General features: G+C 70.8%; 31 protein-coding genes (2 of these 31 running past the window's edge). 15 read left to right on the top strand and 16 right to left on the bottom strand.

All coding sequences use genetic code 11. From position 1 onward, the window contains the following. From LUX31_RS19270 to eccD, 9 genes are all read right to left on the bottom strand, one after another. A protein-coding gene (locus LUX31_RS19270; RefSeq protein WP_235476022.1) for a lonely Cys domain-containing protein crosses the window boundary here: on the bottom strand, nt 1–19,031 show its 5' portion. The gene continues 4,510 nt to the left of window position 1, outside the view; only the first 19,031 of its 23,541 coding nucleotides appear in the window; it begins with the start codon at nt 19,029–19,031; its stop codon lies beyond the left edge, outside the window. Between the two features lie 12 nt (nt 19,032–19,043). Next, a complete protein-coding gene (locus LUX31_RS19265) occupies nt 19,044–19,388 on the bottom strand; it encodes a hypothetical protein (protein WP_235476021.1) in 345 nt (114 codons plus the stop codon). 37 nt (nt 19,389–19,425) lie between these two features. Then, nucleotides 19,426–19,908: a YbaB/EbfC family nucleoid-associated protein gene (locus tag LUX31_RS19260; protein WP_235476020.1), complete on the bottom strand. Its 483-nt coding sequence runs from the start codon at nt 19,906–19,908 to the stop codon at nt 19,426–19,428. A gap of 27 nt (nt 19,909–19,935) precedes the next feature. Continuing rightward, the gene (locus tag LUX31_RS19255; RefSeq protein WP_235476019.1) at nt 19,936–23,634 is read right to left on the bottom strand and encodes an AAWKG family protein; all 3,699 of its coding nucleotides are present in this window, start codon (nt 23,632–23,634) and stop codon (nt 19,936–19,938) included. Between the two features lie 69 nt (nt 23,635–23,703). Then, a complete protein-coding gene (locus tag LUX31_RS19250; protein ID WP_235476018.1) occupies nt 23,704–24,183 on the bottom strand; it encodes a type VII secretion system-associated protein in 480 nt (159 codons plus the stop codon). Nucleotides 24,184–24,316: 133 nt separating this feature from the next. After that, a complete protein-coding gene (locus LUX31_RS19245; RefSeq protein WP_235476017.1) occupies nt 24,317–24,637 on the bottom strand; it encodes a WXG100 family type VII secretion target in 321 nt (106 codons plus the stop codon). A gap of 86 nt (nt 24,638–24,723) precedes the next feature. Then, the gene (locus LUX31_RS19240) at nt 24,724–25,089 is read right to left on the bottom strand and encodes a hypothetical protein (protein WP_235476016.1); all 366 of its coding nucleotides are present in this window, start codon (nt 25,087–25,089) and stop codon (nt 24,724–24,726) included. Nucleotides 25,090–25,426: 337 nt separating this feature from the next. Next, the gene (eccB, locus tag LUX31_RS19235) at nt 25,427–26,950 is read right to left on the bottom strand and encodes a type VII secretion protein EccB (protein WP_235476015.1); all 1,524 of its coding nucleotides are present in this window, start codon (nt 26,948–26,950) and stop codon (nt 25,427–25,429) included. Nucleotides 26,951–27,015: 65 nt separating this feature from the next. Then, nucleotides 27,016–28,416 carry a type VII secretion integral membrane protein EccD gene (gene eccD / locus LUX31_RS19230; RefSeq protein ID WP_235476014.1) on the bottom strand — a complete coding sequence of 467 codons (1,401 nt, stop codon included), beginning with the start codon at nt 28,414–28,416 and terminating at the stop codon, nt 27,016–27,018. A gap of 252 nt (nt 28,417–28,668) precedes the next feature. Between eccD and eccCa the strand changes: the two genes are divergently transcribed. Next, the gene (eccCa, locus tag LUX31_RS19225; protein ID WP_235479979.1) at nt 28,669–32,691 is read left to right on the top strand and encodes a type VII secretion protein EccCa; all 4,023 of its coding nucleotides are present in this window, start codon (nt 28,669–28,671) and stop codon (nt 32,689–32,691) included. A 221-nt stretch (nt 32,692–32,912) separates the two neighbouring features. Here eccCa and LUX31_RS19220 read toward each other — a convergent pair whose 3' ends face one another. Continuing rightward, nucleotides 32,913–34,157 (bottom strand): S8 family serine peptidase, encoded by a 1,245-nt coding sequence (locus LUX31_RS19220; RefSeq protein WP_235476013.1) that lies wholly within the window; start codon nt 34,155–34,157, stop codon nt 32,913–32,915. 164 nt (nt 34,158–34,321) lie between these two features. Here LUX31_RS19220 and LUX31_RS19215 point away from each other — a divergent pair, with 164 nt between their 5' ends. The 11 genes from LUX31_RS19215 to LUX31_RS19165 all read left to right on the top strand — a co-directional run bounded on the left by LUX31_RS19215 (nt 34,322) and on the right by LUX31_RS19165 (nt 49,105). Further along, nucleotides 34,322–37,657, top strand: coding sequence for a right-handed parallel beta-helix repeat-containing protein (locus tag LUX31_RS19215; RefSeq protein ID WP_235476012.1), 3,336 nt, complete (start codon nt 34,322–34,324; stop codon nt 37,655–37,657). 328 nt (nt 37,658–37,985) lie between these two features. Further along, entirely contained in the window at nt 37,986–38,147 is a 162-nt protein-coding gene (locus LUX31_RS19210) for a hypothetical protein (protein ID WP_235476011.1), read from the top strand. 389 nt (nt 38,148–38,536) lie between these two features. Then, entirely contained in the window at nt 38,537–39,640 is a 1,104-nt protein-coding gene (locus LUX31_RS19205; RefSeq protein WP_235476010.1) for an ABC transporter ATP-binding protein, read from the top strand. Continuing rightward, on the top strand, nt 39,637–41,229 hold the full coding sequence (locus tag LUX31_RS19200) for a TCP-1/cpn60 chaperonin family protein (protein WP_235476009.1): 1,593 nt from the start codon (nt 39,637–39,639) through the stop codon (nt 41,227–41,229). The genes LUX31_RS19205 and LUX31_RS19200 overlap by 4 nt, the downstream gene beginning before the upstream one ends. Continuing rightward, the gene (locus LUX31_RS19195) at nt 41,222–42,364 is read left to right on the top strand and encodes a WD40/YVTN/BNR-like repeat-containing protein (RefSeq protein ID WP_235476008.1); all 1,143 of its coding nucleotides are present in this window, start codon (nt 41,222–41,224) and stop codon (nt 42,362–42,364) included. The genes LUX31_RS19200 and LUX31_RS19195 overlap by 8 nt, the downstream gene beginning before the upstream one ends. Next, on the top strand, nt 42,361–44,016 hold the full coding sequence (locus LUX31_RS19190; protein ID WP_235476007.1) for an extracellular solute-binding protein: 1,656 nt from the start codon (nt 42,361–42,363) through the stop codon (nt 44,014–44,016). Before LUX31_RS19195 ends, LUX31_RS19190 begins: the two co-directional genes overlap by 4 nt. Nucleotides 44,017–44,118: 102 nt before the next feature. Next, complete coding sequence (locus LUX31_RS19185; protein WP_235476006.1) at nt 44,119–45,087, top strand: carbohydrate ABC transporter permease; 969 nt, start codon at nt 44,119–44,121, stop codon at nt 45,085–45,087. Between the two features lie 24 nt (nt 45,088–45,111). Continuing rightward, a complete protein-coding gene (locus LUX31_RS19180; protein ID WP_235476005.1) occupies nt 45,112–46,125 on the top strand; it encodes a carbohydrate ABC transporter permease in 1,014 nt (337 codons plus the stop codon). A 51-nt stretch (nt 46,126–46,176) separates the two neighbouring features. Beyond that, on the top strand, nt 46,177–47,259 hold the full coding sequence (locus LUX31_RS19175; RefSeq protein WP_235476004.1) for an ABC transporter ATP-binding protein: 1,083 nt from the start codon (nt 46,177–46,179) through the stop codon (nt 47,257–47,259). A 40-nt stretch (nt 47,260–47,299) separates the two neighbouring features. Then, a complete protein-coding gene (locus LUX31_RS19170; protein ID WP_235476003.1) occupies nt 47,300–48,445 on the top strand; it encodes an ABC transporter ATP-binding protein in 1,146 nt (381 codons plus the stop codon). Nucleotides 48,446–48,448: 3 nt separating this feature from the next. After that, nucleotides 48,449–49,105, top strand: coding sequence for a hypothetical protein (locus LUX31_RS19165; RefSeq protein WP_235476002.1), 657 nt, complete (start codon nt 48,449–48,451; stop codon nt 49,103–49,105). 236 nt (nt 49,106–49,341) lie between these two features. Here LUX31_RS19165 and LUX31_RS19160 read toward each other — a convergent pair whose 3' ends face one another. From LUX31_RS19160 to LUX31_RS19150, 3 genes are read right to left on the bottom strand one after another with little or no spacing between them, the layout of a single operon-like run. After that, complete coding sequence (locus LUX31_RS19160) at nt 49,342–50,439, bottom strand: NAD(P)-dependent alcohol dehydrogenase (RefSeq protein ID WP_443046060.1); 1,098 nt, start codon at nt 50,437–50,439, stop codon at nt 49,342–49,344. Between the two features lie 26 nt (nt 50,440–50,465). Beyond that, nucleotides 50,466–50,954, bottom strand: a complete 489-nt coding sequence (locus LUX31_RS19155) for a DUF4334 domain-containing protein (protein ID WP_235476000.1) — start codon at nt 50,952–50,954, stop codon at nt 50,466–50,468. A 60-nt stretch (nt 50,955–51,014) separates the two neighbouring features. Continuing rightward, complete coding sequence (locus LUX31_RS19150) at nt 51,015–51,608, bottom strand: TetR/AcrR family transcriptional regulator (protein ID WP_235475999.1); 594 nt, start codon at nt 51,606–51,608, stop codon at nt 51,015–51,017. A 140-nt stretch (nt 51,609–51,748) separates the two neighbouring features. Here LUX31_RS19150 and LUX31_RS19145 point away from each other — a divergent pair, with 140 nt between their 5' ends. Genes LUX31_RS19145 through LUX31_RS19135 form a run of 3 tightly spaced genes read left to right on the top strand, consistent with a single transcriptional unit; the run spans nt 51,749 to nt 54,941 of the window. Beyond that, complete coding sequence (locus LUX31_RS19145) at nt 51,749–52,978, top strand: cytochrome P450 (RefSeq protein ID WP_235475998.1); 1,230 nt, start codon at nt 51,749–51,751, stop codon at nt 52,976–52,978. A gap of 49 nt (nt 52,979–53,027) precedes the next feature. Next, the gene (locus LUX31_RS19140; RefSeq protein ID WP_235475997.1) at nt 53,028–54,059 is read left to right on the top strand and encodes a hypothetical protein; all 1,032 of its coding nucleotides are present in this window, start codon (nt 53,028–53,030) and stop codon (nt 54,057–54,059) included. Between the two features lie 60 nt (nt 54,060–54,119). After that, entirely contained in the window at nt 54,120–54,941 is an 822-nt protein-coding gene (locus tag LUX31_RS19135) for a mycofactocin-coupled SDR family oxidoreductase (protein ID WP_235475996.1), read from the top strand. An 89-nt stretch (nt 54,942–55,030) separates the two neighbouring features. On the opposite strand, the gene LUX31_RS19130 is transcribed toward LUX31_RS19135, so the two are convergent. From LUX31_RS19130 to LUX31_RS37695, 3 genes are all read right to left on the bottom strand, one after another. After that, nucleotides 55,031–56,668, bottom strand: coding sequence for an AMP-binding protein (locus tag LUX31_RS19130; RefSeq protein ID WP_235475995.1), 1,638 nt, complete (start codon nt 56,666–56,668; stop codon nt 55,031–55,033). Between the two features lie 67 nt (nt 56,669–56,735). Continuing rightward, nucleotides 56,736–57,416, bottom strand: coding sequence for a nitroreductase (locus tag LUX31_RS19125; RefSeq protein WP_235475994.1), 681 nt, complete (start codon nt 57,414–57,416; stop codon nt 56,736–56,738). After that, nucleotides 57,413–57,671: the 3' portion of a CaiB/BaiF CoA transferase family protein gene (locus LUX31_RS37695; RefSeq protein WP_328285672.1), read on the bottom strand. Its footprint extends 1,007 nt past the window's final position; only the last 259 of its 1,266 coding nucleotides appear in the window; the start codon falls outside the window, past its right edge; it ends in the stop codon at nt 57,413–57,415. The genes LUX31_RS19125 and LUX31_RS37695 overlap by 4 nt, the downstream gene beginning before the upstream one ends.

Below are 57,671 nucleotides of genomic sequence, written 5' to 3'. Positions count from 1 at the left end.
TCGGTCGTGGAGTAGCCGTCCTCGTAAGCGTGCGCGTCCGGCACACTCGTGTCCTCACCGAGGAGGTTCTCCTCCGGCACCGTGATGGCCCGCCTGCCGCTGCTGCCCCGCTGGGTGTCCCAGGTACGCGCGTACCCCTTGGCGATCGGCTTCCCCGTGAGATGCCGGAACGCGCTCAGCGCGGTCATCGCCACGTCCTTGGGCACCACCACGACCCGCATACCGCTCTTCAGCAGCGAGGCGGCCACCCCCGGATCGACGAGCATCCGCGCGATCCGCGCCCGCGCCGCCTCCCTCGCCGACACCGGCTGATCCGGCATCGGCGCACCGGGACCGTCCTGTACGACGACCATCAACTGAGCCGCCGTCTCGGCGAACTCCTCCGCGGACAGGCCCCGCCGCAGCCCCTCCACCGACACCGGATCCGACACCAGGTCCCGCCGCTGCTCGGGCGACAGCAGCGACACCGCCCGGAACCGGTCCTCCCGCCCCATCCCCACCAGCCGCGACTCGAACTCTTGCACCGGACCGGCCACTTCACCGGTCACCACCGCGCGCGGCAGCATCCGGCCGCCCACCGGACCAGGCTGAGGCAGCCCTTCGGACACCGCAGCCTCGGACACCGGAGCCTCGGACATCGCAGCCACCGAGGCCGCAGCCCCCGAACCCGGAGCCGGCGGAGCCGAGTACACCGGCTGCTCCATGGCCCGGTACGCCGCCAGCAACTGGCCCAGCAGAGCCGGGCTCAGCTCCGTGGCCCAGCCCGCCGGCGCGGCGAAGGCCGCCGCGACCCGTGCCAGCTCCGCCCACGTCAACGGTCCCATATTGCGCTCCACCGCCTGCCGCTCCAGCGCCCCGAAGCCCAGGAGCAGCACCCGGAACTCCGGGTCCAGCGCGGGATTGGTGTCGATGTCGACGCCGTGGAGCTGCCGCATCGCCCGTATCCACCGCAGGACCCGCGTCGTCCGGTCCTCCAGGTTCGGTGGCAGCCCCGCGTCGTCCGCCCACGCCGACAAGGCGTCCGGGCCCGGCTCCGGGGGGAACGCCAGATAGTGGAACACCGGGTTGTCCGGATCATCTATCTTGGTCAGATACGGCGGATTCGTGTCCCCGGTCACATTCTGGTTCGCGTCCGAGGTGAACACCGTCCGCGCGTTCCAGGTCGCCACGACCGACGCGCCCGGCACCCGCTCCAGCGGATCGGTATTCGCCGGCAGCCTCCCCAGCTGACATGACACCGCCCACACCGGCCAGTCCGCCGGAGCGGACAACAGGGCGATCTGGCGCTCCAGGAACGCTGCCATCTCGTCGTCCGGCACCGTGTGGTTCTGCCCCGTGCTCCGCCGGGGCAGGCTCGCGCTCCCCTCTCTGCCGTGCGCCAGGATGACGATCGCGTCGGTCAGGCTCCTCGGCAGCGGCAGGAGGGGACCCGTTCTGGCGGTGGAGATCCCCGGCAGGTACTCGCTCTGGTCGACGTAGTGCCGGATCTGCGACACATTCTGCAGATCGTCCTCTCGGAGAGCCATTTCCGGGGCGTCCATCAGCACCAGCCCGGTCAGCCGCTGCCTGTCGGGCGTGGTCAACGCGAACATCTCCACGTCGTCATCCGAGAACCTCGAACCGTCCGACGCCTTCACCACACCCCGCGAACCACCCGGAACCTGCCCCGGCCGACTCGGAACCCACGCCCCCACCGGGTACGCCCCCGGGGGATCCGACTCCGCGAAGGCCACGCGCCGCCAGGGCGGGTCGGCCGAAGGCTGCAACCGGAGACTGCCGTACATGGACCAGACCCGCCCCCCGATGCGGTCGGCCACCAGACTGGGCAACGTCCTCATGCCCGCGCCCGCGTCCTGCACCAGCAGCACCACCGGAGCACCCGGCGGCCGCAGGGGGTCGTACGCCACCAGCTCCGCCAGCTCCTCGTACGGCACCTCGACCGGGTTGCCGTCCCCGTCGCGCACCACGACCATGCCCGGGTCACCGGGCTCCGCCACCACCACGTACGGCGAGCCCTGCCAGGGCGGCGGCGACCACTCCAGACCGCGCCGCTCCTCCCGCCCCACGAGGTCCACCAGCAGGTCCAGAGCCTGCCCGGTCCAGTTCCGTCCCAGGAACGAGCCGTGCCAGCCGGTCATCGCACTCGCGTCCCCCAGCGCCCCCGCCCGGTGCAACTGGTACGCCGCCACCGCGTGCAGACTGTGCGCACGCCCGGCCTGGTACGCCTCCGCCGCCACCGACAGCGCGTCGAAATACAGCGCACGCGTCATCTCCACCGAACCACGCAGGTGCAGAATCCGCCGCGTGATCCGCTTCATCTCCCGGGGGCTGTCGATCGGACGGTTCCCCCGCGCGTACGCCAGCGCCGCCAGCCCGCGCAGCATCACGTCGTACCGCTCCGGGTGGTTGGCCGGGATGTTCGCCACCGCTGACCCGAACACGTCACGCAGTATCTGAGGCACCCGCGCCCCCTGGCCCGGAGCCGGCGGCGCGGGCAACGGTATGTCCTCCTCTACGGCGGTGTCGCTCGACTCCGTCCCCGAAAGGGAAGCGGAGGCCGTGGGGACGCGAGGCGCGGGCGGCGGGGCGGGCGGGTCCGCTTCCGGCGACGGCACGATCCGTACGTCGCCCGTCGTGTCCGGCAGCGGGATACGGACGGCGGGGTCGCTGTCCGCCCCGGCCGTCTCGTCCGGCACCAGGTACATGTGCGTCCCCGCCGGGTCCACGACGAGTGTGTGCGGCACGGGTGCGGGGTCCAGCGAGGCCATCCGGTACCACTGCCCGTCCGGGTCGGCGAGGGTGCCGAGCCAGCCGCTGTCCCCGCGCAGGAAGGCGCCGTCGGGCGCGTCGGGCGTCGGCGCGTGGACGAAGTCGTCGCCGTACCGCAGCCAGCCGTCCGGTGACAGGGTCCGGGGCGGAGTGCCGTCGCCGGAGGGCAGCTCGATCTCTCCGCCGCTGTTGACCTCGTACCGGCCGTCGACTCCCGGGCGCCGGTAGGTGAACCACCGCTCCGGCTGCTTGCCCTTGCCTCTGGACGGGGACGCGGGCGCCTCCCGTGCGGGCACCTCGGTCCGGCCGCCGCGACGCGGACCCCCGACGGTCAGCCGGTGGCCGATCGGCCACTGCCGCGCGAACGGGTCCGGGGTGGTGTCCGTCGTCGTCCCGAACGCGTCGCCGGGCTCTCGGGGCGGCAGGCCGAGGTCCTGTCGAAGCTGGTCGGCGAGCGCCTGCGTGTAATCCCGCTTCCCGTCCGCCACGAGCAGATCGGCGACCTCCCGTACGGCATCGCGGAAACCTTCCCCGGCATACCGGGAGTCGGCGAGCACGGGGTGCGACTGCGACGTCGACGGCATGACCATGCCGACCGCGTCGTCCCAGGCCCGTCGGGTGGCTTCCGGGTCGGTGTCGGGCGTCCCGCTCGCGAAGTCCGCGTACGCCTGGTCCCAGATCCCCCGGGTCTCACGGGTCTCACGGGTCTCACGGGCCGGGATGATGTCGACGACCGGCGACTCCTCCGTCGTCACCACCGGGACGACCGGGACCACCGGGGCTGTCGTCACCACCGGGAACCGGGGGCCGGAGCCGGGCTCTGCCGTGGGCGGTACCAGGGAGGGCGGCGCGAGGAGGCTGCGCACCAGGATCTTGCCTTCCAGGCCGTCGGCGAGCCGCCCGGTGCCCGGGTCGACCGGCAGCATGCCGTAGAGGCCGCCCGGGACCTGCATCCGGACCGTGCCGTAGGGACCGGTGACGACGACTGAGACGTCGAACCGGTAGTTACGGTACGGCCGTTGGCCTTCCTTGTTGCGTTCGTCGGTGTCGCCCATCGCGGACGAGCGCTTGTCGCCGTCCACCCAGCTCTTGACGGTGACCGGCGTCCGGTTGATCAGGGTGTCATGGCCGACCTCCCCGCCCAGCTCGGGCCCGAACGAGACGTTCCAGCCCTTGGCCCGCTCGGACTCGTGCTTGGGCTCCTCGTCCTCCTGGGCATACCTCCGCTGCTTGATCACCGTGCCGACCGGCGGGCCCAGGATCTCGGCGCGGTCCAGGTCCAGACCGACGAGGACCTCCTCGTTGCCGACCTGCACCTTGTACTCGTGCTTCAGCAGATCCTCGATGTTCGGCCGCAGCATGTTGGCGCCGGTTGAGTGGTCGTAGCGCAGCCCGGCCCGGGTGGTGGAGTGGAGTCCGGACACATGCGGTGGCGCCGTCACGTTCGGCGGGGTGCGGTGGCGTACGGCGGTGAGGGCGGCCCAGCGCGCGATCGACGCGGCGGCCGGTACCGACCACGGGTGCAGCCCCTCCACCAGCGCCTGGGGTAGTGCCTGCCGGGGGACGGGAGTCACCGGTTGCCTTCGGCTGCCCTCGGGCGGCGGTGTCCAGGTGACGTCTGTCTCGCGCGGTGTGACGAGGTCGATGTCGGCCGAGGGCTGGTCGGTCTCGACCGTCAGGTGCCGGGGGACCAGCAGCCTGATGGTGCTGCCCTCTACGAGCGGGCTGTTGCCCTCGGTGCCGTCTCCGGCGTCGTACCAGCGGAAGACGGACCGGTCGGAGGCCGGGGCGCCGGTGTAGAGGCGGGTGATCTTCCCGGGGGCCCGCGCGGGCACGGTCAACACCTCGGGGAGTTCGGTGGAGATGCCCGTCTCGACCCGGAAGGTGATGTCGTGCTCGAACTCCTCGGACGCGTCACGCGGGTTGGCCCGGTAGATCGAGACCGTCTTCTTCGCCTCCTCGTCGGTCCTGCTCCGGGAACTGACGTAGTCGACACCGCCTTCCACGCCGCCGTGCACCGAACCGCCGGTGCCCGCACGGGCCCGGACGTCGATACCGCCGCCGCTCTCCCGCCCCGAGGTCTCGCTCTCCCCGGTCTCGTGCTCCGACTCGCCGCGCAGCGTGAGCTTGATCTCGTCGCGGGACCGCTGAGCGGTCTCGGCACCGAGCCGGGTCGCGGTGACCTTCACCCACAGATAGCGGGTGCTGCCGAACGGCCCCGGGATCGGCAGCCAGCGACTCACCCCCTGGTTCGTGGTCAGCGCGGGCGTGTCCGCATGCAAGGCGCCCGAGGAGAACGATGAACGCAGCGTCCGCATCAGCAGGTTGGGGCGTGCGGCGACCTCCGGGCCGCTCTCCGTCGTGAGCACCTTCTGCTGCCGCAGCCGGGCGGTGATCTCGTCCAGCACGCCGTCCGCGCGCAGGACTTCCGCGTGCCCGATGCCGGCGATCAGGTCGGGACTGAGATACGTCCGATGGGACGGAACCCGGGTGTCGGGCTGATCCGGCGGGGTGTTCCGCTGGTTTTCGTTCTCGTTCTCGTCGTCCGGGGGAGGCGTGATCGTGATCGACGGGATCGGCTGTGGGTCCGGGACGGGCGGCTCCTCCAGGTCCACCACCTCCGGCGCCTCGGTGACCGTGATCTCCGGAACCGGACGCGGCGTCGGATTGCCCGGAGGCTGGATGTCGGCGAGCCGACGCTCGGGGACGAGCAGGTCCAGCGCCTCGTCGGCGGTGAGGTAGCGGGTCATCTCGGTCAGCTCGTCGCCCCGCCACCGTACGTAGGTGACCTGGAACACCGGTGTCGTCCGCAGGGTGTGGACCTGACCGCCGTAGGTCGCCCGGGTGATGTCGATGCGCCCGTCCAGCTCCGAGTTGCCGCTGGTGCGGGTCATGCCCGTCTCGCCGTGGCCCATGAACGTCAGTCGGCCGCCGGGGCCGTGGTGTTCGCCGTGCGAGGCGTCGGCGCCGAACCGGAACTGCGGTCCGACGACGCCGTCGACCCCCAGCCCCAACTCCCGGTCCTTGTCCTTCGCCTGGGTCGCGGCTCCTTGCAGGTAGTGCTCGACCTCGACGTCGTCGCGGCTTCCGAGGTCGGTCGGGGCGTGGGTGTGGAGTTTGATCCGGAAGGCCTGCTTGTGGCGGCCGTCCTTGGGCAGTTCGGTCTCGTGCCCGAAGCGGCTGGTCAGGTCGTCGAAGCGGGAGCTGAGGACCACCGGGTGTGCCAGGTCCCGGATCTCCTCCGGCCAGTTCTCGGGTTCGTGCAGCCAGCTCTCCGGGAGACCGTTCCCCTGGGCGTACATGCGGGCGGCGAGCTGTGCCAGTTCCGGCAGCAGGTGGAAGGCCGGGTAGAGGCCGTGGGTGCCGGTGTCGAAGTCCAGCGACCGCTCGATCCGCGGCTCGGCCATGGTGACCTGGACGTTGCCCGCCTGCCGGGCCTGGTCCAGGTTCATCGGGACCTTGGGCGCGTGCTCCTGAGGGTTGGCGACGCGGGCGACGACGGGCAGTTTCCCGGCGAGGTACGACGGCTTGCCGGTCTCCGGGGTGACGGTCCACCACACTGTCATCGAGTACCGGTGCTCGTCGACCTTCCCGCCCGTCTCGGTGCGCCGGTATCCCTTCGACAGGCTCTTGAACTTCGCCGTCCTGCTCCACGAGGCACGGAACACGCCGCGCAACGCGCCCAGTTGGATGCGCATCGAGGGAATCTTGAGGTGCAGTGAACCGAGGTTCAGCTCATGCTCTTGAATCGCGATGAGCGCCCCGCCGCCGAACGCGATGTGTCCCTTGGTGGCCCGGCCCCGGTCGCCGGTGACCGTCGCGCCGTTCACCACACGGGCGTTGACCTTCATCTCGTACGTGTCGCCGGTCGGGTTGGTGTCCGAATTCACCGGTCCGGTCAGCGGGTTGGGCCCGTCGACGCGGTGGCCCCACTTCACCTTCGCCGAGACCTTGTAGGTACGTCCGCCCACCTCTATCCGCCGGTGGACGCCGAGGAGGGCCTGGTGCGGGTCGGACTCCAGGGCGGGGCGGCTGTAGAACATGGCCAGGTCCCGGTCGGCGGTGGCCCAGTCGCTCTTGGTCGCCTTCTTGGCGCCGACCGCGTTGTCGTGGAGTTGCCCGATGGCGTCGCGGAGGTCGCTCTGGAGGGCTTCGGTGCCCGGCAGCGCGATCGGCATGCTGAATCCGAGGCCGCGTCGCGAGGCCAGGGCGAGTGGCTCGCGCGGGTCGGGCGGGAACAGCTGGTCGCGCGGGGTCGTCCCCATGCCGAGCCGGAACGGGCGCAGCCGGCTCGGCAGGCTCCTCAGCCGCCGGGCCCGGGGCGGGGTGTACACCTTGTGCCGTGGGCCGGTCGTGTCGCCGTTCGTCGGACGCAGGTCGGCGGTCCACTGCCGGCCGACCGTCCGGTGGACGAAGTCGGCCGCCTCCCGCTGGGGCACGCTCAGTTCGGAGTCCGTGGTCACGTCCACCGGGGCGACGGTGTGGGTGCTGGACTCCACGGTCGCCGTCAGCCGCAGCCCGGTGTGGTAGCGGGACTGGTCACCGCGGATGTTCAGCACGGTGTGGCTCAGATGCCCGGTGTCCAGGGAGTAGCCGCCGCTGCGATGACTGCTGACCGCGGCGCCGAACGCCGGGACCAGACCTGTCGCCGTGACCTTCTCGTGGCCCTTCGAGTCCTCGACGTCGCCGTGGCCCCCGGAGTCCGTGACATGGCCGGAGACGGGGTCCTCCGCCGGTTCGGCGCTCAGGTTGCCGACGCCGGCCGTGTTGTAGCCGCCGCCGAGGCCACCGGTCGACGAACCCTTGCTCACCGCCGTCCGGTTGTAACCCGACCCGATGTCGTCCCGCGTACCGATGCTGCTGTCGCCGAGGTACTGAAGACTGTCGATCTCGGCCTTCAACCGCACATGGCCACGGAACTTCTTGCCCATCAGCGACCCGTGCACCTCGGTGCTGTCCGAAGTGTCCCCGCTCGACCACCAGTTGTAGCGGTTCCGGGCCGTCAGCTCACTCAGGAAGCCGGGAGCGGAGTCCATCCCCCACCCCCGCATCACCTTGCGCACCGACGGCGCCGGCAGCCCGGCCGCCAGCAGGTTCCGGTGCAGCCCGGCGATCACCGGCGTCATGTTGACCGCGTGCAGCAACTCCCGTGCCTGCGAAGGGTCGTTCCGCCGTCCCGGCACCGTCGGCCGTACCGCCACCGGCACATCCGGATCGGGCCGATGCCCGTCCGCCGACGAGTACGGCCCCGGCAACCGCACCGGCAACCGGTCGGGCACCGTAACCCTGCTGCCGGGCGGCGTCACCTCCTCGCCGCCCACGAAGACCCGCATCTCCAGACCCGCGGTGAAGTCGTTGAACTCATTGATGAACGGCTTACGGCCGGACAGGACCGTACGCGCCCAGCCACTCGCCTTCGTCTTCGCGGAGCTGATGTCCACCTGTGGCGCGGCCACCCCGGCGACCGTCGCGGCCACTTTCGCACCCAGGTTCAGGCCGGTGAACAGCAACGTCGAGAAGCCCTGGATGGTCTCCTTCGACGTCTCGCCACCGGTCTGCGTCGAACCGAAACCCACCGGGTAGTCCTTGACACCGTCGCCCTCGACGGGCGGGACGAACGTCAGATCGCGCAGCATCGGCCGTAGCCACACCAGCCGCCCGTCCACCACCACCGTGCGCCCGACCGAGAGCACGTCGTCCCAGTCGCTCGCCTTCTTCGTCACCAGCAGATCCGCGATCGCGTCCCGGATCCCGGCCCGCAGCCCGTCCGACGAACGCCCCGGCCCCGGATCGGGCAGCACCAGCCCCTGGCTGATCTGCTCCGCCCACAGGTCGGCCCACGGCCTCGTGAACTTCAGGTCCTTGACCGAGTCCGCCACGATCGCCTGGCCCATCGCGTCATGGGACAGGTACCAGGGCGTACGGTCCGGTGCCGTGCCCTCCAGCGGGATGCTGACCGCGCTGTCGCCCTCGGCCCCGGAATCCCCGGAATCCCCGGAAGCCCCGGCCGTCTCGTCCGCCCCGGTCGGCACCAGGTACATGTGCGTCCCCGCCGGGTCCACCACGAGCGTGTACGGCACGGGCGCGGACCCCGGCGCGTTCATCCTGTCCCGCAGCGCGTCCGGGTCGGCGAGGGTGCCGAGCCACCCGCTGTCTCCGCGCAGGAAGGCGCCGTCGGGCGCGTCGGCCGTCGGCATCTGGACGAAGTCGTCGCCGAACCGCAGCCAGCCCTCCGGCGGCAGCGTCACCGTCGGGGTGTCGCCGTCGGCGGGCAGGTCGATCTCTCCCCCGGTACTGACCTGGTACGTGTACTCCGGCACCTGGCCGTACGGAGTCGTGCGCCGGTAGGTGAACCACCGCTCCGGCTGCTTGCCCTTGCCCGTGGAGGGGGATGGCGGCGCTTCCGCCGCGGGCACCTCGGTGAGGCCGCCGCTCCGCGGACCGTCGAGAGTGACCGCACGGCCGATCGGCAGCCGCTGCCCGAACGGATCCCGAGCGGTGTCCGGCGTCCTCGTACCTTCGCCGGGCGGCGGGGCGGAGACGGGCGTCGGCGGCGGTGCGTGGGACGACTCCGCCGCCGACCCCGCCGGGGCGGTGATCGTGCGCGGTACGCCGCCGCCGCGCCCCTTGCCGCGCAGGCCGAGGCCCTGCCGACGCTGGTCGGCGAGCGCCCGCGCCTCGTTCCGCGTCCCGCCCGCCACCAGCAGAGCGGCGACGTCTCGTACAGCGCCCCGGAGCTCGCCCCCGGCATGACGGGAGTCGGCGAGCACGGGGTGCAACTCCAGCGGCATGACCAGAGGGACGGCCATGTCCCAGGCCTGCCGGGTGGCTTCCGGGTCGGCGTCGGGCGTCTCGCTCGCGAAGTCCGCGTACGCCTGGTCCCAGATCCGCCGGGTCGCCCGGGCCGCGACGGCGTGGAGCGCCTTGGGCCAGGTGTCGGACTCGGACTCGGCCATCACGGTCCGGACCTGGTCGACGGGATCGTCGGCGTCGTATATGCCGTCGGGGTCGGAGATGCCGAGGCCGGAGAGATCGTCCGGAAGATCGCGCTCCGTCACCTGCTCCGCGATCCACCGACGCTGCTCCTCGTCACGTTCCACCACCGGGACGATGTCGAGGGGCGGCGCCTCGTCCGTCGATGTCGTCGGCACGGGCACGGGCACGGTCACTGGTGGCGCGGGCGGAATGGCCGGGGTGGTGGTGGGCCTGAGGAGGTCCACTTGGGTTTCCAGGTCGCCGGCGAGCAGGCTGGGGCCGTCGTCGGGCCCGATGGTGGTCCGGTCGATCGGGAGCATGCCGTAGAGGCCGCCCGGGACCTGCATCCGGACCGTGCCGTAGGGACCGGTGACGACGACTGAGACGTCGAACCGGTAGTTGCGGTACGGCCGTTGGCCTTCCTTGTTGCGTTCGTCGGTGTCGCCCATCGCGGACGAGCGCTTGTCGCCGTCCACCCAGCTCTTGACGGTGACCGGGGTCCGGTTGATCACGCTGTTGTGGCCGACCTCCCCGCCCAGCTCGGGCCCGAACGAGACGTTCCAGCCCTTGGCCCGCTCGGACTCGGTCTTCGGCTCCTCGTCCTCCTGGACATACGTCCGCTGCTTGATCACCGTGCCGTCCACCGGGCCCAGCATCTCGGCACTGTCCAGGTCCAGACCGACGAGGACCTTCTCGTTCCCGACCTGAACCTCGTACGTGTGCTTCAGCAGTTCGTCGATACGAGGCCGCAGCATGTTGGCGCCGGTCGAGTGGTCGTAGCGCAGCCCGGCCCGGGTGGTGGAGTGGAGCCCGGACACGTGCGGCGGCGCCGTCACGTCCGGCGGGGTGCGGTGGCGTACGGCGGTCAGGGCGGCCCAGCGCGCGATCGACGCCGCCGCCGGTACCGACCAGGGGTGCAGCCCGTCCAGCAACGCCTGGGGCGGCGCCTGCCGGGGGGCGGACGTCACCGGTTGCCTTTGGCTGCCCTCGGGCGGCGGTGTCCAGGTGACGTCTGTCTCGCGCGGTGTGACGAGGTCGATGTCGGCCGAGGGCTGGTCGGTCTCGACCGTCAGGTGCCGGGGGACCAGCAGCCTGATGGTGCTGCCCTCTACGAGCGGGCTGTTGCCCTCGGTGCCGTCTCCGGCGTCGTACCAGCGGAAGACGGACCGGTCGGAGGCCGGGGCGCCGGTGTAGAGGCGGGTGATCTTCCCGGGGGCCCGCGCGGGCACGGTCAGCGCTTCCGGGAGTTCGGTGGAGATGCCCGTCTCGACGCGGAAGGTGATGTCGTGCTCGAACTCCTCGGACGCGTCACGCGGGTTGGCCCGGAAGATCTTGACCTTCTTCTTCGCCTCCGCCTCGACCCGGGCCCGGGAACTGACGTAGTCGACACCGCCTTCCACACCGCCGTGCACCGAACCACCGGTGCCCGCACGGGCTCGGACGTCGATACCGCCGCCGCTCTCCCGGCCCGAGGTCTCGCTCTCCTCCTCCTCGTGCTCCGCCTGGCCGCGCAGCGTGAGCTTGATGTCGTCACGCGACCGCTGAGCGGTCTCGGCACCGAGCCGGGTCGCGGTCACCTTCACCCACAGATAGCGGGTGCTGCCGAACGGCCCCGGGATCGGCAGCCAGCGGCTGACGCCCTGGTTCGTGGTCAGCGCGGGCGTGTCGGACTGCAACGCGTCCGAGGAGAACGACGAACGCAGCGTCCGCATCAGCAGGTTGGGGCGTGCGGCGACCTCCGGGCCGCTCTCCGTCGTGAGCACCTTCTGCTGCCGCAGCCGGGCGGTGATCTCGTCCAGCACACCGTCCGCGCGCAGGACTTCCGCGTGCCCGATGCCGGTGATCAGGTCGGGACTGAGATACGTCCGATGCGGCGGAACCCGGGTGTCGGGCTGATCCCGCCCGCCGTCCTCCTCGGTGTCCTGCTCGGTGTTCTCCCCGGTGTCCTGCTCGGTGTCCTGCTGGTTGTCCTGTTCGTTCTCGTCGTCCTGCGGTGGGGTGACCGTGATCTCCGGAACCGGATGCGGCGTCGAGTCGGCGGGGGGCTGGATGTCGGCGAGCCGGCGCTCGGGGACGAGCAGGTCCAGCGCCTCGCGGGCTGTGAGGTACCGGGTCGTCTCGTCGAGCGTGTCGCCCCGCCACCGTACGTAGGTGACTTGGAACACCGGGGTCGTCCGCAGGGTGTGGACCTGTCCGCCGTAGGTCGCCCGGGTGATGTCGATGCGTCCGTCCAGCTCCGAGTTGCCGCTGGTGCGGGTCATGCCCGTCTCGCCGTGGCCCATGAAGGTCAGTCGGCCGCCGGGGCCGTGGTGTTCGCCGTGCGAGGCGTCGGCGCCGAACCGGAACTGCGGTCCGACGACGCCGTCGACCCCCAGCCCCAACTCCCGGTCCTTGTCCTTCGCCTGGGTCGCGGCTCCTTGCAGGTAGTGCTCGACCTCGACGTCGTCGCGGCTTCCGAGGTCGGTCGGGGCGTGGGTGTGGAGTTTGATCCGGAAGGCCTGCTTGTGGCGGCCGTCCTTGGGCAGTTCGGTCTCGTGCCCGAAGCGGCCGGACATGTCCCCGAAGCGGGAGCCGAGGACCACCGGGTGTGCCAGGTCCCGGATCTCCTCGGGCCACCCGGACGGATCCCGCAGCCAGCTCTGCGGGAGACCGTTGCCGTTGGCGTACATGCGGGCGGCGAGCTGTGCCAGTTCCGGCAGCAGGTGGAAGGCCGGGTAGAGGCCGTGGGTGCCGGTGTCGAAGTCCAGCGACCGCTCGATCCGCGGCCGGGCCGTGGTGACCTGGACGCTACCGGCCTGCCGGGCCTGGTCCAGGGTCATCGGGTCCTTGGGCGCGTGCTCCTGGGGGTTGGCGACGCGGGCGACGATGGGTAGATTTCCGCCGATGTGCGACGGTTTGCCGGTCTCCGGGGTGACGGTCCACTGCACCGTCATCGAGTACCGGTGCTCGTCGACCTTCCCGCCCGTCTCGGTGCGCCGGTATCCCTTCGACAGGCTCTTGAACTTCGCCGTCCTGCTCCACGAGGCACGGAACACCCCGCGAAATGCGCCCAGTTGGATGCGCATCGAGGGAATCCTGAGGTGCAGTGAACCCAGGTTCAGCTCATGCTCTTGAATCGCGATGAGCGCCCCGCCGCCGAACGCGATGTGTCCCTTGGTGGCCCGGCCCCGGTCGCCGGTGACTGTCGCGCCGTTCACCACACGGGCGTTGACCTTCATCTCATAGGTGTCGCCGGTCGGGTTGGTGTCCGAATTCACCGGTCCGGTCAGCGGGTTGGGCCCGTCGACGCGGTGGCCCCACTTCATCTTCGCCGAGACCTTGTAGGTACGTCCGCCCACCTCTATCCGCCGGTGGACGCCGAGGAGTGCCTGGTGCGGGTCGGACTCCAGGGCGGGGCGGCTGTAGAACATGGCCAGGTCCCGGTCGGCGGTGGCCCAGTCGCTCTTGGTCGCTTTCTTGGCGCCGACCGCGTTGTCGTGGAGTTGCCCGATGGCGTCGCGGAGGTCGCTCTGGAGGGCTTCGGTGCCCGGCAGCGCGATCGGCATGCTGAATCCGAGGCCGCGCCGTGAGGCCAGGGCGAGCGGCTCACGCGGGTCGGGCGGCGGCACGAGCTGTCTCTGGGTCGTCCCCATGCCCAGCCGCAACGGGGGCCGCGGGATCGGCAGTTTCCGCACCTGCCGGGGGCGGGGCGGGGTGTACACCTTGTGCTGTCGGCCGGTCGTGTCGCCGTTCGTCGGACGCAGGTCGGCGGTCCACTGCCGGCCGACCGTCCGGTGGACGAAGTCGGCCGCCTCCCGCTGGGGCACGCTCAGTTCGGAGTCCGTGGTCACCACCACCGGGGCGACGGTGTGCGTGCTGGACTCCACCGTCGCGGTCAGCCGCAGCCCGGTGTGGTAGCGGGACTGAACGCCGCGGATGTTCAGCACGGTGTGGCTCAGATGCCCGGTGTCCAGGGAGTAGCCCCCGCTGCGATGGCTGCTGACCGCGGCGCCGAACGCCGGGACCAGACCCGTCGCCGTGACCTTCTCGTGGCCCTTCGAGTCCTCGACGTCGCCGTGGCCCCCGGAGTCCGTGACATGGCCGGAGACGGGGTCCTCCGCCGGTTCGGCGCTCAGGTTGCCGACCCCGGCCGTGTTGTAGCCGCCGCCGAGGCCACCGGTCGACGAACCCTTGCTCACGGACGTCCGGTTGGTACCCGACCCGATGTCGTCCCGCGTACCGACATCCGAGTCACCCACATACGCGAGACTGTCGATCTCGGCCTTCAACCGCACATGGCCGCGGAACTTCTTGCCCATCAGCGGCCCGTGCACCTCGACACTGTTGGACGTGTCCCCGCTCGACCACCAGTTGTACCGGTTCCGGGCAGTCTGCTCGCTCAGGAAACCCTTGCTGGACTCCATCTCCAGTCCCGCCATGACCTTCCGCACCGACGGCGCCGGCAGCCCGGCCGCCAGCAGGTTCCGGTGCAGCCCGGCGATGACCGGCGTCATGTTGACGACGTTCAGCAACTCCCGTGCCTGCGAAGGGTCGTTCCGCCGTCCCGGCACCGTCGGCCGTACCGCCACCGGCGCCTCCGGATCGGGCCGGTCGCCGTTCGCCGACGAATACGGCCCCGGCAGCTTGACCTGCAACCGCTCGGGCACCGTGACCCTGCGACCGGGCGGCGTCACCTCCTCGCCGCCCACGAAGACCCGCATCTCCAGACCCGCGGTGAACAGGTTGAAGTCATTGATGAACGGCTTACGGCCGGACAGGACCGTACGCGACCAGCCGATCGCCTTCGTCTTCGCCGAACCCCACAGCAGCTGCGGAGCGGCCACACCGGCGATCGTCGCGGCCGCGCGGGTGCCCAGGTCCAGGGCGGTGAACAGCAGGGAGTCGAAGCCCTGGATCGTCTCGTGCGAGGTCTCGCCACCGGTCTGGGTCGAGCCGAAACCCACCGGGTACTCATTGACGCCGTCGCCCTCGACGGGCGGGACGAAGGCCAGGCCGCGCACCATCGGCCGCAGCCACACCAACCGCCCGTCCACCACCAGCGTGCGGCCGACCGCGAGCAGGTCGTCCCACGCCGACGGCTTCTTCGTCACCAGCAGATCCGCGATCGCGTCCCTGATCCCGGACCGCAGCCCGTCCGACGAACCCCCCGGACCGGGATCGGGCAGCACCAGCCTCTGGCTGATCCGCCCGGCCCACAGATAGGCCGTACGCCTAGTGAACGCCATGTCCTTGACCGAGTCCGCCACGATGGCCTGCCCCATCGCGTCGTACTCCATGTACCAAGGCGTATGGTCGGCCGGCTCATCATCCGGCGGCGTCACCGTGATCGTCGGAATGGGCGGCGGGGGCGGCGGAGCCTGCTCGGTCACGGGCTCGGACCGGGGCTCGGGTTCCGGGTCGGGGTCGGGGTCGGGGTCGGTTCGGGGTTCGGTCTCCGGGTCGGGCTCCGGTTCGGCTTCGGGGATCACCGGCGTATCGGCGTCCGTCGACGTGGCCGTGACCGTCGGAATGGGCGGCGGGGGCCGCAGGGGCGGGGGTGGCGGAACCTGCTCGGTCGCGGGCTCGGACCGGGGCTCGGGTTCCGGGTCGGGCTCCAGGTCGGCTTCGGGTATCACCGGCGTATCGGTGTCCGTCGACGTGACCGTGATCGTCGGAATGGGCGGCGGGGGCCGCAGGGGTGGCGGAACCTGCTCGGTCACGGGCTCGGATCGGAGCTCGGGTTCCGGTTCGGGGTCGGTTTTGGGCTCCGGCTCTGGCTGGGAGTCGGTTTCGGGCTCCGGTTCGGCTTCGGGTACGGGTACGGGTACGGGTATCGCCGGTGTCTCGGCGTCCGGCGGTGTGACCGTGATCGTCGGAATGGGCGGCGGGGGCACCGGCTCGGAGTCGGTCCGGACCTCGGGCTGCGGCTCGGGGGTGGGGGCGGACTCGGTGCGGGGCCTGGGCTCAGGTGTTGCATCGGTTGCCGTGACGACCGGTGTGGGGGTCGGTACGGGCGTGGGGGAGAGGTCCGTCAGCTCCACCCACTCGGTCCCCTGAGTGTCCTCCTCCGAGCCGAAGGGCACGGTGCCGCGCGCGCCGCCACGGAGGCGGGGACGCAGGCCGAGGTCCATCCGGATACGGTCGGCCAGCACGATCGCCGCGTCCCGCCCGCCCCCCGTCACCAGTACGTCCGCGACCTGCCGTACGGCGCCCCGGAACTCCTCACCGGCATGCCGGGAGTCGGCGAGCACGGGGTGCAGCTCCAGCGGCAGCACCAGCCCGACGGCCGAGTCCCACGCACGGGACGGGTCCTTGGCCGGGTTCCCGGTCGCGTCCTCCGGCACGGACGTCGCGAAGTCGTCGTACGACTCCTGCCACACCCGCCGTGTCGCGTTCGCGGCGACGACGTCAAGCTCCTGCGGCCACGATCCGGGCCGCACCATCAGCAGCTTGGCCTGGTCGACCTGGGACAACCCGCTGCCGTGCAAGGGGAGTCGCTGACCGCTCCCGAGCTGGGCCTGCGCCCGCAGCTCGGGAGTGCTCACCCCGGCCGCGCTCAGATCGTCGAGACCGACGGTGCCGTCGACGTCGAGATCCGGCATGCCGGTGGGCAGATCCCCGGGCGACACCTGCTGGGCGATCCACTGACGCTGGCCGTCGTCACGGGGGACCATCGGAACGACGGGGGACCGGATGTCCGGTGCCTGGGCGTTCGGATCCACGCCCAGGTCCCGCAAGTGGTTCTCGATCTCGGCGACTTGCCCCCGGGCATGCTCGGCGTCGGCAGTGGCCGCTTCAAGGCCGGCGATGTCGTGGCTGCTCCCCACGCCCGTCTCGATACGGTGCCGAAGCTCCTTGACGGTGTCGACGGCGTCCGCGAACTCCCGTACCGCGTCCGCGTGTTCGTCACGTACGGCGCCGATGTCGATGTCGACGTCAGGGACGGTGCCGCCGTGTTCGCCGCCCACGATGTCGACGTCCCCGTGGAACTCCGGTTCGCGGGACTTGCCCTTGGCGTTGCCGTCGGGGGTGGCCGCGGGTGAGTTCTGTGCGCGATGACCGGTCGCGTCCGACGGGGTGGTGGTGGAGGAGGACGTGGTCACCGGGGTCGGGGACACGGCCGGGGGCGCGTTCAGGTCCTGGCCCTGGCTCTCGTTCTGGTTCTGGTTCTGGTTCTGGTTCTGGTGAGTCTGTACGTCGGTGTCGGCATCGGTGTCTGTGTCGAGGTCCGTGCTCGTCTGACTGTCCGTGTCGCTCTCGAAGCCGCTGTCGTCAGCGTCAGCGTCGCCGTACGCGTTGCGATCACCGCTGGCGGTGCTGAAATCTCCGGACAGCCCCTTGGGCGAAGCCGGAGTCGGCGTCGTGGCGTCGCCGTCCGAGCTCGTCAGGCTCTCCGTGTCGCTCTCGTAGCCGCTGTCATAGCCGCTCTCGCTACCGTCGACGTCATTTTCGCCGTACGCGTTTCGGCCGCCGTTGTTGGTGCCGGTGTCTGTGGACAGGCCCTGGGACGACCCGTTGGAGGACGTGGGAACGGAGGTGAGCGGCGTGTCGCTGCTGACCGTGGACGGACGGTCAGCGAGGTTGCCCGTCGCGGTGTCGAAGCCCTGCGCCTGCCCGGAAGAGCCGGTGACGTCCGAGACCGCCGAGGACGAGGTGACCGGGGTGACCGGGGTGACCGGGGTGCCGCTCGTGGCGTCGCCGAGGGGGGTGTCCACGTCGAGGTCGCCGTTCAGGTTCCCGGAACTCGAGTTCAGGCCTTCGGTGTTGCCGTTCAGGCCCACGGAGTTCCGGTTGACGCCGCTGGAGTTGGCGTTGCTGTTCAGGCCACTCGAACTCCCGTTGAAGCCGGCGACGTTCCCGGTGAGGCTTCCCACGTTCCCGTCGAGGCTTCCGACGTTCCCCTCGACGCCGTTGGAGGTTCCGCTGCCGAGGGTTCCGTTGCTGCCAGAGCTGCCGTTGCTGTTCAGGCCCTCTGAGGTCCCGTTGACGTTTCCGGTGTCGAAGTTCGTCTCCAGGCTCGACAGGTCGGGCGTGGACGAGGAGCCGCCCTCTGGACTGTCGGGCGTCTCGGAGCGGTTGGTCCCGTCTCCCGAGCCGCCGGAGCGGTTGCCGCCCCCGCCTCCGCCCCCGCTCCCGTCCCAGGTGTTCGTGCCCACGGAACTGCCGCTGTCGCTCTGGAACGCGTTGGACCTGAATTTGTTGGGGTTCAGGTAGTCGTGCCCGAAGTACCTGCCCAGCGAGCCCATCACGTTCGAGATGCCCGCCTCCAGGCCCCCCTCGACGCCTTCGCTGATTCCGGAACCCACGAAGGTCGTCCAGCCTGAGTTGCCCAGGACGGCCAACTCGGCCAAGTACTCGGATCCACCGTTGGCGAGGAACTGCCCGGGCTGATCCCTGATTCTCCATTCTTCGGGATCGACGAATTCGCCGTTGCTGTTGCCGCTGCCGTTCTTGTTGCCGCCCGATCCGTTCGGGAGGCCGCCGTAATTCCCGTCGATATCGTTATTGTGACTGCCGTCCGGGATGCCATCCCTGTCGCCCCAGTGGTTGTTGGGGCCGTTGATGTAGGAGCTGTCGAAATCGGTGTCCCACTTTTTCGGCGGGTCCTTCAGCGTGTTGTTGAAAATGTTGTCGATACCGTTGGTGATCTTCCTCGCGATGTCGCTGAAGATCGACCCGAACAGACCGGCCACCGCACCGAAGAACGAGCTGAACGCGACGGCCCCCCAGTCGACATGGTCGGGCCGTTGTCCTTCCGGGCCCCACTTCATCAGGGACAGCCGGACGATCAGGGTGAAGAACGCCTCCTCGACCGCCTCCGTGAGGGTCGGAAGGACATGCACACGCGTGGCGAGCTGGAGCAGGATCACCAGCATCCGGGCCCTGGCGACCATTTTGTGCATGGCGATCGCGCTGGCCGAGGTGCCGCCGGTGAAGTACGACAGCGCGGTGAGGACGGCGATCTCCACCGCCAGCCTGATCAGCTCGGCGATGAGCCCCCACTTGGCCTCGCGGACGTCCATGGCCGTCTTCCGCAGCCCGCCGGCCACGTCGTCCATGCCGATGGTGAACTGGTCGAGATACGGCAGTATCTCGTTCATCGCCTCGATGAACTGCGTCCCGATTTCCCCGGGCAGTGCCTCGCCGGCGAAGTCGATGGCCTGGCGTATCTTCGCCTTCAGGGCGACGACGCGCGCCTTGGTGGCCAGAAAGTTGACGCCCTTCTGGTTGGTTTCGTCGTCGTCCGTTTCGGGGAACAGCTCGCCCGTGAGAATGAAGAACAGGGCCCTCTGCCATTCATTCGGCATAATAGCCACGAGCTAGCCTCGCCGACCCTCGTAATCGTTCGCTTCCTGGTTGATCCAGTCGGCATTGTCGGCCTGTGTGTTCTGTGTGTCCCCCAGGTTCGAGAGGATCGCCTCACCGGTCAGCTCGAGAGACTCGGCCATACCCGACAGCGAGGCCGCGGTGGCGGCCTGGTTCGTCACGTAGTTGCCGCGGATCTGCAGTCCGATCTTGTCGTTGCCGGTCCAGTCGAGGGGGCCGCCCGTCATGCCGTTGAAGTCGTTCAGGATGTCCCAGGCGAGCGAGCTGATCTCGTCGAAGACGGAAGCGCCCTCGGTGACGCGCCCGGAGTCGACCTCGAAGGTACCGTCGTCTGCCATGTCTTCTCCGTCGCTCGGAATGCCGCGATGACACCGTTCACCGGCGGCGCGATGCCCTGTCGGACGTGTCGTCGTCCTCGTCGATCTCGTCACGCAGCCGGTCGTTCGCCGACCGCACCCCCGGCTCCCCGGGCAGCGCGTCGGCCGCGGGTCCGACGATCCGGTCCCAGTCGATCTCCATGCCGGGCAGCTCCGGCATCAGCGCGCTCGGCCGAGTGAGCGGCTCGAAGAGATCCCGTACCGCGCGGGCGTGGTGCGAACGCGCCTCCTGGACCGCGTCGAGCACGGCGTCGGCCAGCTGCGAGGCGGACATGGTCCGGTACTTGCCGTCCAGGAACCTCAGGCCCGCCAGCTCGCCCTGCGCGCCCACCGTCGCCTCCACCGAGCCGTCCCTGGACATCACGGAGGCCGAGAAGGCGTTCATCTGCCGCTCGGCCGCCGCCACGGCCGCCTGTACCGACTCCAGCCCCGCGTTCGCCTGTGCGAGCTTCTGCTCCAGCTTCTCGACGTGGTCACTCATCGCCGACTCCTGATTCTCGTGTTTCCGTCATCGTCCGATCACTGCCGGTGTCGTGCCCTCGTCGGTGCCCCAGACATCCTCGTCCTCGGTCACCCAGGCCGCCCGCGCGCGGTCGCCGTCGCTCTCGGTGGTCCGGTCCCGCTGTGCGGGCGGGGGCACCGCGGGCACGAACGGAGCGCTGGAACGCGTGGTGATCACGTCCTCGTCCACCTCTTCGTCGGCCGTCGCCCCCCGGCGGCCGGCGGCGGCCTGCGCGGCCGCCGCGGCGCGCCGCGAGGCCGCCCTGCCCATGCGGGGGCCCGGACTGGACCGCTCGCGCTCCGTCGGGGACTCGCCGCCACCGCGCATGCCGCCCATGCCGCCCATCGGCGGCATCATCGGGCTGCCGCCCCCGGAGCCGGAGCCGGAACCGCCCAGCGCGCTGGAGCCGGAACCGCTCTGGTCGCCCTGCACGAACGGGTTGCTGGACGTGCTCCCGTCGCCCGATCCGGAGGAGGCCGCGGCGGCATCGTCGTACGCGTAGCCGTCGGAGCCCGAGTCTCCCTGGTACCCGTACGAGGATCCGCCCGAACCGAGGCCCGACGAATTGCCAGAGTTCCCGGAGTAGTTGGTGTTCGTGTCGTCCTGAATCGACGCGACCTGGTTGTTGGCCTCGTCGATCGCGTCCTGAGCAGCCGCGTTGGCATCGGCGATCGCGTCCCGGGCCGCGGCGTTGGCGTCGTCGACTGCCGCGTTGTTGTCCGCGATCGCGTCCGCCGCTGCGGCGTTGGACTCGGCGATCGCGTCTTTCGCCGCTGTGTTGGCGTCGGTGATGGCCGCGTTGTTGTCGGCGATCGCGTCGGCCGTCGCCGCGTTGGCGTCGGCGATCGCGTCTTTCGCCGCGGCGTTGGCGTCGGTGATCGCCTGGTTGTTCTCGGCGATCGCGTCCGCCGTCGCCGCGTTGGACTCGGCGATCGCCTGCTTCGCCGCCGCGTTGGCGTCGGCGATCACCTGGTTGGCCTTGTCGATCGCGTCCTGGTTGCCGCCGGTGGTCGATCCGTCCGGCGACGTCACCGTCGTGCTGCCGTCCGGGGAGGTCACGCTGATGGTGCCGTCGGGGTAGGTCGTGGTGATCTCGCCGTCCGGGGACGTCACCTGCACGCTGCCGTCCGGGGACGTCACGGTCGTACTGCCGTCGGGGCCCGTCACCGTGACCGTGCCGTCCGAGGACGTCGTCGTACTGCCGCTCGGGCCGTCCACACTCGTGGAACCGTCCGGGCTGGTGATGATCTGGCCGCTCGGACCGGAGATGACCGTGTTGCCGTCCGGGTCGACGGTGATCTCGCCGATCGGACCGGAGACGATCGTCTCGCCGTCCGGGGTGGTGATGATCTGGCCGCTGCCACCCGAACCCGTCGACTGCACGCTGCCGTCGGGGGAGGTGACGGTCACGGAGCCGTCCGGGCCGGAGACGGTCACGGTGCCGTCGGGGTCGGTCTGGGTGACCGTGCCGTCCGGGTCCGTGGTGACCTCGGTGCCGTCGGGGTAGGTGGTCGTGACGCTGCCGTCGGGGTTCTGGACGGTGACGCCGCCGGTGAGCCGGCTCGAACTCCCGGAGCCGTCCGTCAGCGACGAGGAGCCTCCGAGGCCGGTGACCGGGACGATGGACTGGGAGTCGCCCTCGTCGAAGTTCGAGCCCGTCGTCTGCACAGAACCGTCGGGGCCGGTGACGGTAAAGGAGCCGTCCGGGTTGGTGACCGTGACAGTGCCGTCGGAGTCGGTCTCGGTGACCGTGCCGTCCGGGTCCGTGGTGACCTCGGTGCCGTCGGAGTAGGTGGTCGTGATACTGCCGTCGGGGTTCTGGACGGTGACGCCGCCGGTCAGCCCGTCGGAGTCCCCGAAGGAGCCGTCCCCGATCACCTCGTCGACCTGGGCGTTGGTGTCGGCGATCGTGTCTTCCGCGTTGGCGATGGCTTCGTCGACCTGGGCGTCGATGTCGGCGATCTTTTCTTCCGCGTCCGCGATGGCTTCGTCGACCTGGGTGTTGGTCTCGGTGATCGTGTCTTCCGCGTCCGCGATGACTTCGGCGACGTCGGCGTCGATGTCGGCGATCGTGTCTTCCGCGTTGGCGATGGCTTCGGCGACGTCGGCGTCGATGCCGGCGATGATCTCTTCCGCGTGCGCGATGGCTTCGTCGATCTGGGCGTCGATGCCGGCGATGATCTCTTCCGCGTCTTCGATGGCTTCGTCGACTTGGGCGTTGATGCCGGCGATGATCTCCTTCCCGTCCGCGATCGCGTCGTCGACGCCGCTGTCCCCGCTGTCCCCGCTGCCGGAGCTGCCGCTCCCGCCCGTCCCGCTGAGGTAGCTGGTGACCTCGGGCTCCAGCACCTCCTCGAGGACGCCCTGGGCTTCGATGAAGGCGAGGTTGACGTTCTCCATGGCCTTGTTGGCCGCGGGAGCCAGGTGGTCCTCCACGCCCTGGTTCCAGGACTCGATCGCTTTGGCGCTCAGACCGGTCCAGGTGGAGAGGTCGTGGAGCCAGCCGTGTCCGGGGATGAACCGCTCGGCCTCGGGTTTCAGGGCCCAGAAGGACCCCGACGTCTTCGTGTCGTAGTAGTGGCCGTCGCCTTCTTCGTCGCGCCCGTCGGCGCTCCACTCCGACTCGCTGTCGGACCACGTCTTCAGCTCGAGGTGCCGGGCGTTGTGGTTGAAGACCCATTCATTGAGACTCTGCAGCATCGACACGAGGATGCCGTAGGGGCTGGCGAGGCCCGGCAGGTATCTGTACTGGCGGTCCTCGTCGGGCGCGACGATCTCGGCGTACTCGGCGTTGGTTCCGCTCTCCCAGTCGCTCCACGCCTGGTACATGTCACGGATGGTGTGGAAGACGGTGTTGCCGGCGCCCAGGATGGCGTCGCCCTGCCTGCTCGTCGACTCGTACCAGTCCCACTTCGACTGGTGCGCGGCGGAGAAGCCGCTGGGGCGCATCTGGTCGGCGAACCCGGCGTAGTTCTTGTGCAGTCCGTCGATGAGCTCGGCGAACACCCCGGCCGCCTTGCCCTTCCAGGCCGCGGTGTCCCGTCCCAGGGACTCCTTCCACTGCTTGAGCGTCTCGGCGTGGTCCACGAAGAACCTGGCCACCCGGTCGTACGCCTGGGCCGTCCTGGTGAAGGACTCGAAGTCCATGGCCTTCTCCACGTACACGGTCTTGCCGTTCGACGAGAAGCCGATGTTGTTGTGGTCCGTGATGGCCCCGTAGCCGAGGTGATGCAGCGCGCTGCCCGCGCCCTCGACGTACTGCCCCAGGGCGTGCTTCATCCCGGTCAGCGAGCTGTCGCCGTTGTCGCTCCAGCCGAACGGGTTGTAGTAGGGGAGTTCGACGTCCGTGCCGTTCGGACCGACGAAGTCGATGACGACCCTGTGGAGCCTCGGGTAGATCTTCTCCTTGAGCTCCTCTTTGGAGTAGTCGTCGAGATCCACCTCCTCCGCGTTGTCCAGCGGCGGCCGGTAGAAGTGGATCACGAAGTCGTGATCGCCGACGTTCAGCCCCGAGTAGGCCTGGTACGCGGCCTCCGTCATGTTCATGTAGGGGATCTCCTCGATCGCGACCGAGAACAGCGGCACGTTGCCGTGGTTCCTGTCGCCATCTATGTCCGCGAACACCTCGGAGCTGCGTTTGGGCATCTCGTAGCCGGTGAGCATCTCGACAGCTATGGCCCAGTGATCAGTGTCTTCGGCGGCCAAGGGAGGACTCCGGGGTGAGGAACCGGTGGGGGAGGAGAGGCGGGGGCCAGGGGCCGGTGGGCGGGTGCGTCAGGCGCTTTCGCCGTCGGTGCTGTCGGAGCCGTTGTCGCCTGTGGAGTCACCGCTCGACGAACTGTCGTCGAATCCGGAGTCGGACATGGACGTGCTGAACTCCTCCGCCGAGATGTTGCCGAGGTTGTCGCCCTGGGTCTTGAACAGTTCGTGCAAGGTCGTGCGCAGGCCCTCGTCGATCTCGTCGAACGTGTCCTGCTGTGCCGTCAGGACGTCGACGACCGTCGAGATACTGGTCGACAGCGCGTCGGTGAAGCTGGTGCCGGTCATGAGGTCGTTCCTGTCGATCCTCCCCATCATGATCGGCTTGCCCTTCTCGATCGCGCCCGCGGTGCGGTCGGTGTAGACGCCGTTCTCGAAGTCCTTCATGGACGGGTCACCCGCGAGGATCTTCTTGAGGTCCCCGATGAACGACGCCAGGTCCCCGTCGATGAACGTCTGGATGGACTGCTTGTCCGTGTGACTGAAGTCCGCCATGGATGCTTCCCCTCGTTACGGATGTCTCCCCGGTACCGCGGTGGCGGCGTGCCGTGTGCTGTCGTGGTACCGCCCCCGGCCGACGGCGCCCTGCCGCTGCCGGAGGCGGTGCCATCACGGCACAGGGACGCGGTCACCTGCCGATGGACACCTCGGACCAGAGCTGGCTCAGGTAGTTCTCCGTGTACTTGTAGTTGTCCGAGACGTCGATGAGCAGGTCCGAGTGCTTGATCAGCAGCTGCTCCATGGTGAGGACGGCGGCGTCCCACTCCGCCTGCTTCTCCTCGTAGACCTGCGCGTCACCGCCGAACCAGGTCTCCTTGAGCTCGCTGAGTTCCATCTCCAGGTTGCTCAGGGTGCCTGCGATGGCCCGGGTCTGCTGGACCATGTCCTCGGCGGCGTTGTAGACGGGGTTGTACTCGACGTGGATGATGCCGTCGCTCGTGTCGGACATTCCAGGATCCTCATCTCTTCGGTGCCGGTGCGGTGCCAGTGGAGTCGTGTCGCCGGGGCCGCGGTCGGTGACCACGGCGGGCATGCTCAGCCGTTGAGGGCCCCGGAACCGGACAGGACGTCGAAGGCGCTCTCGCTGGCGCTGAACGCCTGGTCGATGGCTTCGCGGCCGGAGCCCTGGGCCAGATTGTGCTCCGTCAGGCTCGTGTTGAGCCTGTCGATCATGCCTTCGAGGTTGTTCAGGATGATGACCACCTGGTCGTCCCACTGGTCGAGCAGCCTGCCGTAGGCGCCACCGTCCGAACCCTGGTAGGAACTCGACAGGTTGTTCTTGGTGCCCTCCACGTCCTGAAGGATGCGCTGAACGGCGCTGTACGCCGTCTCAAGAGCGCTGATCCCGTTACGGGTGGGTCCTTCCTCTGAATGCTGGCTGCCGCTCTCGCTCAGGCTCATGTTGCCTCTTCTCTCTACGGCGGCGTCGCTGTCGCCCCTGCGGCCCGACCGGAGGGGCCCACCTGGAGGACGGTGACGGCGATCGCCGGGTTCAGTTGCCGACGCAGGAAGTTGGAGGAGTTTTGACGCAGTTCCCGACCACTCTCATTCCTCATCTGATCGTAAAGACAAGGAAGTTGCCGGTGCAACAGTTCATGACCCTTTACACACGAGCACTCATGTCAACTCGCCCTTCTTTTACCTCCTCGTCACCCACTGGCATCACTGTGAACATCCGAAAGGCGAACTCGGCGCCGCTTTAAGGGCGTTGGCGTCACGGCGTCACGGCGTCACGGCGTCACGGCGTCACGGCGGCACCGCCACCCGGCGGTGCCGCACCACCGCCGCAGCCCGTGTCGGCCGGTACCGTGCGCGCGCCCGCGGCGGCCGACGCGGCCGACGCGTCGAGGTCCGGCCCGGTCGGCAGCATCGACAGCAGCAGCGAGGGCACGGTCACCTCCTGGGCGTCGGTGTAGCCGAGGGCCTTCTCGTCGTCGGCCGTGGGCACCCGGTACTTCACGCCGGTGTCCGTGACCAGGTACCGGCTGCCGCCGACGTCACCGCCCGCGGCGCTGCCCGCCACGACCAGCGCGCCGCCGCCGGGTTCGACCACGACGCCGTCAACCGGCAGGCAGGACCGCGCGGTTGTGGTGGCCGCCGACCGGGCGACAGGGGCCAGCGCGCTCCCCGCCACGAGCGCGACGCCCACCCGCACCCCGGATCCGGCCGCCGAACCGGGCGTCACGGCGGCACAGACCCCCTGGCCCTCCTTGACACCGGCGAGGGTCGGCGGCGACTCGGGCAGCCCGGCGGACGAGCCGGTACTGGTGTCCGTGGCGGCCAAGTGGCCCTTGAGGGCGCCCGCTTCCAGCTGCCGCGCACTCGCCGGGCCGCCGTCGTACGCCTTCTCGGCGGTGTCCGGGTCGCCGAGCTGCAGCGCCGCCCCGGTGTTCGTCAGCGGCACCAGGCCGTCACGGCGCAGCAGGTAGTACTGGGACCGCGCGGACCCCGGCACGCTGGTGCGGAAGACCTGTCCGATCCGGGTGTCGAGCCCGCCGATCGCCGGTCCGGCCTCGCCCCTGCCGGGTACGTCGGCGGGGGACAGGTCCGGTCCGGCCGGCAGGGCGTCGAGGAACGCGGCGGAGACCTCGCGGGGTTCGGCCGACCCGTAGCCGAGGCCCTCCAGGGCGCTGCGGCCGGTGTCGATCCGCAGCCTCATGCCCCGCCACACCAGGTGGCGGACACCGTCCGGGTCGGCCACCAGCAGGGCGCTCCCGTCGGGCAGTGACCGTGCGGCGGCCGGCGAGGCCACGGAGAGCACGGTGGTGTCGCTGCCCGCGCCGTCGGCGGAAGCCGAACACACCAGCCAGGGGCGGGAGTCGGCGAGCGCGTCGGCATCCGGCAGTACGTCCGGGGCGCCGTCGATGCCGACGGCGGTGCCCCGGGGGGTGTCCCGCAGGGAGTCGGTGCCCACCGCCGTGGTGGTCATCTCGGCGCCGGTCGAAGCCGCGAGGAGCAGCGCGGATGCGTAGTTCAGCACGGGGCGCAGCTCGCCGCCCGCGTAGAAGTAGCGGGCGCCGGTGTCCTTGTCCACGATCAGGGTCCCCGAGGCCCGCCAGGAGTCGCTGGTGGACGGGGACATGAGGCCGAAGACGAAGGCCCCGGCCGACACCAGCAGCGCGACGACGATGCCGATCGCCAGGCCCCGGTTGGTGCGGCCGACGGGGCTCTCCGGCGCGTCCAGGTCGGTGCGCAGCAGCCCCGAGGTCAGCCGCCCCATCACGAACATGTGCGCGTGCACCTGGTCGCGTCTGTTCTGCACGTCTCGCTCCCTACGGGGTCGAAGAACTCACGGAAGAATTCACGTGGCTGGGCCGGACGCCGGGATCACAGGTCCAGCGACCGCAGGAACCCGTAGAAGCCGAGGATCCACAGCATCAGCGGCAGCAGGCTGATTGCCGCGGCGGAGTGCAGCAGTTCGGCGGCCCTGCCCCAGTACGGCACCAGCCGCCGCCCCGGCACCGTCCAGGACGCGATGGCGCACGCCGCCGCCGTCGCGAACAGCCCCACGAGCAGGGCGGGCAGGGTGTCCGGCGAGACCACGAGGGCCGCGGACACCACCAGGCCGGCCACGCCGAGCACGCCGGGGGTGATCAGCGCGAGCCGCTGCCAGAAGCTGCCCATGCCGCGGCCGTGCAGCAGCAGGAGCAGGGAGAGCGCGGCGGCCATGCAGCCGCCGGGCCATCCGAAGGGCTGGACCAGGGCGGCCAGACAGGCCGTGCAGAGCAGTCCGGCCGCCGCGAACAGCGCGGTCATCCACACGTCGGCGACCACGGTACGGGCGGCCACGTCGCCGCTGGGGTGCGGGTCGATGCCCTGCTGGAGCTGCTGGGCGTTGGTCGGCAGCGGCGGGGTGCGAAACCCCGCGAGCCGGAAGGACAGCGCGGGCACGAACGCCCCGAACAACACGGCGACCAGGGTGATCACGGCGGCCGCCTCCTGCGGCGACCAGTCCAGCAGGATCAGCAGCAGCCCGCTCAGCGCACCGCCCACCGCGACCGCGGCCGTGGCCAGGAACAGCGGGGTGAAGGCCGCCACCACCGCGAGCGCGAGCACCGCGCCGCCCGCGGCGGCGGCGGACGCGGCCAGCAGCCGGGCGCCGAGGACCTGGTGCGCCTGGTCGCCCTCGAAGGCGCCGCCGGGCATCAGCCAGCCCGCGTGCGTCCAGTACACGGTGGCCATCACGCCCAGCGCGGCTCCGGCCCCGGCGTCGCCGACGGCCCGGCTCGCCGAGGCCGCGCCGGCGAGCAGCAGCAGGCCGCCGGCGAACAGCACGCCGATGCGCAGCCAGAAGTCCGGGCCGGGCAGGGCGAGCAGCACCGAGCCCACGGCCAGCGCGGTCACCGCGAGGCCGATCAGCACCCGTCGGCCGACCGTCGGGGTCCAGACGAAGGGGCGGCGGTCCATGGTGGTGGCGATGCCGTCGACCAGGTCGTCGAAGTGCGGTTCGGGCAGCGCGTCGGCGCGCGGCCTCAGGTGGAGGGTCTCGCCGTCGCGCACCCCGGCCACGTCCAGCGTGGCCTCCTCGTCCAGGGGTACGCCGCCCAGCCGTTGGAGCACCCAGCCGCCGTGTTCGAGGCCGGACTCCTGGGCCTCCTCACCGGCGTAGTCGAGCAGCGCGGGCAACAGGTCGGCCACCGGTATGTCACCGGGGACGGCCAGGTCCATGAGTTTCGCGGGTGCTCGTACCGTGATCCGGCACAGATGTGCCACCGTGCTGTCGGTCAAGGCTCGCTCGTCTCTCCGGGTGTCGGGCAGAGGGGGGCCGTCGGGCAGTGCGGAATGAAGAGACCGTGTGGAGGTCGGGGGGCCGGGACCGACGCGCGGGAAACGGCGTCCGGAATCGGATGGCTGTACCCTACAGAACCCTTCCGGCGAGGTCCGGGGAGCCCTGCCCCGCCTACGAGTTGGCGGTCCGAGGGGTTCTACAGTTCGGTCGTTCGGTCTTCGCGCCATCCACCGAGAGGCTGTCCCTTGAGTGTGGTTCTCTTCCGTCGTCCCGCCCGCCGCCGGGCCCCGGACATGCCCGAGGGAGAGCTGAGTCTCCAGGAGCCGCCCACCCTGCAGGAGGTCGTGCCCGACACCTCGGCGGTGTGGAACTACCTGCCCATGGGCATGATGTCGGCCTCGATGATGCTGCTGTTCGTCCGTATGGGCAGCGGCAGTTCGGCGCTCGGCTACACCGCCATGGCGCTGATGGTGACCGCCTCCGCGCTGATGATCGTGGGTCAGGTGATGCGCAAGGCCAGCGAGCGCAAGAACCGGCTCAAGGGCGAGCGCCGTGACTATCTGCGCTACCTCCGGCAGACGCGGTTCCAGGTCCGCGGGGCGTTCGTGCAGCAGCAGTACGCGCTCTCCTGGCGGCATCCCGAACCCGGCGCGCTGTCCTCGCTGGCCCGCACCTCACGGCTGTGGGAACGCAGGCCGGGACACGACGACTTCGGCGAGGCGCGGCTCGCGGTGGGCGGGCAGCGGCTCGGGCTGCGCCTGGCGCCGATGTCCACCAAGCCCGTCGAGGACCTGGAACCGCTGGCCGCGCACGCGCTGCGCAGTTTCATCCGGGCCTACGCCACCGTCCCCGACCAGCCCATCGCGCTGTCCCTGCGGGCCTGGTCGCGGGTGCTGTTCCGGGGCGACGAGGACCGCATCCGCGGCGCCGTACGCGCCCTGGTGACACAGCTCGCCGTCTTCCACTCGCCCGACGACCTGTGGCTGGCCTTCTGCGTGTCCGAGGAGCGGCGCGCGGACTGGGACTGGGTGAAGTGGCTGCCGCACAGCCTGCACACCGAGGAGCAGGACGGCGCCGGACCGGCGCGGCTGGTCTTCTCCGCCATGACCGGCCTGGAGGACCTGCTGGGCGCGGAGTTCCAGGAGCGGCCGCCGCACGACCCGGAGGCCGAGCCGGGACAGGAGGAGCCGTTCACGGTGATCGTGGTGGACCACGGGAGCGTGCCGGGCGGCCACCGGTTCGACGGCGCGGGGTTCCGCAACGCCGTCGTGCTCGACCTGTCCGGCGAACTCACCTGGCGGCCCGGACGCTCCACCCTGCGCCTGGAGTTCGACGAGGACGAGCGCACAGGCCCGGGCGCGGGCCGGGACGGCTGCACCGTCAGCCTGGTGCGCACCGACCGCAACCGCCAGGAGCAGCGCACGGCGCTCGGCCGTCCCGACCACCTCGGTCCGGCCATGGCGCGGGCGGTGGCCATGCGGCTGTCCCCGTACCGTGTGGCGCTCGGCGGCGACAGCGCCGAACCGATGTCCACGGACATCGAGTTGACGTCCCTGCTCAACATCACGGACCTGCACCGCCTCGACCCGCTGGAGCTGTGGGCGCGCCGTGGCGGCGCGGCGCAGCGGCTGCGGGTGCCCATCGGCATCAGCGCCGAGGGCGCCCCCGTCGAACTGGACATCAAGGAGTCCGCGGAGGGCGGCATGGGCCCGCACGGCATGCTGATCGGTGCCACCGGCTCCGGCAAGAGCGAGACGCTGCGCACCCTGGTGCTCGCGCTGGCGCTCACCCACTCCTCGGACACCCTCAACTTCGTCCTGGTGGACTTCAAGGGCGGTGCCACCTTCCTCGGTCTGGACGAACTCCCGCACACCTCCGCGGTGATCACCAACCTGGCCGACGAGGTGGCGCTGGTCTCCCGTATGCAGGACGCCCTGCACGGTGAGCTGATGAGGCGCCAGGAGCTGCTGCGCGCGGCGGGCAACTACACCTCGGCCCTGGAGTACGAGAAGGCGCGGGCCGCGGGCGCCCCGCTCCAGCCGCTGCCCAGCCTGTTCGTCATCGTCGACGAGTTCAGCGAACTGCTGTCCGCGCACCGGGAGTTCATGGAGCTGTTCGTGATGATCGGCCGGCTCGGGCGCAGCCTCGGCGTGCACCTGCTGCTGGCCTCCCAGCGGCTGGACGAGGGCCGGATGCACCAGTTGGAGAGCCATCTGTCGTACCGCATCGGCCTGCGCACCTTCTCCGCCATGGAGAGCCGGGGCGTGCTCGGCGTGCCGGACGCCTACCATCTGCCGTCGCAGCCGGGCAGCGGCTACCTCAAGAGCGGGGTGGAGGAACTGACCCGGTTCCGTGCCGCGTACGTCTCGGGGCCCTACCAGCAGCGCAGCGGGCCGGTGGCGCAGGCGCGGGCGGCCGGCCAGGTCGTGCCCTGGACGACGGAGTGGGTCGCGCCCCGTCCGGCGCCGGACACCCCCGACGAGCCGGACGAGCCGGACGAGGAGGAGCAGCCCGGCACCGAGCGGACGCTGATGGCCACCGCCCTCGATCGGCTGCGGGGCTCGGGACCGCCCGCCCACCAGGTGTGGCTGCCGCCGCTGGACACCTCGCCGTCGCTGGACCAGCTCCTCCCCCCGCTGGCGCCGCACCCCGAGTACGGCCTGACCACCGTCGGCTGGGCGGGCCGCGGCCGGCTGTCGGTGCCGGTCGGCATCGTCGACCGCCCCTTCGACCAGGTACGGGACCTGCTGACGGTCGACCTGTCCGGCGCCGGCGGCCACGTGGCCGTCGCGGGCGGCCCGCAGAGCGGCAAGAGCACCGTCGTACGCACCCTGATATGTGCCCTGGCGCTCACCCACACCCCCCGGGAAGTGCAGTTCTACTGCCTCGACTTCGGCGGTGGCTCACTGGCCGGACTGACCGGGCTGCCGCATGTCGGCTCGGTGGCCGCCCGGGTGGACACCGAGCGGATCGGACGGACCGTCGCCGAGGTCACCGCCATCCTGGAGGACCGTGAACGGCTCTTCCTCCAGCACGGCATCGCCTCGATGCGCGACTACCGGGGCCGCCGGGCCGCCGGTGAGTTCGCCGACCAGCCGCACGGTGACGTCTTCGTGGTCGTCGACGGCTGGTCCACCGTGCGCCAGGACCACCAGGACCTGATCCAGACGTTCACCAGGGTCGCCGCGCGCGGCCTCAACTACGGCATCCACCTGATCGTCACCACCGCCCGCTGGGTGGAGCTGACCGCCGCCGTGCGCGACCAGTCGGGCACCCGGATCGAGCTGCGGATGGGCGACCCCATCGAGTCCATGGTGGACTCCCGCACGGCCAGGAGCGTGCCCGCCGCCCCGGGCCGCGGCCTGACCGTCGACAGCAAGCTGCACTACCTGTCGGCGCTGCCCCGGATCGACGGCGTGGAGAGCGCCGGGGACCTCGAGGCCGGGGCGTCCGCCCTGGTCCTGGACATCAAGGAGCACTGGACGGGCCCGAGGGCTCCCCAGGTGCGGCTGCTGCCCTCGTCGCTGTCCAGCACCGAGCTGCCGGACCCGCAGCCCACGCCCGAGGGCGGGCTGCGGGTGGCGCTGGGCCTGGAGGAGGACAAACTCGCCCCCGCCTGGCACGACTTCGCCGCCACCCCGCACCTGATCGTCGTCGGCGACACCGAGAGCGGCAAGACCAACCTGCTGCGGCTGGTCGCCCGCGCCATCACCGAGCGCTACACGCCCGAGGAGGCGCGCGTCCTGCTCGTGGACTACCGCCGTGACCTGGTGGACGCGGTCCCGGAGGAGTACCGGCTCGGGCACGCCGTCTCCGTCGACGCGCTGCGCGACCTGGTCAACGGCGCGGCACGGGCGATCCGGCTCCGGGTGCCGGGCCAGGACATCACCCCGGCCCGGATGCGGCTGGCCGACTGGTGGACGGGCCCACGGCTGTTCGTCCTCGTCGACGACTACGACATGATCGGTGCCGGCCCCGGCAACAACCCCTTCATGCCCCTCCTGGACCACCTCGCCCTCGGCTACGAGGTCGGCCTGCACATGATCGTCGCCCGCTCCGCGTCCGGCGCCGGACGCGGCCTGCAGGAGGCGTTGATGCGCCGCCTCCAGGAGGTCAACTCCCCCGGCCTCCTCCTCTCCTGCCCACCCACCGAGGGCTACCTCTTCGGCAACGTCAAGCCGCGCATCCTGCCGCCGGGCCGGGCCATGCGCATCGCCCGGCGGACGACGACCCTGGTCCAGACGGCACGGCTGGCCCCGCCCGAAGCGCCCTGAGGGGGCGGACCACCCCCGCGGGCAGGCCGGCGACGGCCCGTGCCTGCCCGCACCGGAGTGCCACGGGCGGCCTTGGTCCGGTGACGTCCTGCTTGCGTCGGACCACCGCAGACGGCTCCGGACTGGTGGCGTCACCTTCGCCTGCTCGCGTCGGGCCATCAGGGGCAGCCGGAGACCGGCGAGGGCCCGTGCCTGTCCGCGCCGGAGTGCCACGGGCGGCCTCAGGACGGCGGCCGCCACCCCCGCGCCCGGCCGCGCGGGATCACCACCGCCGCCGCGGCCACGACCAGCACCAGGACCGCCATGACACCGGCGGCCAGCAGGGCGCGGTTGCGGGGGGTGGCGTTCACCGCGGGCAGGTGGAGGGGGGCGGCGCTCGACGGGGCGGCGGGCGGGCCGGAGCCCGCCGGGACCATGGAGAGCGCCGCGTACGGGTCCAGCCGGGGCGCGTCCGAGGTGGGCGCGGCGGAGGCGGTCAGCCGCTCGGCGGTCTCGGCGGCGGTCAACTTCGGGTGGTAGGCGCGTACCAGGGCAGCTGTCCCGGCGGCGAACGCGGCGGCGGCGGAGGACCCGAGGCCGATGTAGTGCCCCGAGCCGTGCGGCCCGATGCCGACCACCGGGCCGCCGGGGGCCGCCAGATCCGCCTCGGTGACACTGGCCGCGCTGTCCAGCACGCTCCCGTCGGCCAGCACCCCGACCACCGACAGGGCGCCGGGCGCGGACGCCGGCCAGTACGTCCCTACGGGAGTGTCCGTCGACTTGGGCTGGACGTCCGGCGCGGCGGCCGCGACCACCAGGACGTCGTGGCCGACCGCGTAGCGGACGGCGGCGGTGAGCTCGTCCTCCCCGGTGGTCAACGCCGGGACCACGGCGATGACTTCGGCGCCGCGGTCGACGGCGGCCCGGATGCCGTCGGCGACCAGGTCGGCGGTGGCGGTACCCCGCCGGTCGGTGCCGCGCACGGCGAGCACCCGGGCGGCCGGGGCCACTCCCCGGAAGGCCGTACCGCTGGTCGCCGCGGCGGCGACGAGTCCGGCGGTGAAGGTGCCGTGGCCCACACAGTCCTCGCCGGCGTCCCCGACGGCCGTGACCCGGCCGGACAGCGCCGGCGCCGTGGCCGACACCCCGGTGTCCACCACCGCGACGGTGACGCCCTCGCCCCGCGACAACTGCCAGGCGTTGGGCAGCGACAGGCTCTGCTGGGCCCAGGTCGCGTACCGCGCGGTGCGGTCCGACGCGGCCGTGCACGGGGCGTCGTCGCCCAGGGCGAGCGGGATCGACGGCAGGCTCGTGCTGTCGCCGCCCCCCGACGAGGAGGGAACGGGAGACGAGGGGGAGGGCGAGGCGGCCACGGCGGGCGCCGGGACGGACGCGGCGCAGACCGTCGCCACCGCCAGCGCGCCCAGCAGCCTGGACCACCGGGGCCGGGGGGGTCGGAGAGGTCCGAGAGACCGGAGTTGCCGCATGATGCGCATGGTAGAGGGCCCATCCCGCCCTACCCGCACGGGAGTTCGTGAGTGAGCGGAACGGGCCGGAGACGAGGTGCGAGGCCACCTCTCGCTGTTTACCGCCGCATTACTGCTGTTTACTGATCTCGGCATGACGTCACTGACGGAGAGGAGAATCGAGCGTGGCACGCCAGCTGCTCACCGTTGGTCCCGAAAGGCCCGACGGGCCGGACGGCTTCCGGACGATAGGTGAGGCTCTGGCGAAGGCTCGAACGGGCGCGGTGATCAGTCTCCTGCCGGGACGCTACGAGGAGAACCTGAGGATCTCCAGGCGGGTGACCATCGTCGCCGAGGGCGCCCGTGGCAGCGTGGAGATCGCGCCCCGCACCGGCTCCGCCGTGACCCTGGTGGCCGACGCCGTGATGCTCACCGACCTGGTGCTGCGCGGCCCCGATGACGACGACGTACCGGTCGTGGACGCCTTCCAGGGGCAGGCCGCCCTCGAAGGCTGCGACATCGCGGGCACCGGCTGGACCGCGCTGCTCAGCCGCAACGCGGGCTCACTGGCCATGCGCGGCTGCCGGATCACCAACCCGGCGGGCGCCGGCGTCGTCGACACCTCGTCCGAGGAGAGCGTCATCGCGGACTGTGTGCTCGAGAACCTCGGCAGCTCGGCGATCGTGATCAGCGAACGGGCCCGGACCGCCGTACGAGGCTGCACCATACGAGACTCCCGCGGCAACGGCCTCCTGGCCAACGGCCAGACCCGCGGCTCGGTCGAGGACTGCGACATCTCCGCCACCGACAAGCCCGGCATCGCGCTGGAGCAGAACAGCGCCACCCGGGTGCTCCGCACCCACCTGCACGACCTGGCCGTCGGTGTCCTGGTCACCAGCGCCTCCCGCCCGGAACTGACCGAACTCGACATCCTGGCCACTGCGGAGCACGGCATCCTGGTCTCCTCCGGGGCCGAGCCCGTGCTGCGCCGCTGCCGGGTCCGCCGTACCAAGGGCAGCGGCCTGGCCGTCACCGGACGGGCCCGGGGGACGTACGAGGACTGTGAGTTCGCCCAGTGCGCGGGCCCCGCCGTACTGGCCACCGAGAGCGCGGCGCCAATGCTGACCCGGACCGCCGTACGGGACTGCTCGGCGACGACCGCCGTGCTGCTGGCCGGCGAGTCGGCGGCCGAGTTCGACCGACTGGAGGTGACGTCGGCCACCGGCACGGGCATCTCCATCCGCTCCGGCGCCAACCCGCTGCTCCGCCGGGCCCGGGTGATGTCCGCCGGCGGCCACGGCGTGGAGGTCCAGGGCGGGCGCGGACGGCTGGAGGACTGCGAGATCCACCAGGCGGGCGGCGCGGCCCTGCGGGTCGCCGACGACGGCCGCCCGCACGTCGGAAACAGCTCCCTGACAGCGGCCGGCGGGCCCGGCGTCCTCGTCGTGGCGGGTGGCCTGGCGGACATCCGGGACACCGTCATCGACGGCAGCGCGGCGGAGGGCATCCGGGTCGAGGAGGGCGGCGAGGTATCCGCTCTCCGCGACCGGATCACCGCCTCCGGCTCGCACGGCGTGCTCCTCGCCGCCGGCGCGCGGGCCGCGCTGAGCGGCTGCGAGGTGGTCGGCGGCCGGGCCGACGGCATCCGTGTCGACACCGCCGAGCAGGTCTCCGTCGTCGACTGCACGGTCAGCGACAACCGGGGCGCCGGACTGCGGCACACCGCCCGCGACGGCGCGCTCACCGTGGACCGGCTCTCCAGCGTGGCGAACGGGTCCCGGGACGCCTACGACGGAGCGCTGCCGCCTGCCTCGGTCGACCCGGACGACCCTGTGGCCGTCCGCCCCGGACCCGCCCAACCGGAGGGCCCCGTCGAGGAGTTGGAGGCCCTGGTCGGACTGGACGCGGTCAAGCACCAGGTCAAGGGCCTGGTCAACCTGACCCGGCTGGCCCAGCGCCGGGCCAGCCTCGGTATGCCGGCCCCGCCGATGAGCCGGCACCTGATCTTCGCGGGCGCCCCCGGCACCGGCAAGACCACGGTCGCCCGCCTCTACGGCTCCATCCTGGCCGAACTCGGCGCGCTGCGCTCCGGCCACCTCGTCGAGGTGTCCCGGGCCGACCTGGTCGCCCAGGTCGTCGGCGGTACGGCGATCAAGACCACCGAGACCTTCAACCGGGCGCTCGGCGGCGTGCTGTTCGTCGACGAGGCCTACACGCTCGCCTCCGACGGCAAGAACTCCGGGGCCGACTTCGGCCGCGAGGCCGTCGACACCCTGGTCAAGCTGATGGAGGACCACCGTGACGACGTGGTGGTGATCGCGGCCGGCTACTCCAAGGAGATGGAGTCCTTCCTCGCCGTCAACCCCGGTCTGGCGTCCCGCTTCGCCCGCACCGTCGAGTTCGTCAACTACACCGTCGACGAGCTGGTGACCATCGTGGAGAGCATGTGCCGGCGGCACCGCTACGAACTCGTCTTCGAGGCCAAGGAGGCGCTCACCGCGCACTTCGCCGAGATGCACCGGGGCCCCAACTTCGGCAACGGCCGGGTGGCCCGGCAGGTGTTCGAGGAGATGGTGGACCGGCAGGCGTTCCGGCTGGCCACCCTCCCGGAGGTCGGGGAGCATGATCTGACGCAGCTGCTGCCGGAGGACGTCGGGGAGGCCGCGGCCGCCGCCGTCAAGGCCGCCTCGTCCGGCCTGCGGGCCGCCTCGCCGCAGGACGAGCTCAACGCGATGGTCGGCCTCCAGAGCGTCAAGCACGAGGTCACCGACATGATCAACCTGCTGTCGGCGTCCCAGCGCCGCGTGGCCGCCGGCCTGCCCGCCTCCCGTATCAACCAGCACCTGGTCTTCGTCGGACCACCCGGTACCGGCAAGACGACGGTGGCCCGGCTGTACGGGAAACTGCTGCGCTCCCTGGGCGTGCTGCCACGCGGACAGCTCGTCGAGGTCGCCCGCGCCGACCTCGTCGGACGCTACGTCGGACACACCGCACAGCTCACCCAGGAGGTGTTCGAAAAGGCCCTGGGCGGCGTGCTGTTCGTCGACGAGGCGTACACCCTCACCCCGCCCGGATCGCCCTCGGACTTCGGACGGGAGGCGGTGGACACGCTGCTGAAGCTGATGGAGGACCACCGGGAGGAGGTCGTGGTGATCGTCGCCGGCTACACCGCCGAGATGAACCGCTTCCTGGCCTCCAACCCCGGCCTCGCCTCCCGCTTCTCACGGCACGTCGAGTTCCCCGACTACAGCTCGGAGGAACTCGTCACCATCGTCGGACAGCACGCCGCCGCCTCCGGCTTCGAGTGTGCCCCCGACGTGCCACAGGCGCTGCTGACGTTCTTCGAGGCCCAGCCCCGAGACCGGTCCTTCGGCAACGCGCGGCTGGCCCGGCAGACCGTCGAACGCATGGCCACCCGGCAGGCCCGGCGGCTGGCCGCGATGGACGCCCCGGGCATGGCGGAACTCCAGACCCTGCTGGCGGAGGACCTGCCCGGGCCGCCACCCGTCCCCGGCCGGTAGACGCATACCGCCGCCGGCCGGAGCGGGCCTTCGGACCGCCGGGCCGGCCGAGCTCATCCGTCTCACCGGGCCGGGCACCCGTGCGGTACGGCAGCGGCTGCCGGCGGTCGGCCTGCTGGGGGTGCCGCCGAGGACTACGCCCCGGAAGCCGCCCGCGCGGAGCCGGCCGGACGGACTTCCGCCCGAGACGAGCGGGATGCCGCCCTGCGGCAACTTGCCGAAGCCGTACGGACCATGGCCTTTCGCACGCGTGCGCAGGCGATGCTCGACGTGCTGCCGGCGGCGTTGCCGCACGACGGCGAGGGCGAGCGGCGCCGAGGGCGCGCGCGTGGTCCAGGTGCAGAAGGGCGAGAACAGCAACCCCGAAGACCTTCTGATCAAGCCGGGCACCATCACCATCACCATCACCTTCACCATCACCATCACCAGCGCCACCACCACCCGCGCGGTCGTCGACAACGTCAAGGAAACGCCCTCCCGGTCAAGCTGAACGCGGTGGAGAGAAGAACCCCGGCCGGCCCATGACGGTGGGGACGTCTTGGGCGGGGGGCTGGTGCGGCGCCGACGCCCTCACCAGCCCGGCGAGGTACTCCACCTGCCGAACGGGCCGACCCGGCACACTCCCGGGCGACCAGGCCGCCACCTGGCGGAGGGCGGCGGGCTGGGGCCTGCCGGTCGGCAGAGCCGTGCTCCCTTCGTCGGTCGGCCTATGCATGGCAGATAACGGTTTCCGCGATTCTGGGTCAGCCGCTGCCGGGCAACAGAGGTCCCGTGCCTGCCGAAAACTTTCGGATCCCTGCGCTGAGCATTCACTTCGGCGTGCGCACTGCGTACCTTCCCGATTCCAGTAAACGTTTGTCCCGTACTCCGGAGGTTCGGATGCCAGGTCAACCTGGGCTCGAAGTACGCGACCTGGTCAAACGGCTGGGTGACCACACAGCCGTCGACGGCCTCAGCTTCCAGGTCGAGGAGGGCGAGTTCTTCGTGCTGCTCGGCCCGTCGGGCTGCGGCAAGTCGACCACGCTGCGCATGGTGTGCGGTCTGGAACAGCCGGACGCGGGTCAGGTGGTCATCGCGGGGCGGGAGGTGACGGCCCTTCCGCCGCGCGAGCGGAACCTGGGCATGGTGTTCCAGGAGTACGGCCTGTATCCGGCGATGGACGTCTTCGGGAACATGGCGTACGGGCTCCAGGCGCAGGGCGGCCTGCCGGAGAGCGAGATCAAGCGCCGGGTGGAGGAGGCCGCCGAACGGCTCGGCCTGTCCGCCCATCTCGCCTCCCCGGTCACCGACTTGTCCGGCGGTGAGCAGCAACGGGTCGCCCTGGGCCGGGCGATGGTGAAGAACGCGGACGCGTATCTGTACGACGAGCCGCTGTCGAACCTCGACCCGAAGCTGCGGCACCGGGTGCGCCGGGACATCCTCGCGATGCACCGCGACAAGGGGAAGCCGACGGTGTACGTCACCCATGACCAGACCGAGGCGTTCGCGATGGGCGACCGGGTCGCGGTCATCGCGGGCGGCAAGGTGCAGCAGATCGGGCCCGCGACCGAACTCGCCGAGAATCCCGCGAACATGTTCGTGGCGTCCTTCATCGGCTCGCCACCGATGAACCTGGTCGGCGGGCGGGTACGGCAGGACGGCCCGGCCCTGTCGGTGGCGTTCGAGGACGCGGTGGTGGAGCTGCCGGAGCACTGGCGGCCGGCGCTCGCGTCGCTGGCCGACGACCGCGTGGTGGTGGGACTGCCGCCGGGTTCGTTCCGGATCGCCGCGGACGGCGGGCTCAAGGGGGAGGTCGCGGATGTCGAGGCGCTGATCGGCGAGACGGTGGTGCGGTTGCGTACGCCGGGCGGCGCCGAGGTGTCCGTCGTCTTCCAGGACGGCGAGGAGGGGGATCTCTCCGTCGGCGACACCCTCAGCATGTCCGTAATCCCGAACGACGTACGACTGTTCGATCCGCTGACCGAGCGGGTGCTGACGCCATGAACGAGTCCACGAACCGCGCGACGAACGCTTCGGCGCATGCCGCGACGCGTACCGCGTACGGTCAGCTGCACGCGGGTTTCGACGACCTGGCTCGGGTGCTGGGCGGCACGCTCGGGCCGGGCCTGGGCAAGGTGCTCTGCGCGTCCGGTGAGGACGGCAGCGAGCTGGTGTCGTCCTCCGCCGTCCTGGCCCGCCGCATCACCGAGCTGCCGGGGCGCCACCGGAACACCGGCGCGGCCCTGCTGCGCGAGACGGTGCTGCGCGTGGGCGCCCGGCACGGCGACGGCGGCGCCACCACCGCCGTACTCGCCCGCGCTCTGGTGCGGGCCGCCGGCCGGGCGGTGGCCTCCGGAGCCCATGGGGTGCGGGTGCGCGACGGTATCGGCCGGGGCGTGGCCGCCGCCTGCGACGCGCTCAAGGGCATGTCCGAGCAGGTCGCGGGCGAGCAGGAGCTCGTGGGGCTCGCGTTCGCCGCCACCGGCGACCGGGAACTGGCCGCGCTGCTCGGCGAGTTGAGCGACGTCCTCGGCCCCGACGGGGCGATCGGCGTCGAGGAGGCGATGGGCGGGCGCACCCTGCGCCACTACATCGACGGCCACCGCTGGCGGGCCCGCCCCGCCGAGCGCTCGGCCCTCGCGAACGGCGCCGCCGAACTCACCCTGGTCGAGCCGCTGATCGCCCTGGTCGAGCAGGAACTGACCAGTGCCGACGAGGTGCGCCCGCTGCTGGAGGCTGCCGGACAGCGGCCGGTGCTGCTGATCGCCCCGGGCTTCACCGGTACGGCGCAGACCCTGCTGAGCGCCAACCGGGGCCGGGCGCTCCCGGTTGTCCTCGCCACGTCCCGGACCCGGCACTCCGAGGACTTCGCCGACCTGGCGCTGCTCACGGGTGGCTCGGTGGTCTCACCCGTACTGGGCCTGCCGCCGAAGTCCGTGCGCGCCGCGCATCTCGGCGGCGCGCGCCGCGCCCTGCTGCGGCGCGGCGATCTGACGGTGGTGGGCGGTCACGGCGACCTTACGGGCGTACGGGAGAGGGCGGCCGCGCTGCGCTCCCTCGCCTGGGAACTCGCCGGCGGGACTGCCGGGCGGGACGCGGCGAGCCGTCTGTGGTGGCGGCAGGCCCGGCTGTGCGGCCGTACCGCCGTACTCACGGTGGGCGCCCGCACCGAGCAGGAGACCCAGGAACGGATGCACCTGGCCAAGCGCACGGCCCGGCTGCTGTACGACGCGCTGCGCGACGGCGTGGTGCCGGGCGGGGGCGCGGCCTATCTGGACTGCCTTGCGGCGGTACGGGCCGTGGTCCCGGCCGACCGCGACGAGGCGGCGGGCGTGGACGCGGTCGCCACCGCGCTCCAGGCTCCCTTTCTGCGCATCCTGTCCAACGCCGGGCTGCCCGCCCCGCCCCTGGCCCTCGACCGCGTCCTCTCGGCGGGCCCGGGCCACGGGGTGGACGTGGCCACCGGAGAGGTCACCGACATGCGGCGCGCGGGCATCCGCGACATGGCGGCGGTGGCGGCAGGTGCGCTGGTGGCGGCGGGCGAGACGGCGGGGCTGCTGGTCTCCGCGGAGTTGGTGGTGGGCCGTGGCTGAGGTACTCGCACTGGCGGCCGATCAGGCCGGGCTGTGGGCCGGCGGCCCGGACGGGCTGTCCTTCCTGCCGTACGGCGGCGCTCCGACCGCCACCGGGTGGACGGCACCGGTCACCGCGCTGTCCGTCACCGACGGACAGCTGCTGATCGGCGGCGTGGACACTGTCGCCAGGCTGGGCGCGGACGCTGTCGCCAGGCTGGGCCCGGACGGTTCCCCGGTGCGGCAACCGCCGGGCGGGCCCGGCGTGTTCGTCACCGGCGTCGCCCCGGATCCTGCGCGTAGGCCGGGTGGGCCGGGCATGTTCGCCACTGGCGTCGCCCCGGAGCCGGCGCGTGGGCTGGGTGGGCCGGGAGTGTTCGTCACCGGCGTCGCCCCGGATCCTGCGCGCGTGCCGGGCGGGCCCGGCACGTTCGTCACCGGCGTCGCCCCGGATCCTGCGCGTAGGCCGGGTGGGCCCGGCCTGTTCGTCACCGGCGTCGCCCCGGAACCCGCGCGCGTGCCGGGTGGGATCGGGCCCGTGTGTGCCTTCGCCGCCCTGTCGGACGGGACGCTGCTCGCCGCCACCCTCGGCGACGGCGTCGTACGCAGCACCGACGGGGGCCGCACCTGGAAGCGTTCCGGGTTCGGGCTCGCCTCGCCCGAGGTGTCCTGCCTGCTCCCGGCCGCCGACGGCACCGTCCTCGCCGGTACGGCACAGGGCGTGCACCGAGCGCGGGCCGGCGGACGAGCCTGGCAGCCGTGCCCCGGCAGCGAGGACGCACCCGTCGCCGCCGTCACCCAACTGCCGGGCAGCGAAGCACTGCTGGCCATCGCCGAGGACGGCCGCACTCTCCGCTCCACCGACGGCGGCGCGACCTGGGCCACCGCCCACGGCGCCCCCAAGGGTGCCACCGCGCTCCTGCCCGTGGACGGCGGGCTGCTGCTGGCCACCGCCGAGGACGGACTGCACCACTCCTGCGACGAGGGCACCCGCTGGCACCCACTGCCCCTGACCTCCACCGTGCACTGCCTCGCCACCGCGGCACGCGCCGTGTACGCGGGCACCGACGCCGGGGTCGTCACCGTGGCCCTCCCCATAGCCCTCCCCATAACCCTCCCCCCACTCCTCCATGCGACAGAGAAGGAGCAGTCATGATCACCAGAAGGAAGGTGCTGCTCGGCGTCGCCGCCACCGGCGGTGCGGCCGTGGCGGGCGGAAGCATCATCGCTTCCTTCGCCGGCGACGACGAGGACAGCGGCTCAGGCGGCTCCATAAGGCTCACACTGGCCAAGGAGGCGACGGGCACCGCGACCGACTGGCCGTTCCGCAGCATTCCCACCGCCAAGGAAATCAAGTCCGACCCGACGGCGAAGGCTCTCCACGAGGCGCTGCAGAGCTGGCTGGACGACAACCCGGGCGTGCGGCTGAGGAACATCTCGGTCAAGGTGTACGACCAGCAGCCACTGGTCACCGTGATCAGCGGCGGCAACGGTCCCGCCCTGTACCCCACTCTGGTGCTGGGCGGCTGGGACCAGGCGCTGACAAAGGCCGCGTTCGCGCAGGGGCTGGCCGCGGACATCACCGGTCTCTACAACAAGTACAAGTTCGACGACAAGGTCGCGGACTTCGCGGCGCCCCAGTTGCAGACCTGGCCGCTGAAGGGCCGCCAGTACGCGATGCCGGACTACTTCAACGCGGGCAACGGCATCTACTACCGCCGCGACCTCATCAAGAAGGCCGGCCTGGAGGAGCCGGAGCCGGGCTACACCTGGGACGACCTGCGGAAGCTGGCCCGGGAGCTGACCACCGGCAAGATGAAGGGCGCGGCCTTCCAGAAGTTCAGCGTCGGCTGGCCGCTGAACGCGAACGGCTGGTACCGGCTGCCGAAGGTCCCGGCCCCCAAGAACGCCTGGCACTGGACGTACGACTACACCCGGCACGCGGACATGTGGGTCAAGGGCATCGAGCTGTACCGGGCCATGGTGTACGAGGACAAGTCGGTGCTCAGCGACATCTCCCTGATGGACCCGGACGTCGTCGCGGCGTTCAGCCAGGAGCGGGCCGCGGTCTTCGGCGCGAACATCGGCGGCTACTTCGACAACCCCGACCAGGACAACACCCTCCCCAACCTGGCCAAGCGGCTGGACAAGCCGATGGAGGAGGTCGTCGGATTCATCCAGCACCCGGTGGGCGTCCACGGCAGCTTCGGCGTCTCCCAGCCCTACATGGGGCTGGCCTCCTTCTCGCCCGACCTGTCCGAGGACGCGCTGGACAAGATCGTGAGCCTCCACGACTTCATGACCTTCGGCGACGGCTTCGTCATCCGCAAGAAGGCCCGGTGGGAGGAGACCAAGGACCTGAAGAAGGTCTACAACGACGCTACGCCGATCAACGGCATGACCGAGATCGAGGGCATTCCCGGCAGCCTGGAGGATGCCTGGGGTTCGAAGATCGTCGAGGCCGCGAAGCGGTCGTCCGCGATGGGTCTGATCCCGAGCGAAGCGCAGTACATCCCCGCGGAGGAGAAGCCGGGTCCCGCCGCCACTCCGGTCGACGACGCGCAATCGCGCTGGGCCTTCGAGAAGGGCACGGTCCGCCCGCGGGCCGATCTCGCCAAGCTGAGCGACACCTTCAACCAGCAGGCGAAGAGCTTCAGTTCGAGTACCTCGGAGGAGGACTTCAGGGCGGGTGCGACCAAGTACTTCGACGCGTTGGCCGAGTTCTGGCGCGAGCAGGCGCCGGAGTACGCGACGGAGGTCTTCGACCCCTGGATGAAGGACGTCATCGAGCCGGCTCTCGAAGCCTGATCGTCGCGATCCGCGATCCGCGATCCGCGATCCGCGATCCGCCTTCCGCCTTCCGCCTTCCGTCATCCGTCATCCGCCTTCCGACGTACAGGGAGAAGTTTCATGGCTGCCTCGCAGCAGCAGACTCCGGCCGTCGAGGACGCGGCCGGCCGGGCCGGGCCCGACGGTCCCGGCGAGCCGTCCGTCAAGTCCAAGGCCGCGCCAAGGCCGAGCCGTCGGCGGCGTGTGGAGACCACGCTCTTCACCCTCCCGGCCTTCCTCTTCCAGCTCTCCTGGGGCTGGTACCCGATGATCATGGCGTTCGTGCTGAGCTTCACGGACGCCTCCCTGCGCCGCCCGGTGGAGTTCACCGGCATGGAGAGCTACCAGCGCATCTGGGACGACCCGCTGGTCGCGGAGTCGTTCCGGGTCACGGCCGTCTACACCGTCCTCAGTATCGGGCTGACCTTCTTCATCCCGATCTTCGTGGCCATCCTGCTGATGGAGATGGGCAAAAGGCACGTCCGCTGGATGATGCTGCTGTGGTTCCTGCCGCTGAGCGGCGTCGCCTCCACCGTCCTGTTCCGCTACATGTTCAACGCGCAGTACGGGCTCTTCCAGTGGGTCGCCACCGACGTACTGGGTCTGTCCCCGCAGCCGTTCCTCAACTCCGCCGACCAGGTGCTGTTCTGGCTGGTCGTGCCGGGCATCCTGTTCTTCGGCCCGGGGCTCATCTACATGGCGACGCTGCAGTCCATCCCCGCCTCGTACTTCGAGGCGGCGGAGATCGAGGGCGCCGGATTCTGGCGGAAGATGTGGACCATCTCGCTGCCCCGCTTGCGGCCGGTCATCTCCATGCTGCTGATCTTCGCGATCATCGGCTCCACCCAGGCCTTCGAGTTCCCGACGATCATGACGGGCAAGGAGGGCTCACCGGGCGGCGCGGCACGAACCGTCGTGATGTATCTGTACCTGCTGCTCCAGCAGCTGCGGTACGCCGACGCCACCGCCCTCGGGGTCTATCTCTTCCTCATCACCATGCTGCTGGTCGTCATCCAGCGGCGCTTCTTCCGCGAAGACCCCGACACCTGATCCGCCGGCCCTGAGGAGACTGACATGTTGTTCCCCCGGGTCGGGCGCAGACACCCGGCTCTCCGTATCGCGTGGTACGCCACCGTGGCCTTCCTGGTCCTCGGCATCACGCTCCATCTGTTCCCCTTCTACTTCATGCTCATCACCTCCTTCAAGAGCGGCGAGGAGGTGCTGCGGCAGACCCCCACCTGGTGGCCCGAGGATCCGACGGGCGCGGGCTGGAGGCTGGTCATCGACATCGTCAGCGGCAACACCGCCGCCGGACGGCTGATGTCCGAGCCGTTCTACGTCCACATGTGGAACTCGGTGCAGATGACCTTCTGGATCCTGATGCTCGGGATCCCGGTCACCGCGTTCGCCGCGTACGCCAACAGCAAGCTCCAGCGCGGCAGGACGGCTCGCTGGTCGTTCCTGTTCTTCATCGGGACGCTGATGATGCCGGCGGCGCTCACCCTCATCCCGATGTATCTGATGACGCTGAACTGGCCGTTCGCACTGCCCGAGGCGCCGAGCGTCGGCGGGACGCAGCTGCCCAGCGTGGAGATCTGGAACACGCCCTGGGCGGTGGTGCTGCCCCTTGTCTTCAACGCCTTCAACTACCTGCTGTTCAAGGGGTTCTTCGACACCATCCCGGATTCGGTGATCCAGGCGGCCCGGGTCGACGGCGGCAGTGAGTTCAACATCTTCCGCCGCATCGTGCTGCCGATGAGCGTGCCCGTCTTCGCGGTGACGATCTGGACGTCGTTCAGCGGTGCCTGGGACCAGTTCCTGTGGCCGCTGGTGGTGCTCCAGGACGAGTCGAAGATGCCGGCCTCCGTGATGATCTACCAGTTGCAGGAGAAGTTCATCCAGGCCGGCTCCGCGGGTGACGCCGCGGCGGCGCAGCAGTCCCAGCAGATGCAGGAGATCCTCGGCTCCGGCATGTCCTGGAACGGCCTGATGGTGCTGGGCATTCTCCAGTCCCTCCCGGTCTTCCTCGCCTTCATCGTCTGCCGCGAGTACCTGCTGCGCGGCATCAAGCTCCGCGGTCTCAAGTGAGTCCACGCTCTGAAGTAAGTCCACGCTCTCAAGCAAGGGGGTTGCGCCGACATGGCCCGTATCGAGGTCGAGAAGATCGTCAAGCGGTACGAGGGCGGCGAGGGCACGGCACTCGACACCGTCAGCCTGGACATCGCCGACGGTGAGACGATCGCCGTGGTCGGCTCGTCCGGCTGTGGCAAGTCCAGCCTGCTGAAGATCGTCGCCGGACTCGAGCAGCCCGACGGGGGCTCGGTCCGCTTCGACGGCGAGGACGTCACGGCCGTCCGCCCGCAGCAGCGGGGCGTCGGCATGGTCTTCCAGGACTACGCCCTGTATCCCTCCATGAAGGGCAAGGGCAATCTCTCGTACTACTTCCAGGTGCACGGCCGGACGGAGGAGGAGGCGCGGGCCCGCGCCAAGGAGACCGCCGACCGCATGGGGATCGGTTTCGAACAGCTTCTCGACCAGTCCTCCGACACCCTCTCCGGCGGACAGCAGCAGCGCCTCGCCATCGCCCGGTGCATCGTGCGCGAGCCGCGGCTGTTCCTGATGGACGAGCCGATCTGCAATCTCGACGCGAAGCTGCGCGAGTCGACCCGCGTCGAAATCCGCAAGCTGCTGCGGAAGTTCGGGATCTCCACCCTGTACGTCACCCATGACCAGCAGGAAGCGGTCTTCATGGGCGACCGCATCGCGGTGATGCGGGACGGGCGTATCGAGCAGGTCGGCACCTTCGACGAGCTGTACTACTCCCCGGTGAACCTCTTCGTCGCCACCTTCATCGGCTCGCCCCCGATGTCCGTACTGCCCGCGCACGCCTCCGGTGGCCGGCTGACGGTGGCGGACGCGGTGTGGTCCGCGCCGGTCGCGCTCCCGGACGGGCCGGTGCGGATCGGCGTACGCCCCGAGAGCTGGATCATCGGGCGCGGCGACGGGGCCCTGATGTCCGTCAGCCACATCGAGCGCATCCCCACCGAGCGGGCCGCGTTCGTGCACGGCCGGGTGGGCGGCGACCCGGTCGTGGTCGCCGCCCCGCTGAACCAGGCCCAGAGCGACGAACTGCGCGTCATGCCGGACACGGAGCGCGTGTACGTCTTCGCGGCCGGCGGCGAACAGCCGCTGCACACCCCCGGTCCGCTCGACCTCTTCTGACTCCTCTGTCTCTTCTGTCTCTTCTGATGGAGAATCACTGATGACTGCCATAGCTGTCGACAACCTGGTGAAGGAGTTCGGCGAGAAGCGGGCCGTGGACGGGGTCAGCTTCACCACCGGGGAGTCCGAGTTCCTCGTGCTGGTCGGCCCGTCCGGCTGCGGCAAGACCACCACCCTGCGGATGCTCGCGGGCCTGGAGCCGGTCTCCTCCGGCACCATCCGCTTCGGCGGCCGGGCCGTCACCGAGGTCCGGCCGCGGGACCGGTCCATCGCCATGGTCTTCCAGGACTACGCCGTCTTCCCGCACCTGACCGTCTTCGAGAACATCGCCTACGGTCTACGATCGCGCCGCATCCCGCGCGCCGAAGTGAGGAAGAAGGTCCCGGAGGCCGCCCGCACCTTCCGCATCGACCACCTCCTCGACCGCAAGCCGCGCCAGCTGTCCGGCGGCGAGCGGCAGCGGGTCGCGCTCTCGCGGTCGCTGGTGCGCGACGCCGATCTGTATCTGTACGACGAGCCGCTGTCCAACCTCGACGCGCAGCTGCGGCACACCGCCCGCGAGGACATCCTGTCCCTGCACCGCCGCAAGGAGCGGCCGACGGTCTACGTCACCCACGACCAGTCGGAGGCGATGGCGCTCGGCGACCGGATCGCGGTGATGGACGCGGGCCGCATCCAGCAGATCGGCACCGGCGAGGAGCTGTACGAGCGGCCGGTCAACCGCTTCGTGGCGTACTTCATCGGCACGCCCGGCATCAACCTCTTCACGATGGAACTGAAGACGGCCGGCGACGATGTGGTGGCGTCCGGCTGCGGACTCGAACTGCGGCTGCCCGACAGCGTGGCCCGGAAGGTACGCCCGTACGCCGGCCGCAGGATCGAGCTGGGGGTGCGGCCCGAGCATCTGCACGTGCCTCGCATGGCCCCGTTCGACGTCAACGAGGGCAACACCATCCACGGCCTGGTCACCGTCATCGAGCCCAGCGCCACCGGCTCCACGGTGTACCTGTCCACGACGCAGGACGAGCCGCTGGACTTCACCGCCACCTTCAAGGTGCGGATGCCCGCGAGCTACCTCGACAAGGAGGTGCCGCTCGGCATCGACCTGGAGAAGGTGCACCTCTTCGACGCCGAGACCGGCGAGTCGCTGCTGCACGGTCCGCACGGTCCGCACGGAAAGGAGTGAGCCGTGCCTTTCCTGTGGGACACCGAGCCGCGCGCGGAGGAACGCCCGCCGGTGTGGGCGGCGTTCGCCACACTCGGCACCCAGGTCGAGCGGCTGGCGCTGGCCAATGTGGCCTGGGCGGTGGTACTCGTCCCCGCTGTCGTCGCGCTCGCCTTCCCCGAACTCCACGCTCTCGTACGGATATTGCTGACCCTGACGACCGTCACAGGCCTGGCCCCGGCCACGGCCGTCCTTTACGGTCTCGCGGACGAGGCGTGCCGGGGCCGGCAGATCGACGTGGCCCTGGCGCGGGAACTGGCGGGAGAACTGACGCGCCCCGCCCTGCGCACCCTCGCCCCGTTGTCGGTGCTCTTCGGCTCGCTGATCGCCGCGACGGTGCTCCTCAGCCCGCTGCTGCTCTGCGTCACCCTGCTGCTGTCGGTGACCGCGACCTACTGGGGTCCGCTGTTTCTCGCCGACCCGCGCCGGAACAGCGTGTCCCTGGCCCGGGAGTCGGCGCGCCTGGCCCTGAGCCGCCCCGAACCGACCCTGCGCACCTGGCTGGCGTGCGGATTCGTGGCGCTCGTCGGCGTGATCTCACTCGCCGGGATCGCGCTTGTCGTACCGATACTGATCGCCCTGCTCCACACCCACCGCCATCTCGCGGAGCACTCCCCATGACCGCCGAATCCGCCGCTCGTGGCCGGCGAACGGCGACCGGCGAACAGCGAACATGGGTCACAGCGCCTGCCCGTGGCCGGCCAGGCCCATCCGCAGCGGTCGGAGCCGGCCTCGGTGAGCCGCCCGCGGACGTCGCGCTCCCGGCGGCCTGTCGGCTCCCGCCCGCGTGAGGCACGAAGCCGACGTCACTCCGGACGTGATCCCGCCGACGGCGGACCTCCGTCAGTGGACCTCCGTCAGCCGAAGGTGAGTACGGGCTTGACGGCCCGGCCCTCGCGCATCGCCGTGGCGGCCGCCTCGATGTCGGCGAAGGGGAACTCGGTGACGAGTCGCTCGACGGGCAGTCGGCCCTGCCGGTGGAGTTCGATCAGCCGTGGGATGAACTCGGCGGGATCGGAGTCCCCTTCGATCACCCCGTGCACGCTGATGCCCTTGAGGAGCAGCGGCATGATGTCGAGGGGCACCTGTGTGCCCATGCCGACCAGGGCGAGGCTGCCCCTGGGGCGCAGGGCGGCGACCGCCTGGTTGATCATCTCCGGGCGGCCGGTGGTGTCCACGACGTGATGCGCTCCGCCGCCGGTGAGGTCGCGGATCGCCGCCGCGATGTCCTCGGTCGCGGTCGGGTCCAGGGTGGCCTTGGCGCCGAGTTCCTCGGCGAGGGCGCGCCGGGAGGCCACGGGGTCGACGGCGATCACCGGGGTGCAGTCCGCGGCGACGGCGGCCATCAGCGCGCTGAGGCCCACGCCGCCGGCCCCGACCACCACGAGCGACGAGCCCTCCGCGGGGCGCAGTACGTTCAGCACCGCACCGGCGCCGGTCTGTACGCCGCAGCCCAGCGGGGCGGCGACGGCGGCCGGCAGATCCGCGGGGATCCTGACGGCGTTGCGCTCGTGCGCGATGGCGTACGTCGCGAAGCTGGACTGCCCGAAGAACCCCCCGAACACCGGCGCCCCCTCGCGGGAGAGCGGCGTCGTGCCGTCGGCGCGGCCGCCGGAGGAGTTCAGCAGCTGGAAGGCGGTGCAGTAGGCGGGGTGCCCGGTGGTGCAGGGCTCGCAGACGCCGCAGCTGTGAAAGCTCAGGCTGACGGTGTCGCCGGGGGTGAGGCCGGTCACCTCGTCGCCGACGGTCTCGACGACCCCGGTGCCCTCGTGGCCGAAGACCATGGGGGTGAGCTGCTCGGGCCACGCGGCGCGGGCGCTCAGGTCGGTGTGGCACAGTCCGGCGGCGGTGATCCGGACCAGGATCTCATCGGCCCGCGGGGCCTGGAGGTCGACGTCCCGGATGGCGAAGGAGCCGGCCGGTGACTCCGTGAGAGCCGCTTGAATACGCATGATTCAGTCCTCCTTGACCGAACGACAGCTCAGGCGCTTTCGAGGATGAAGTAGTACAGCGGGCCGCCCTCGGGGAAGCCGAAGACCTCTCCGGGCAGGTCCTTGCCGTTCATGACGCCCATGAGGGTGTTCTCGTCGACCCGCTTGAAGTGGTCGAAGACCGGCCGTCCGTCGTAGACCATCGTCGCGGTCACCTCACCGCGGAACTCGACCATCCACAGACTGGCCTCGCCCTTGCCGAGCTCGGTGTGGGAGTAGAGCTCGCCGTTCTCGCCGCGCATGACCAGGGGCTTGGCGTCCTTGACCGAGGCGAAGGTCTTGCCGTACCAGCCGGCCGCCTCCAGCTGACCGCACAGCGGGTGGCCGTTGTCGAACTCGCTGCCCTGCCACTCCCCGAGGATGTCCTCCGGTCGCACCGTCTCCAGCGCCGCCCAGATCTCGTCGAGCTCTTCCGAGGAGGCTTTCCCTCCGTTCGCGCGCAGCTCCGCGAAGCGTGTGCGTGCCTCGTTGATGTTCATGTTTTCTCCCTTTTGCGACCTTTGTGACTGTAAGTCCTCTTCACCATCCCCGCACTGACACTATAGACGATATTTGTCAGGATGAGTATCTCGGGAGAGCCCGCGCAGTACGAGGGTCGCGAGCTGGTGGACGTGCTCGACCCGCGTCTGCACCGACCGCGCTTCGATGCCGATGCCCTTGGCCCCGTAGAACAGGACGATCGCCGCGTCCTCGGTCGAGATGTCGGCCGGACCCTTCGCGTCGGAGTCCAGCACGGCGCGAAGTGCCGCCAGCGTCCGCTTCTCGAAGGCGGCCCACAGGTCGGCCGTGCGGGAGTACACCTCGTCGAGCAGTTCATGGAAGTGCTCGCCCGTGACGGGGTTGCCCGTGTAGAGATCGAGGACGGCGTCCAGGATCGCTCGCACCCGCTCCTCCGTGGGGGCGGTGGAGCACGCCGCGCCCTCGGCGTGCCGCGCCGTGCGGTCGAGGCTCCAGTCGACCGCCGCACGGAAGACCTCCTCCTTGTTGCGGAAGTACTGGTAGAGCGCGGGGCGTGACATGTCCGCCGCCTGGGCCAGCAGGTCCATCGACGTGCGTCGATAGCCGTAACGGGCGAAGCAGGCGACGACCGCCCCCAGGACGCGTTCGCGCCGGGTTTCATCGAGTACAGGCATGCTGACAACTCTAGCGAGAAATGTCAGTCACGCCCGCGGGCTGCCACGTCCTTGACGGGATCCGGGCGCGAATCTATTGTGCGACTTCTAGTCTCTATATTTAGTGGTCGAGTGACATCGCACCCTCGGGGGTTCGTCAGATGCACCCTTCAACAGCGCCCTCCGTCGACGTCCTGGATCCCGCCTTCGACCCCTGGGACCCCGCCCACCTCGCGGATCCCTACGCGGTGTACTCCGCCATGCGGGAGCAGGTGCCCGTGCACTTCAACACCGCCCGCGGCCTCTGGTTCCTCACCCGGTACGACGACGTGACGCCTGCCCTGAAGGACCATCGCCGGCTCTCCACGGCGCGGTTCCACATCGACAAGCCGCACATGAAGGAGCGGCCGGCCGACGGCAAGCGCTACCAGGCCTTCACCGGGCCGACGATGCTCACGACGGAGCCCGTCGAGCAGACCCGCCTGCGCCGGCCCGCCTCCCCCGCGTTCGCGGCTCGGGCACTCGAACAGCTGCGGGGGCCCGTCCAGCGGATCGCCGACGACCTGCTCGACCGGGCCGGAGCGGACTTCGACGTGCTCGCGGACTTCGCCTACCCGCTCCCGATCATGGCCATCGCCGAACTCCTGGGCATCCCCGCGGAGCACCGGGCACGGTTCCTCGCGCTGGCCACCTCCGAGAAGGGCAGCCCCGGCCACGACCCCGACGCCACCCAGGGCGCCCTGCGGCGCGCCGCCCAGCAGGGCGCGGGGCTGCGCGACCTGCTGGAGGACATCGTCGAGCACAAGCGGCGGCACCCGGGCGACGACCTCATCAGCCACCTGATCGTCGCCGAGGCCGGCGGCGGCCTGTCGCCGTCCGAGATGACGGACACGATCCACCTCATGATGGAGGCCGGCCACATCACCACGGTCAACCTCATCGGCAACGGCCTCGACGTCCTGCTCGACCTCGACGGCGGGATGGACCGGCTCCGCGACGAGCCGGAGCTCGCCGTGGCCGTCGTCGAGGAGTGCCTGCGGTTCGTGGGGCCCGTGCACTTCACCGGCCGCGCCGTCCTGGAGGACGTGGAGTTCGACGGCCGGCTCATCCCGCGCGGCGCGAACGTGATCCTGCTGCTCGCGGCCGCCAACCGCGACACCAGCCACCTGCCCGACGCCGAGGAGTTCGTCCTCGACCGCGCCCCCGCTCGCCACCTGGCACTCGGGGTCGGAGCCCATGTGTGCATCGGCGCCGCCCTGGCCCGTATGGAGGCCCAGGTCGCGTTCGCGACGCTCGCCCGCCGGCTTCCGGGGCTGCACCGCACGGGGCCCTCGTCCTGGGGCCCGAGTTTCGAGCTGCGCGGGCTGACGTCCCTGCCCGTCGGGGCCTGACACCCACCGTCACCACCCTGTTCCTGCCCCCATCACCGATCGGAATGCGATGCTCCGCTACGCGACGTACCTCGAGAAGCCGCATCACGAGCAGTTCAGCCTCGGTGCCGACCCCCGCGGCCTCAGCTCGGTGCTGCTGAGCTGCTGGTTCGTCGTCACCGACGCCCAGGGCACGACGTACAACATGATGCGCGGCATCCAGGCCGAGGACATGCGGAGCAGCCTCAACTTCGGCTCCTACCGGGGGACCGACGAGTTCGACCGCAACGCGCCCGCAGTCGTGCCTTTCCGCGAGCACCCGGTCGTGGAGCGGTTCCTCACCCGCTCCGGACCGGAGTCGATCACGTACGAGGGAAAGGGCTTCCGCCTCGAACTCGGCGACCGGACGGCCGACTGGACCGAGGCCGGCGGCCGGATCCGCATCACGACCGAGCTGCTCGGCGACGTGAGCAGCCTTTACGTGCCCGAGCAGGACCTCAGCCCGCACCCGTTCGTCTTCCGGAGCTACTTCGCCAAGGCGACGGGGACGATCGACGGCGAACCCGTCGAGGGCCTGTGGCAGATGGACACCATCTTCAGCCGGCCGGGCCTCAACCTGCGGGAGGCCGGGTGGGTCGACCACGTCTACCAGTACTGGCTGAACTGGCTGGTGGAGTACGAGGACGGGACGCTGGAGGGCGGGCACGTCTTCCGGGGGATGCCCGGCACCGACTTCACGCCGGCCCACCACTTCGTCGACGGTCGGAGCACCGTCCGGCACGACGCCACGATGACCTTCCACCGCACCGACCGCGGCTCGATCGACGCGATCACCCTCAGCCTCGGTGACGACCTCACCGTCGAGTTCGCCCAACGCGGCAGCTTCGACTGGCCGGCCCACACGTACGGCGAGGTCGCCTCGACCACCCGCGGCAAGACCGTGGCGCGGAGCTGGAACTACATGGAGACGTTCGCCGTCAACTGGGGCGACATCGAGGCGCTCGGGCTGGCCCACCAGAAGGTCCACGGACGGTTCCCGTCGCTCCAGAAGCTGCTGGAGGGCGCCGTCGTCCGCGACGAGCACATCGTCTGGCCGGGCTGAGCCGGGCCGGCCCACCTCCGACCCGATCGCGGTCGGGCCCCGACAGGAAGCAGGAAGCAGATGCAGATACGGAGCAGGTTCGACGGCAAGGTCGCCTTCATCACCGGTGCCGCCCGCGGACAGGGCCGTGCCCACGCCGTGCGGCTGGCCAGGGAGGGCGCCGACGTGATCGTCCTCGACGTCGCCGAGCAACTGCCGGGCGTCCCCTACGAGTCGGCGACCCCGGAGGACCTCGCCGAGACCGTGAAGCTCGTCGAGGGGGAGGGACGCCGTGCGGTCGGGATCCGCTGCGACGTCCGCGACCTCGATGCCATGGGGTCAGCCCTGGACGCCGCCGTCGCGGACCTCGGCGGCCTGGACGTCGTCGTCGCCAACGCGGCGATCTGCATACCCGCGACCTGGGACGAGACGACGCCGCAGCAGATGCGGGACACCCTGGACGTCAACGTCCTGGGCGTCTGGAACACCGTGATGGTCGGGGCGCCGCACCTGGTCGCGCGCGGCGGTGGCTCGATCGTGCTGATCAGCTCGTACGCCGGCAAGAAGGTACAGCCGTTCATGGTCGCCTACACCACCAGCAAGCACGCCGTCACCGGCATGACCCGGGCCTTCGCAGCCGAGCTCGGACGCCACCACATCCGGGTCAACAGCATCCATCCCGGCGCGGTCAACACCATGATGGGCTCGGGCGACATGCGGGCGACCCTGGCCCGCGTGGGCGAGACGAACCCGCCGCTGAACCAGATGGGCACCCCGTTCCTGCCCGCCGGCTCGGCCGAGTCCGACCAGATCGCCGACGCGATGGCCTTCCTCGCCTCGGAGGAGGCGTCCTACATCACCAGCGAGCACCTCAGCGTCGACGGTGGCGCCCAGTACTTCTGAGCTTGTTGTTCATACCTCTGAGCCCCACCCGGACGCCTCCCGGGTGGGGCTCAGAGGTACTGGGCGTCACCCGGACGCCTCCGGTCTCGTCAACGCCGGCCGTCGCGGCCGATGACGAGACCCAGGGCACGGTGGTCCCACGTGCCCTCGGTCAGGCCCCGCTCGCGCAGCAGGTGCTTCTGGATGCGGTTGACCTGGTTCTTCGGCAGCGTCTCGACGATCTCGACGTACCGCGGCACGGCGAAGTAGGGCAGGTTCTCGCGCATCCACGCGAACAGCTCCGCGGGATCGACCCGGGCGCCGGGCTCCAGGACCAGGCACGCCTTGATGTCGTCCTCGCCCATCTCGGATGCCACCCCGTGGACGCCGGCCTCGGCGATCTGAGGGTGGCGGGCGAGCCCGACCTCGAGCTCGATGCTGGAGACGTTCTCGCCGCGCACCCGCAGAGCGTCCTTCTTGCGGTCGACGAACCGGATCGCCCCGGACTCCCGCACCATCCCGAAGTCGCCGGTGTGGTACCACATGCCCTTGAAGGCCTCGACCGTTTCGGCCGGCCGCCCCCAGTAGCCGTCGAACATGGCGAACCGGTGCCGGGGCCGCAGGCAGATCTCGCCGACGGTGCCGTCGGGGACGCGATGGCCGTCGTCGTCGAGCAGCTCGACCTCCAGGTCGCGCAGCGGCTTGCCGTTGCTGTCACGGTCGCGTTCGCCGTACGGCGAGTTCAGCAACTGGAAGACACACTCGGTCTGGCCGTAGGACTCCGTCCAGGGGTCGACCCCGAACCGGTCGCGGAACGTCGGGTGCAACGAGGACGCGAGCGGTGAGACATTGAACAGCCGCAGACGGTGGGCGCGGTCGAACGGCCCCTCCGGCGTCGCGAGAAGCATCGCGCCCATCGCCCCCACCGCGTTGGCCACGGTCGCGCCGACCCGGGCGGCCGTCTCGAAGAACCCGCTCGCGCTGAAGACCGGGATCACCACGATCGGGATGCCCGCCATCAACGACGGCATGATCGAGATGAGTTGACCACCGCCGTGGAACAGCGGCAGCGGGGTCAGGAAGACGTCCTCCTCCGTCAGCCGCATCATCTCGGCCAGCGTCTGCCCGGCTCTGGTGTAGTAGCCGTGGGACAGCACGCAGCCCTTGGGCTGACCGGTGGTCCCCGACGTGTAGATGATCGCCATCGTGTCCTCGGGACCCACGTCGCTCCGGGGCGCAGTCCCGGCCGGCATCGCGTGGTACCGGACGACGGGCACGCCCGGTCGCGGGACTTCGGCGGCGCCACGGTCCTCGGGGGCGTCGAGCTCCTCCGGGTCCAGGAGCACGACGCGCTCCACGAACGGCAGCTCGGGCAGCAGCGGGCGAACAGCCTTCCAGCCGAGCGCGTCCGTGATCACCGTGGCGGCTCGGGAGTCCCGCAGCTGGTGGCTGAGGAACTCGCCCTTGAGGTAGGGGTTGAGGGGCACCTGGATCGCGCCCAGCCGGGCCACGCCGACGAACAGTTCGAGCAGCTCGTAGCGGTTCGGCGACAGGGTGGCGACGCGCTCGCCGGCCCGCACTCCCAGCTCGTGCAGCTGCCCGGCCAGCTCGGTGGCGCGTGCGTCGATCTCCGCGTAGTTGGGCGCCCAGTCGCCGAACCGCGCGAACACGCGGTCGGGTGTCTGCTTGACCAGCTCGTCGAGCCGGTCGAGTGCCGTCAGGTGGCGGATGCCTTGCCAGGACTTCATTGTCACGGCCTTCCATTGGTAGGGGTGGCGGGCATCGCGGTCGTGCCGCCTCAGACCCGGAGCGGGATCACGCGTCCAGCCAGGTGACGTCGAGCGGATCGCGTCCGGTGCGGAAGGAGTTCGCCGGGTGGGTGGTGTCCTCGTATCCGAACGACACACCGCACACGATCCGGCGGGTCTCGGGGATGTCGAAGAACTCGCGCACGAACGGCGCCGTCGAGGCGAGGGCCGCCTGCGGTGTGCAGGCCACGCCCAGGCTCGCCCCGGCCAGCAGGAAGGACTGCAGCCACAGTCCGCAGTCGAGGACCCCGTAGACACCGAGATCGGCTTCGGTGGTGAGGATCGCGACGTGCGGCGCACCGAAGAGCCGGAAGTTCTCGAGCGCCTGGGCCGCCGACGCCTGCCGGTCCTCGCGGCCGATGCCGAGCGCCTGGTACAGCGCGACACCGGCGTCCTTGCGCCGTCGGCGGTAGTCGCCGACGTAGCCGGCGGGAAACTCGAAGTCGGGCGCGGGCTTGTGGTCGCGCGCGTGGGCGTGCAGTGCGGCGCGGAAGCGCTCGGTGCCCGCCCCGCTCGTGACGGTCGCGTGCCATGGCTGCGTGTTGCACCACGAGGGCGTGAGCTGGGCCATCTCCAGCATCCGCACGATGGTCGCGTGCGGGACCTGGTCCTCGCGGAAGGCCCGGACCGAGTGACGGGCGTCGAGCAGGCCGACGAGCAGGCTCGCGGCCCGGTCCTCGGCGCTCACCGTCGTCCCGCCCAGTCGGCCAGCACGTCGTCGGCCTCCACGTCGAGCACCGCGCCGCGCAGCGGCAGCGGCCCCTCGCTGCCGAAGCGTGGCGCGGGGCTGGCGGAGATCTCCGCCTGGCCGGGCGCGAACGTCTGCCGGGCCACCAGGTGCGGGTGCTGTGCCGCCTCGGCGAAGTCGAGGACAGGCGTGACGCAGGCGTCGACGTCGGCGAAGACGCTCGCCCACTCGTCGCGGGTGCGGGTCATGAAGGTC

This window comes from Streptomyces sp. GQFP (assembly GCF_021545335.1).
Taxonomy (GTDB): Bacteria; Actinomycetota; Actinomycetes; order Streptomycetales; family Streptomycetaceae; genus Streptomyces.
The sequence above is the reverse complement of the archived record's forward strand: the minus strand, read 5'-3'. Positions and strand labels throughout refer to the sequence as shown.

Coding starts and splice junctions, on each gene's coding strand:
- LUX31_RS19180 (WP_235476005.1), top strand. CDS start 45,112: ATGTTGTTCCCCCGGGTCGGGCGCAGACACCCGGCTCTCCGTATCGCG.
- LUX31_RS19260 (WP_235476020.1), bottom strand. CDS start 19,908: ATGAGTGACCACGTCGAGAAGCTGGAGCAGAAGCTCGCACAGGCGAAC.
- LUX31_RS19250 (WP_235476018.1), bottom strand. CDS start 24,183: ATGGCGGACTTCAGTCACACGGACAAGCAGTCCATCCAGACGTTCATC.
- LUX31_RS19175 (WP_235476004.1), top strand. CDS start 46,177: ATGGCCCGTATCGAGGTCGAGAAGATCGTCAAGCGGTACGAGGGCGGC.
- LUX31_RS19170 (WP_235476003.1), top strand. CDS start 47,300: ATGACTGCCATAGCTGTCGACAACCTGGTGAAGGAGTTCGGCGAGAAG.
- LUX31_RS19140 (WP_235475997.1), top strand. CDS start 53,028: ATGCTCCGCTACGCGACGTACCTCGAGAAGCCGCATCACGAGCAGTTC.
- LUX31_RS19205 (WP_235476010.1), top strand. CDS start 38,537: ATGCCAGGTCAACCTGGGCTCGAAGTACGCGACCTGGTCAAACGGCTG.
- LUX31_RS19145 (WP_235475998.1), top strand. CDS start 51,749: ATGCACCCTTCAACAGCGCCCTCCGTCGACGTCCTGGATCCCGCCTTC.
- LUX31_RS19190 (WP_235476007.1), top strand. CDS start 42,361: ATGATCACCAGAAGGAAGGTGCTGCTCGGCGTCGCCGCCACCGGCGGT.
- LUX31_RS19265 (WP_235476021.1), bottom strand. CDS start 19,388: ATGGCAGACGACGGTACCTTCGAGGTCGACTCCGGGCGCGTCACCGAG.
- LUX31_RS19155 (WP_235476000.1), bottom strand. CDS start 50,954: ATGAACATCAACGAGGCACGCACACGCTTCGCGGAGCTGCGCGCGAAC.
- LUX31_RS19150 (WP_235475999.1), bottom strand. CDS start 51,608: ATGCCTGTACTCGATGAAACCCGGCGCGAACGCGTCCTGGGGGCGGTC.
- LUX31_RS19185 (WP_235476006.1), top strand. CDS start 44,119: ATGGCTGCCTCGCAGCAGCAGACTCCGGCCGTCGAGGACGCGGCCGGC.
- LUX31_RS19130 (WP_235475995.1), bottom strand. CDS start 56,668: ATGAAGTCCTGGCAAGGCATCCGCCACCTGACGGCACTCGACCGGCTC.
- LUX31_RS19135 (WP_235475996.1), top strand. CDS start 54,120: ATGCAGATACGGAGCAGGTTCGACGGCAAGGTCGCCTTCATCACCGGT.
- LUX31_RS19220 (WP_235476013.1), bottom strand. CDS start 34,157: ATGCGGCAACTCCGGTCTCTCGGACCTCTCCGACCCCCCCGGCCCCGG.
- LUX31_RS19240 (WP_235476016.1), bottom strand. CDS start 25,089: ATGAGCCTGAGCGAGAGCGGCAGCCAGCATTCAGAGGAAGGACCCACC.
- LUX31_RS19200 (WP_235476009.1), top strand. CDS start 39,637: ATGAACGAGTCCACGAACCGCGCGACGAACGCTTCGGCGCATGCCGCG.
- LUX31_RS19245 (WP_235476017.1), bottom strand. CDS start 24,637: ATGTCCGACACGAGCGACGGCATCATCCACGTCGAGTACAACCCCGTC.